Here is a 57671-nt window from a genome sequence, read left to right as displayed (position 1 = left end):
GTATTATCTTGAAGGAATCGATTTCAAACAATATTTACAATCCCAAGGTGGAAAAATCCCTTATCAAACCTCACTTATGATTATGTTGCCGGTTATGGATGCATTAAGGGAAGTCCATCGAACAGGTACATTACACCGTGATATAAGCCCTGATAATATCTATATAACGTCTGAAGGACAGGTGAAGGTGTTAGATTTCGGCTCTGCTCGTCATGCAATGAGTGAGTTTAGTAAAAGCATATCAGTTATTTTAAAACCTGGTTTTGCTCCTGAAGAACAATATCGTACAAAAGGTAAACAAGGCCCATGGACAGATGTATATGCAACGGCAGCCACTTTTTACCGTGCAATGGTAGGCCATGTTCCCCCGGAGTCCCTTGACCGCTTAGAAGAAGATACTTTGATTCCACCTTCACAATTAGGGATAGACATTCCAGCAGATGCAGAAGCAGCTTTAATGAAAGCACTATCGATTAAAGCTTCAGACCGTTATCAAACAATGGAGGAATTTCAACAGAAGTTACTAAATAATATGAATGAACATCCACAATCCACACCTGTTCCCACAGGGAACGATATGAAATACCTTGAAAAAAAGTACACCCCACTTAAAACTTCAGAAAAAAAAGCAGGTTCAAAATGGATATGGATTGGTGGAGGGGTTGTAGCTGCAATTTTCCTAACGATCGGGATTATTGGAATTACATCACTGTTTAATTCGAAGGTAGGTGATGAACCTACAAAACCTATCAAAAACCCACCAGTCGTCGAAAAAAAGCATGACCCTCCTGTAAAGGAAGTAATCAAAGAGATTACTGTTCCAAATTTAGTTAATAGTTCGATTGAGGATGCAAAATCTTTACTACAAGAAGAAGGGTTAAAGCTTGGAAATGTTACCTATGTTGACAGCCTATATATCAGGAAGGGTTTCATTACAAGCCAATCTGTAAAAGCAGAAGAAATGATAAAAGAAACGGATGAGATTAATCTCGAGGTCAGTAAAGGAATTGAACTTCCTTTAGATGAAGAATCAATAAAATCACAGCATCTTAAAGCTGTCTATGAGTATTGGGATAAAGGGTATGCGCTACATCAGCAGAAAAACTATTTAGAAGCATTAAAATCCTATTTACAAGCTAGACAAATGGCAGAAGTTATTTATGAGATGGATGGAAATTTCGATGCTCAATATTCCATGGGAGTATTGGACCGAAATGTATCACTTGTAAAAAGAATACTCGGATACCATGAATATGCCTTAGTAGACATCGAAAATAGCGTTGTTATTTTAGAAGACTTGCTTACTAAAGACCCTGTATTTCAAAAGGACTTTGCTGAATTGGCTAATTCTTATGGTGATTTGTCGTATATTCAATTTGTCAATGCTCTACCAAATGAAGCAGTAGCCTCAGCTGAAAAAGCCATTCAGTTAGATTCAAAAAAAATCATTTTCAAAGCGAATCTTGCAAATGCCTATTTATTTACGAATCAATTTGACTCAGCAGTTGCCCTATACACATTACACAAGGATGAAAAGATCAATGACACACAACTATTCAAAGACGTAATTTTAGCAGATTTTACGTATTTCAGAAAGTTAAATCTTACACATCCAGATATGGAAAAAATAGAAGAGATGTATAAAAATAATGAAACAAAAACCTATACTGACAAGGAAGAGATAGAGATCACACTCTATGCAAATGCACTAGCTTTTGAAGATGAAAATGTTGCCGGTTATTTAAGTACAATCGATCCTAACTCATCAGTATATGACACTACCGAAAAAGCCCTCAACGAATTTTTTACAGCATATGATCATATAAAACTAGTATATGAGAGTATTGAGGTTCTTGAAATTAAAGAAACTTCGGCAAAGGTTAAGGTTGTTCAGAATCTTTCTTACACCGCAGGAAGTCAAAATAAGACACAAAAAAGTACGTTAATCCATACTTTTGTTAGATCAGACGGAACGTATAAATGGCTCTTTACTTTGACGGAGGAAGTAGGAGGGTAAGTCATGAAGAGATGTTCAAATGGTCATTATTATGATGAAATAAAGCACAGCTTATGTCCACACTGTGGTGTCAATATTGATTTAAATCTTGGTGTAACAATGCCAAAACGTTCAACGATTGAGGATGATCTTTCTAAAACCCAAGCAATTTTCCCAAATGCTAGTACGGAAATAGGTAAAACTGTTGCAAAAATTCCAACTAGCCAACATGATGATGGAAAAACAATTGCAGTCATCCGTAAAGAAATTGGCATTGACCCGGTAGTCGGCTGGTTAGTTTGTGTCGAAGGTCCAGATAAAGGAAAGGACTACAAAATTCGAAGTGAACGAAACTTTATTGGCCGATCAGAGAAGATGGACATTTGTATTTCCGGGGATGAGGCGATTTCAAGGGAAAATCATGCGATTATTAGCTATAGCCCAAAGAAACGCCTCTTCCGCATTTATCCAGGTGATTCGCGTGGACTCGTCTATTTAAATGACGAAGAGGTCATCACGGCTGATGAGCTGCAAGTGTACGATGTGATTGAAATTGGTAAAACAAAATTAATATTTATCCCTTTTTGTAGTAAGCATTTTGAATGGGACTAATATTAGAAATTATATAGCACTTTGATGGTTGAATATGAAATAATAAGAGTTATGCAGCATACTAGATTCTGAATCAGGAATGCAGCTAACTCTTTTCATTTTTTTAAGGAGAGAATGATTGTGGAAAAATGGAAAACCTTAGATTCAATTTATGTATCTAAAACACCTTTCGGCAATATCAGAAGGGATACATGTCAGCTTCCTAATGGTTCGATCATTGATGATTATTATGTCAATGAATATTCTGATTGGGTTAATGCGATCGTCATTACAAAGGAAAATCAAATTGTCCTCGTAGAACAATATCGTTACGCTGGTAATGATACCTTTCTAGAAATTCCTGCAGGTAAAGTTGAGGAAAATGAATCGAATGAGGAAGGGATTATTAGGGAAGTAAGAGAAGAAACAGGGTATATCTCAATGAAAAGACCTATTTTATTAGGAGATTTCATGGTTAATCCAGCTACTCAATCAAATAAGATCATTACATATCTTATGTTAGATGCTTTTCAAGCGTATGACCAAAACTTGGACGAGACTGAAGATATTAACGTTAGACTAATTGATTTCAATTCAATGGGTGAAGCAATAAAATCAAATCAAATAAACACACAATTATTTACGGCTTATGCCTATTTTATGGCTAAAGATTTTTTAAGATAAGTTTTGGGCTCTCCGTTTGTAGAAGGCCATAGAAAACATTTTTTCTAGTTGGTATTATCTTCTTCAATCGGAGAATCTTTTAACTCCACCAACTACTTCCAAAAAGGATTTCAATCAAAAATGTAGAATGCAATACATATCACACTACATAAGGAGAAATCCAATAATCATGAAAATCAATAATACGATAAGAAGTTACTTACTCTCTCTCCCATACCGAGTTTAGTTAATACTCGTATTCTCTCTGCTTATTATACTCACTGCTACCCTTCTCGGAAGTATTACATACTATCAATTTGCAAAGTCTAGCCAGGTAAGGACTGAGGAATATCAAATCCAATTGGCTAATCAAATGAATCAAAACTTAAATCGATATATTAAGGAGATGCAAATCATTTCATTATCCCCACTGTATGACCTGGAAGTTTTGGAAATATTAAAAAGCCACCAGGCACCGAGTGAAGGTACATCGTTTCCCCCGGCGTCAGAAAGGATTAAGCTTTGGAGATATATCTCGAGTCTTATCCATATGAGAAACGAGATAAAAGGGATTCATATTCTCGCGAATGACGGGACTATTTTTAGTAATTTAGATTCAAATACAGTCATGTTAAAAGTGTTTGAGACGAATAATGATTGGGTGAAAAAAATTAAAAAAGCAGATGGAGAATGGGTATTGCTCCCTTTGCATAAACCGAATTATTACATCCAAAAGGATGTTTCTGTCTTTTCTGTAGCGAGGTTGATAAGGGATCCATCGACCTATGAGCCACTTGGAATGATTAAAATTGATTTGAAACAGGACTTAATTAATGAAATTGTAAGTAATCCAAACAGCAAAAGTCATATTTTTATTGTGGACCAGGATAACCAATTCATATACCCGAATAAAGAGGATAAAATTATTGAGCAATCCTTTCTTTCAGAGTTAGAAACAATTAAAGTTAGAAACTATACAAATATCCCGATTAATGGCACCGATTACATGATGGTCTATAATCAATCATCCTATTCAGGTGTAAAAACAATTATGTTGACACCACATTCAACTATCTTTAGCGAAGTTAATAATGTAAAAAAACTTATTATCCTTGTTATTTTTCTTGGAATGCTAGTTTCCTTACTTCTTGGTCTTATTCTCTCAAAGCCACTTGTAAGCTCAATCCATCGCTTACGAGATGCGATGGATAATGTGAAAAAGGGCAACCTTGCACAAAGGGTTATCATTTCCTCAAATGATGAAATCGGACAGCTGGGAACAGGCTTTAATCATATGATTAATGAAATTGACCGTCTTGTTTCAGAGGTGTATAAAACAGGTTTACGAGAAAAGGATGCCGAAATCAGGGCCCTTCAAAGTCAAATGAACCCGCATTTTTTATACAATACTTTGGAATCAATCAATATGCTAGCGATTACAAATGGAAACCTTGACGTCTCTGATATGGTTTCATCACTTGGGCGGTTATTACGATATACAATTGATAACTCTTCCAAGGTAGTAACATTAGATGAGGAATTGGCATTTATTCATTCATATCTCGCAATTCAAAAGGTAAGAATGGGAGAAGAGCTCCAGTACCGGGAAGAAATTGAGGAAGGCTCACAACATGTATTACTACCCAAGCTAGTTCTTCAGCCGCTTGTAGAGAATGCGATTATTCATGGAATTTTTAAACAAGGCGGACATATTTCGATTAAGGTATATACTGAAAATCAGTTATTAAAAATCGAAATTACTGATAATGGACAAGGTGTGACACTGGAACAATTAACAAAGCTTAAAACGCTCATTGAAACACAACAAAGCTCTTCAACGGAAAAACATAACGGTATTGCATTATCAAATGTACATGGACGGATACAACTTTTATACGGAAACCAATATGGAATAAAAATTAAAGGACAAGAACAAAAAGGCTTTTCTGTATCACTGACATTGCCAATTCGGTATAGAACAGACGAAGCAGATTTACAGATTTTTACTTCGATAACACCATGAAGCACAAGAAAATGGAGGGCGGAAAAATTGAAGGAGATATTAGTTGTTGAAGATGAAGGCATTATTAGACAAGGTCTTAAGGTTTTATTAGAGCAAGTAATTGGTGGATTTCAGGTGGTCGAAGCCAAAAGTGGTGAAGAGGGAATCTCAATGGTTCACCAGCACATGCCACATTTAATTATCACTGATATTCGAATGGGGAGCATGGATGGACTTACATTTACATCAAAGGTTAGACAGGTTTCTGAAGAGGTTCCTATCATTATTTTAAGTGGGCATAGTGACTTTGAATACGCGAGAACAGCTTTGCGATATGGGATTACCGATTATCTTTTAAAACCAATTAATCGAATTGAGCTATCGGAGACGATTTCTAGGATTTTTAAGGAACCAACAATTGAAATGACTGAAACCTCGAAGCAATTTCAAAGAATTCTACAGTACATTGACGATCACCTCAGTCATGAAATTACGTTAAAGCATATTGCCGAATACGTCTATCTAAACCCGCAGTATGTTGGACATTTATTTAAATCTGAGCTTGATCAGACGTTTACAGAATATATCACCGAAGTACGTCTCAAGCGCGCAAAAAAATTATTAAAGGATACTACTTTAAAAGTTTATGAGGTTGCCAGGCTATCGGGCTATAAAAGTCCAAAACACTTTATGACCATCTTTAAGCAGGAGATAGGAATGACACCTGTACAATTCCGTAAATTATCTTAACATTCTTAATATATATGATTAACGAACCATATCTCGTTTTGAGAGGATATTTTTAACTAGGCTTTTTCATTAGAATAAAAAACAAAGGGAGGGATTACAAACAATGAAAAAGCTTGGAATTATTTTTTTAGCCATCCTATTGATAGCGTTTTCAGCAGCGTGTAGCAGCAAGGATGCTGATTCGGGATCAAAGGATAAAGGCTCAACGGACAAAGATAAAAAGGTTGAGTTGACCTTCATGATGTGGGGAAGTGAGGCACACCAAGAAGTGTACAACAAGTTAATTGCAAAGTTTAATGAAAAGCATCCAAACATTAAAGTGAAAATGGAAAGCGTTCCATTTCCAGATTATCAGCAAAAAATTACAGTTTTAGCTGCTGGTAGAGAGTTGCCTGATGTTGGATGGGTTGCAGAGCGTATGGTGCCTCAATTTATGGACAATGACTTGTTAGATGATGTTACTTCTTTTAAAGATGACGCAGAGTATAACATGGATGACTTTTTCCCGTCTACCTTAGAATTGTTTGAGAAGGATGATAAATTATTAGGAATTCCGTTCTCAACTCCTCCAATGGTAATGTTTTATAACAAAGACCTGTTTGTAAAAGCTGGGGAGAAGACACCAAATGAACATGTAGCAGCAGGAACTTGGAATTGGGAGCAATTTGAAAAATCAGCAAAAGCCATCTCTTCAGATGGAGTCTATGGTGCCAACTTCTTCCGTGACTGGAATACGTGGATTGCATTGTTATCACATACTTGGGGCTACGGTGGGGATTTATTTAATAAGGATCAAACCGAGTTTACTTGGAATAGCCCTGAAGGTGTAGAATCCTTAAAAATGCTTGATCGCATGATGTTCAAAGATTCATCACATCCAAAAGCGGGTGAACAAGTAAGCTTTGAATCTGGAAAAATTGGAATGTTCTTTGATGTATACAGTTATGTATCTGCTGCACGTAATGTACAAGATTTTGAATGGGATATTGCTCCTCTTCCAGAGGGCCCTGAAGGTAGATATCCGATGCTAGGTCAAGCGGGCTATGGATTATTCAAAGGATCTAAGCACCCAGAGGAAGCAAAGGAACTTCTAAAATTCTTTACAAGTCAAGAAGGCATTACAGCAACGTCTACTTTCTTCGTACCTCCACGTGAGTCGGTACTAAGCTCAGATGAATTTGTTAATCAACCAAACAATCCGCCGGTTGAGAGCATTCAAAGAGCAGTAATAGATGAAATGGATAATGCCAGACTTCAAGCTGGGCATAAAAATTGGCAAAAAATTGACAACGCAATTCAATTTGGCTTTGATGAATTATTTGGACAATTGAAGAAACCAGAGGAAATTTTAAAAGGGATGGAAGAGAAAATAGATCCATTGATGAAATAAAGAATAGGGTAGCGGTTAACCTGAAACAGGCTTAACCGCTTACCTTTTGAAAAAAACTAGGGGCAAATTCGCCAAGGCGCATTTGATTAGGGGTGAATCATGTGACCGCATCATTAAAACAAAATCTACTAGAAAATAAGCTGACATTAATTGTGAGTTTACCAGAAAATCGACTAGACTTAGCAAAGGCAGCAATTCATGCGGGAGTCGATGCTGTCAAATTGCATGTAAATGTCGAACATCGAGCATCCGGAAATCGTTTTGCTTCGGTTGAGTCCTATGAAGAGGTCTTTTGCAAGATTAGGGATGAATTTTCTGGACCACTTGGTATTGTTCCAAGTGGCTCATTTGAAGATATAAAAGAAACTGAAATGGAACAACTGCTCAAAATCGGCTTCAATTTTTACTCTATTTATGCTCATCATAAGCCGAGCTGGATGCTAGCACTTGACGGGATTGAGAAGACATTTGCAATTACGAGTGAGTATGACAAAGGTCAATTAGGAAATGTAAAGCATTTAGGTGTTTCAGCACTTGAAGCGTCAATTATTCCAGGTGAAGAATACGGAATGCCGTTGACGTTTAAGGACGTACTTGCTTATAACTCCCTCGTCCAAAATGTCGATGTTCCAGTTCTTGTTCCATCCCAAAGAAAGCTAGTAGCTACTGATATTCCCTTACTTCATAAGGCAGGAGTTAAGGCAGTTATGCTCGGGGCAATTGTCATCGGGAAAAGTGAAGCAAGTATCGTTAAAACCATTTCATCATTTAGAAATGCAATTGACACATTGTAGAGGAGGTAGGAGTGTTGGAAACAAACATACAAACAATGAAGAGCCTACCGAAAAAAGGTGTCAAAAGGCGACGAAGGTTTTTAGGGAGCGAATCATTTTACGGATATTTATTTGTTAGTCCAATGGTACTTGGCTTCCTCTTAGTCATGTTATTCCCTTTAGTCTATTCCCTTTATATTAGTTTTACAGATTGGCAGCTTCTTGGGGATCCTAATTTTATTGGGGTGGAAAACTATGAGCGGTTAGTCAATGATCCTGACTTCTGGGTTGTATTAAAAAATACGCTTCTTTTCACAGCTGGACTTGTTCCAATTAATATTGTATTGGCCTTATTATTAGCTCTTCTACTACAGCGTAATCTTCCAGGAATCGGCCTCTTTAGAACGGCAATTTTTATACCGGTCATGACTTCGATTGTCGTTTGGTCAATTATTTGGAAGTATATGTTTGGTACAGAGGAAGGTTTTATTAACCAAATTCTGGCCGTTTTTGGAATTGATGGCCCTGCTTGGTTATATGATCCAAATTTAGCAATGGGAGCCGTTGTCGTTGTTAGCGCTTTGAAAAATGTCGGCCTAAATATGGTTTTATTCTTGGCGGCATTACAGCAGGTTGATAAAAACTTATATGAAGCTTCATATTTAGATGGGGCGAATAAAGGAAAGCAATTCTGGCATGTTACATTACCAATGATTACACCTACGGTCTTTTTAACGTTAATTTTAACGGTCATTGGGTCAATGAAGGTATTCGGTCAAATCTATGTGATGACCAATGGAGGACCAGGCAATCATACTAAGGTATTAGTCTACTATATATGGGAAAATGCTTTTAGACTGTTTGACTTTGGTTATGCGTCAGCGATTGCACTCGTATTATTTATAATCATTTTATTCTTTACACTCATCCAATGGGTTGCAAGAAAGAGGTGGGTATTCCATGAAGAATAAACAGAAAAACGGTCTTTTTACTAAAATAGCATTTTATGGAGTATTAACGATCATATCACTTATCATGATTGTCCCATTTCTATGGATGATCAATACGTCATTTAAGGATTCAACGAAAATATTTGTTTTTCAGTTAATCCCAGAACCATTTAAGTGGGAAAACTATTTGCAGGTGCTGGAATCGACTCCATTTCATCTATTCTATTTTAATAGTTTGTACATTGGAATCTTGGTCACGATCGGCACAATTTTCTTCGGTTCATTAGCAGGATATGCTTTTGCAAAGTTGAAATTTAAGGGGAGTTCATTTCTCTTTTTGTGTCTGTTAAGTACGATGATGATACCTGTTGAGGTAATTACCATTCCCCTTTTCTTATTTATGAGAGATTTGGGATTGATTAATACGCATGTTCCATTAATTGCAATTCCAATTCTAGGACCAGCTGGAGTATTCGGAGTTTTTGTCATGCGACAATTCTTCCTTTTAGTACCAAAAGAACTTGAAGAGGCAGCAAAATTGGATGGTTGCTCTTATTTCCGTATATATTGGAACATCATGCTACCATTAGCAAAACCAGCGATTGCAACGCTGACAATTTTTACATTTTTGACAAGCTGGAATGAGTTTTATGAACCACTCATTTACATTAACACCAAGGAATTGATGACATTGCCTTTGGCATTAGCATTATTTACAGATGAGGTTGGGACAAAATGGGAGCTTCTCATGAGTGCATCCGTTATGGCAACATTACCATTGTTAATCGTCTTTTTCTTTGCTCAAAAGCAATTTATTGAAGGCGTTGCAATGACTGGTGGAAAGTAATATTAGTAAGGAATGAGCACGCTAAAATTAAAAAAGGATGTGTCTATTTTGAAGAGAGAACTAGATTTTGATGTTGTGGTCGTAGGAGGAGGGCCTGCAGGCATCAATGCAGCGATTGCTTCAGGTAGAGCAGGGGCAAAAACACTACTAATTGAAAGGTACGGTTTTTTAGGAGGAATGTCCACGGTAGCACTTGTCTATCCTTGGATGACCTTTCATACGGAGTCCGGTAAGCAAGTGATTAAAGGAATCGCACAAGAGATTGTTGAGCGATTAATGGAAAGAGACGGTTCACCAGGGCATTTGCGTGATACGGTTGGCTTTACGAATACACTTACCCCGTATCATCCTGAAAAATATAAGCTATTGGCTTTAGAAATGCTGGAAGAGGCCGGTGTAGAGGTTCTTGTTCATAGTTTTGTAGATAGGGTTGAGGTTGAAGGAAATATGATTACCTCTATTAATCTAACAACAAAGTCAGGTCCAATTAACGTGTCTGCAAAGCGGTTTGTCGACACGACAGGGGATGCCGATATCGCCTATTTATCAGGAGCGCCTTGCTTAAAGGGGCGCGATAGTGATCATAAAACACAGCCGATGACAATGAAGTTCCGGATGAGAGGTGTAGACCTTTCAAAGGTAAAAGAAGAAATGAAAGCCAATCCAAGTAATTTTTATAAAAAAACACCGATTGATGAATTAGATGAATTACCGTTAACAGGTGTTCAAGGTTTTTATAAGGAATGGAATGAATCAGGTGTACCAATTAACCGTGACCAGGTTCTCTTTTTTGCAGGTCCTGAAACAGATGAGGTGCTAGTCAATTGTACACGTGTGCAGGGATTAGATGGAACAGATGTGTTTGATTTATCTGAAGGGGAAAAAGAAGGCAGAAAGCAAGTCATGATGATGGCGGAATTTTTACAAAAGAAAATTCCAGGGTTTGAACAGGCGACCATATCTGCCGTAGGAACACAAATTGGTATCCGTGAAACAAGGCGAATTGATGGGCAATATGCGCTTACCATTGAGGATGTTGTTGCCGGTAAAAAGTTTGAGGATACCATTGCACTTAGTGGCTACCCAATTGACATACATGACCCAACTGGTAAAGGCGTTCAGGCAAACGACATTGAAGGAGATGGAAGCTACGGTATTCCATATAGAAGCCTTGTGCCTAAACAAATTGAAAATTTATTAGTGGCTGGGAGATGTATCTCAACTACACACGAGGCACTGGCTACAACAAGACTAACTCCTAGCGCAATGGCAACAGGACAAGCAGCTGGAACCGCCGCAGCACTTTCAATTACAAACAATGTAGCACCAAAAGACATCGACATCAATAAATTAAAAGCCATTTTAATAGAAAATGGGGTAGTCTTGTAGGATTAGTACTTTTTTATCCTAATAGACTGAACTACTAGTCAATGTAGTGAGTCTATTAGGATAATTTATTACATTAAAATTAGAGGATCTTACCAAGGAATGCTTTTGTACGTTCACTTTGCGGATTTTGAAAAAGCTCAGTTGGTGTATTTTCCTCGACGATATAGCCTTCATCCATGAAAATTACACGATCACCTACTTCGCGAGCAAAACCCATTTCATGTGTTACAACAACCATCGTCATTCCTTCCAGTGCTAGTTGTTTCATTACTCCAAGAACCTCTCCTACAGTTTCCGGATCAAGAGCGGAAGTAGGTTCGTCGAATAACATGACCTTAGGTTTCATCGCCAATGCTCGTGCAATTGCAACACGTTGCTTTTGACCACCTGACAATGAGTTGGGATATTTTTTTGCCTTATCACGAAGACCAACTTTATCCAATAGAGCATAGGCGTCTTCCTGTGCCTCCTGGCGTGTTTTATTTAATACTTTTAACGGTGCAAATGTTATATTATCAAGTACAGTCATATGAGCAAAGAGGTTAAACTGCTGGAACACCATCCCAACCTCTTTGCGAACATCGTTCACATTCACTTGTTTATCTGAAATATCATAGCCTGTTATAACGATTGAACCAGCGGATAACTCTTCTAATTTATTTAAACATCGTAAAAATGTACTTTTACCAGAACCAGATGGACCAATTACACATACTACTTCTTTTTCATTTATCTCAACATTTATATCCTTTAATACTTCAAGTGATCCGAATGATTTTTTCAGATTGCTTACTGTTATGATACTCAATGTAATTCGTATCTCCTTTCAATATAATTTGATAGAAGGGTAAGTAAATAGATTAAGAGAAAATACATAACTCCCGCAGTCAGCCAAAGCGGAAATACTGCATAGGTCTTAGCAATTGCTACCTCAGTCCGCTGCGTTAAGTCAGCAATTCCAATTACGGAAAGTAGGGAAGTATCCTTCAAGCTTATGATTGCCTGATTTGAAAAAGTAGGAAGCATTCGACGCAATGCCTGTGGGAGGATAATGTAACGCATTGTTTTTCCACTCGTAACACCTAGTGATCTTGCAGCCTCAGTTTGTCCTTTATCAATAGACTCAATCCCAGCGCGTATTATTTCTGCCATATAAGCACCAGCATTAATACTTATTGTAATGATTCCTGCAGTTGTAGGCTCCATAGAAATCCAACTGAATGACGTTAAACCAAAATAAATGAAATATAATTGAACAATAAGAGGAGTACCCCTAATCGCATTGATAAAGATCTTAGCAATCCAAACCAATGGTTTAATAGGGGATAGACGAAATATCGCGATGACTAATCCCAAAATGAACCCAAAGAATAAGGAAGCTATCGTAATTATTAAAGTCAGTTTTAAGCCCTGAAGTAAAAAGGGCATTGCTTCTGTAATTGTCGACAAGACGATCATCTCCTTTTATGTCAACATTTATTTTTGGATACAAAATCAGCGTGCTACAATAGATAGCACGCAGCTAATAACGTAATATGAATGTTATTCTCCTAAATACTTATTTACGATTTCATCGTATTTGCCATTATCACGTAAGTTATTCAAGCCCTCGTTAATCTTTTTTAGCAAATCTGCATTTTTGCCTTTTTCAACTGCGATTCCATAAAAATCACCATTCAATCTATCACCTACAATTTTGAGTTTTAGATTTGTATTTTGAGAGATCGCATACGCAATTACTGGATAATCCTCAATTAGCACATCTGCATTTCCATTCGATACTTCCTGAAACATGGCCGGACTGTCGTCAAATAGTCTTACTTCTGTACCATGTTCTTCAGCCAACTCTGCTGCCATATCTGCTCCTGTTGTTCCTTTTTTCACAGCAATCATTTTCCCTTTTAAATCTTCTGGACCTGTAATCTCACTATTGTCTTTATTTACTACCAAAGACAAACCTGCTTCAAAATAGGGCTCAGAGAAGTCGACTTCCTTTTTTCTAGCATCCGTAATACTCATCCCGGCAATCGCCACATCTAATTGACCAGCAGTAAGTGCTGGAATAATTCCTTTAAAATCCATAGGCTTAAACTCAATTTCAAAATCCTGATCTTCTGCAATTGCTTTAATTAATTCAATATCAATACCAACATAATCTCCACCGTCCTCAAACTCAAATGGAGGATATGTCGTATCAATTCCTACTTTAACCTTTTTTTCAGCTCCGCCACTGCTTGACCCACAAGCCACTAAAGAGAGGAGGAACAAACAACTAATTAATAGGAAAAATGTTTTTTTCAACAGAAAGACCCACCTTTTTAAATTATTTTGTAGAAAATATAAGGTTGTTCTCTAATTTCATGTGTATGCAATGAATCAAATGGTAGAACATTATTCACAGATTTCAGTCACCCACATAATCCAGGAAAAAGTTTATCAATACTTTCGAATTTCTTCATAAAAGGAACCTATATTAGATTTGAATTTTTCTGAAAAGTCTTGACGTAGTTTATTACTTATGTAAATATTATATATAACCAATTGGTTATATGAAGATGTGGGGGAATGATAATGCCAGATATTTATCGAGCATTAGGCGATCCAACGCGGCGGCGCATTTTAAGCATGCTTAAACAAGAAAATAAAACTCAAAAGGAGATAGTCGAGGTATTTAATATCTCTCAACCAGCAATTAAGAAGCATCTGACTATTCTTTTGGAGGAAGGAATTATTTCAGAGAGTTTAAGTGGGAAATATCGTATTTATTCTTTAAATCATAATTCCCTCCAAACAGCCTACCAGGATATGCTTCATTACATAGGAGAACTACTTGATGATCAGCTCGTAAGTCTAATAAATTATGTAGAAAAAGGAGAGTTTCGAGATGAACAAGATTAAGGATTCCGTAAAAAGAGAAACAGTTGTTAATGCACCTATAGAGCATGTATGGGATGCACTCACTAAGCCTGAGCATTTAAATCGTTGGTATACAAAAGAAACTGAGATTGATTTTCGCGTAGGTGGAAGAGGTTATATGAATCATGGGTGGGGGGCAACAACTGAAGGTGTATTTATAGAAATTGATATAATGAAACGCTTTGTACTTCAAAGCCTTGATGGAGATTTTACGACCATTACGACATTAGAAAAAGTAGATAATGGTATTCGGGTGAGTATTGAATATCAATCTTCATTTATTAGTGATATGAATCAAGCTACAAAGGAAAATATGCTGTTTGGTACAGGACAATTTTTAGAGAATCTGAAAAGTGTCTATGAAACTGGTACAGATATTCGTATGAAGTTGTGGAAAACATGGATTGGCATTACACATTCAACAAATGAAGGGGAATTAGGTACAAGAGTTTTACAGGTAAAAGAAGACTCATCAGCTGCAACTGCGGGAATTATATCTGAAGATATTATTTTGGAAATTGATGGAGAAGAAATTGTCGGCTATGATTCCTTTGAAAAAACATTGAATAAAAAGGTGGTCAATCGGATGATTACTTTAACCATTTGCAGAAATAGCGAAAAATTACAGGTAAATTGCCTTGTAGACGCTTACCCTGTACCTTATTAAATGTGGATTTGAACTACTTTGGCCAAAAGTGGAATGGAGCAATGTCAATTCATGCATTGCTCCTATTTACTAACATTTCGGAAAGTAGCATGCACCAACAATGATTAATAGGATAAACAAAACAACTATTAATACAAAAGAATCGTTACAAGGTTCTGGACAAGCATATCCATAACTAGGAACTGCATATTCATATGCAGGGGCATGATAAGTTGGTTGTGGTGGTACATTAGCACCCCATACTGATGCCGCATTTACGTTATTTACATTAACCTCCATGTTCTTACCTCCTTTCTTAATAGTGTAAATTCACTACATTATACTCACCTAGTTTCAAATTGCCCCATACTACTAGTAAAATGGGTAATTGTCACGAATGCTTAAAATTAAAAATAACTTTATAAGATGGATAATTCTTGGTTTTATCGAATATATTTGTACATGCAATTTAAATGAATGGAGGAAATGTATGAAAGTTCTTTTACTCGGAGGCACTCGTTTTTTAGGAAGAGCAATGGTGGAAGAGGGTTTGAAAAGAGGCCATGAAATTACGATATTCAACCGCGGGAACAATAAAGAGTTATTTTCCGAAGTGGAACAACTCGTCGGGGATAGGAACGGGGATGTATCGCAACTAGAAAACCGAAATTGGGATGTCGTCATAGACACATGCGGTTTCGCTCCACACCAAATTAATAAGATTGCTACATTGCTAGGAGATCGTATCGAACATTATACATATATTTCAAGTATCTCTGTTTATAAAGATTGGATTCCACTAGATATTTCCGAAGACTATCATTTACAGGTCGAGCCGTCGGAGGACCAACTGAAAGCTGTTGAGGAAGGGAGAATTTCTCCTTATGAGCATTATGGCGCTTTGAAATCACTATGTGAAGCAGAAGCAGAGAAATATTGGCCAGGACGAGTATTGAATATCAGGGCAGGTCTACTCATAGGACACTTCGACTATACGGATCGGCTTTCTTATTGGGTTCAACGTGTTGCGGAAGGTGGAAACACAATGGTGCCTGGACGTCCTAACCGCCCAATTCAACTGATTGATGTAAGAGATTTAGCAAAATGGGGATACGATATGGCTGAAAAAAGAAGTACTGGAACGTTCAATGTTACTGGCCCGAATTATGAATTGACGATGGAAGAGTTATTAAACACATGTAAAGCTGTTACACATAGTGATACCGAATTTGTCTGGATAGATGAACAATTTGCATTGGAACATCAAATACAGCCTTGGACGGAAATGCCGTTTTGGATCCCTGAGCATTTTCCATTAGAAGGAGAAACTGAACCGTGGAAAGGGTCAGGCTCAGTTAGTATAAAAAAAGCCTTAGATGCCGGGCTTTCCTTCATCCCCCTTGAAAATTCAATTTATGATGTGTATCAATGGGAGAAAACGAGACAAAAATCAGAACAAAAAACCGGGATATCGCGTGAAAAAGAAAAAGAAATGCTTAATGCCTGGTACAAAAAAGAGAAAAACAGGACATTGTAACAGTTTGATTATCCCACGATTACTAGATCTGAATTCGAATTAATCATTATTTTCGGTTAATTTATGATTGACAACTCGAGTTCATCGAGATATTATCGTATGTAATTAAATCAAATTAAGCAAAGATTGGAAATAGTAAAAGGATTGATAAACTTGTCAGAGAGCCGATGGTTGGTGAGAATCGGTAGTTATAGCCTTCGAACTCATCCATGAGCTACTCCCTGAACATAGTCAGTAGGGGATGTCGGTATTCTACCGTTATAAAGATAGGTGGTGTTGGCCACCGAACGTGAGTGGATTAATTTGATTTAAAAATTAATCAATTAGAGTGGTACCGCGAGCAATGCCTCGTCTCTATATATTTTTAGAGACGGGGCTATTTTATTTTTTAATAAATTTATCAGAGTAAATGAAAAGGTGGGAGTCAGAATGAAAAACATTGAAAAGTATTCTAGAGGTTACTTTATGCCCCCAATGAAAAGCATGAAATGGACTGAAAAGGAGTATATTGCCGAAGCACCCACATGGTGTAGTGTGGATCTTCGAGATGGAAATCAGGCTTTAGTCGTACCTATGAATTTGGAGGAAAAGGTAGAATATTTTCAATTGCTTTTGCAGGTGGGTTTTAAGGAAATAGAGGTAGGATTTCCTGCTGCATCAGAAACAGAATACGCCTTTTTACGAATATTAATTGAAGAAAATTTAATTCCAGATGATGTGACAATACAGGTTTTAACACAGTCGAGAGAACATATTATCAAAAAGACATTTGAAGCGCTACAGGGAGCGAATAAAGCAGTAGTACATTTGTATAATTCCACATCTGTGGCACAGCGAGAGCAAGTATTTAGAAAATCTAAAGAAGAAATTATAGATATTGCAGTAACTGGTGCAAAAATGCTTAAGAAATATGCTAATGAAACCGAAGGGAATTTCCAATTTCAATACTCGCCAGAAAGCTTCACAGGTACAGAAGTGGAGTTTGCACTTGATATTTGCAACAGTGTACTTGATATTTGGGAGCCGACAGCAGATAAAAAGGTCATTATCAATCTACCAGCTACGGTTTCAATGTCCATGCCTCACGTTTATGCAAGTCAAATAGAGTATATGAGTGACAATCTCAATTATCGAGATAATGTCATACTTTCCCTTCATCCACACAATGACAGAGGAACGGGGGTAGCAGATGCTGAGCTAGGAATGCTTGCAGGTGCGAAAAGAGTTGAAGGTACATTGTTTGGAAATGGAGAAAGAACTGGGAACGTGGACATCGTAACGCTTGCATTAAATATGTTTTCACACGGGGTAGATCCAAAATTGAACTTTGAAGATCTCCCTACCATTATATCCAAATATGAAAAATTAACAAAAATGAATGTCCACGAAAGACAACCGTACGGTGGTGAACTTGTTTTCACAGCATTTTCGGGCTCACATCAAGATGCCATTGCCAAAGGTATGAAATGGAGAGAGGAAGAAGAACGTCAATATTGGAATGTTCCTTATCTATTAATTGATCCGATGGATATTGGAAGAACATATGAAGGAGATATTATCCGAATAAATAGCCAATCTGGCAAGGGAGGAATTGGTTATATCCTTCAGCAAAAGTATGGAATAGATTTACCTACTGAAATGCGTGAGAGCTTTGGATATAGCGTGAAAAATGTTTCAGATCATCAACAAAAGGAACTTATGCCAAATGAAATCTATGACATTTTCATCAATGAATATGTTAACATTAGCACTCCGGTCAAATTTATCCGTTACAAATCCACTCATAATAGTCAATACGAAACTATTGTATCAATACGGATAAATAATGAAGAACATGAAATTTCTGGTGTAGGAAACGGAAGACTAGATGCGATCAGCAACGCTATTCAAGCACAACTGGATATTAACTATACAGATTTAGTCTATAAGCAACATGCACTGGAAATAGGTTCACGTTCAAATGCTATATCGTATGTAGGAATTACTGGGCAAAATGGTACTGTATATTGGGGCTGTGGAATTGACACTGATATTATGAATTCCTCTGTAAAAGCTCTGTTTAGTGCAGTGAACAACATGATATCTAACTTAAAACTTCTTGTTGAAAAGGAATATATCCATTCAAAAAAATAGAGTCATTAATAGAGGTCTTAATTCTAACAATTCTACTTCTTATACTTTTTCTATTTGACTATCAAACTATTATAATAGATAATTATTTATAGGAGGGATTGTGATGGTAACTTTTGCAAAAAGAACAGCGTTAAAGTTGGATAAAGTAGATAATCAAAAGATATTACATGAGTTGAAATCGGAGAAGATTGCCAATATCAATCCAGATTATAGAGCGTTTTTAAACTCTTGTATCCGTATATCAGCAAATGTTAATAACAATAAAACAACTCATAGAATATTCTGAGGAGTAAGACCATAATGAATTTCGATAATATAGAATTTTTACCCTTGGACCAAACCTACCAGTTAGTTCAAGGGTTTTCTTGTGGTGATAACTGGATAGATGGTTACTTAAAACAACCAAATAATGCTTTATTTGATCATAATTTAGGGATTTCATCTACTACAACATTGATGTATGAGGGAGAAGTAATTGCTTTTTTTACTGCTAATTGTTCACACCTTGAAATACCTATGGAAGAAGCTAGAGAAATAGGGTTACAAGATGATTTATTCATCCCGGCTATTGAAGTAAAGTTTCTAGGAGTTAGGACAGACTTAAAACAGATAGGAATTGGGACATATTTGCTACAGTTCATCATAGGTAAAGTACTTGAAATTACACCGATATTCACATGCCGATATATTTTCCTTTGGTCTGTTGAGGATAAGGTAAAATACTATCAGAATAGATACTTCCAAACAACTGGAAAGGAAGAAAATGGACTTCATTTAATGAAGTTTCTAGTACCTACATATTTTACGATAGAGGAATAATAGATTTCCAGAATAAATTGTCATGTAAGGGGATATAAATGTATAAATAACCTTTATATGGTGGTGGATATATGAAACTAGGTGCTAAGAAAATTATTGGAGGTAACGCAAAGGACTTTATTAATGAAATGAAAACAGAGAACCATTCAAAGTCGAAGAACAAATTCATGAAAGATGCGAAAGCAATCGCAAAGAAGCATACTAAATAATTTTAAAATTATTTACTAGTAAACTGGAGGATATTATGAAATTTTATCTTTCATCTTATAAATTGGGAATGAAGAGCAGATACTAATAGAGTTAACTAAAAAAAGCAATAAAAAAGTAGCGTATATCAATAATGCATTGGATTTTGCGACTGATTTAGAAAGAAAAAATATGAGTGATGCAGCGGACATATCAGATCTTCAAAGAATAGGTTTCACAGTGGATATATTGGATTTGAAAAAGTACTTTAGTAACCACGAAGAATTGAAAGAAAAGCTTGATCAATACGATGTAATTTGGGTAAGAGGTGGAAATACTTTTGTTCTGGCACAAGCTATGAGGCTAAGTGGTTTTGATGAAATTATTAAAAAATATTATAGCGAAAAAAGAGACATTCTGTATGGAGGATATAGTGCGGGCTGCTGTATCCTTGGTCCAACGTTAAAAGGCATTCATTTAGCAGATGAACCTGAGCAGAAGCCGTATGGGGAAGAGCATCAAACAATTTGGGAAGGTTTACGTATATTGAATTATGTAATTGTCCCACATTATAAATCAGACCACCGAGAATCTATCATTATGAATAGAGCGATAGAATATATGATTGAGAATAAAACTCTATTTAAAGCGTTGAGGGATGGAGAAGTAATTATCATTGAATGAATCTACAGGTAAAATTTGATTAATGAATGTATGTTGAAGTTAAAAAGCCTAATTCTTCGCTGAAAATACGGAAGAACTAGGCTTTATTTATCTTGATTGATCCTTAAAAGCCAATTACGTCGTTACCTATTGGTATTTCTAAAAGAGATAGCATCGTTAAGTTCATCTAAACATATTCACATTATGTAAATGAACATGTGTATTATCTTGATTTACACGTTCCAAGTAGATATTAGTGGTTGAGATATCTGAATGACCGGCCCAATCTTTCACTACCGCAAGTGGAACATCATTTTCGAGTAACATGGTTACAAATGTGTGACGGAACCAGTGCGGTGAGACATTCGAATTTTTCCCTGCCAAATGAACGGCTTCCTTCACAATTTTATAAAGAGCCGGATAGGTTAACCGCTTTTTATGTTCACACGGTTCCTTTTTATTGTATAGAGCGAAAAAAAGTGGACTAATGTCCTCTGGGTCTATGTCAATCGACTCTCCTAGGCTCCTTCGATAATTGAATAATACCTCTGTCGTCTCATCTTTGATAGGAATGGTTCTTGGTTTTTTCCCTTTACCAATCACATCCGCATATAAATGACCTTGGCGATTATAACGAAAACTTCCCCAATTCAAACTTAATAGCTCACTAGCACGCAGACCTGTCGTATAGAGAAGGTAGGCTATCAATAGATTACGTTTTTCTAACTGTTCACGATTTCTGTTTGCCTTCACAATTTTAGGAAAGAAGGAAATCAAATATTCCGCATCTTTTTGATTCAATTCTCGAACTTGAACGCGAGTTTGTGCATCCTCTGAACTAGTTTCTTCTATAATATGATGTCCTTTTTTAGACGTAGGTTTTGAGATCCAGGTAGAAAGATGAGCTTTATAGAATTGTGTTTCATACCCAAAATCTAATAATCTTCGAAAAAACTCTAATTTTCTTATCGCAGATTTAGCTGCATATTTTTCTTTTATATACTTATTGTATGCTTTTACTTCCGGAAAACCGATGTCCCGAAAAGATAGCGAATGATCCATTAAATAGATAAGCAGCGTTTTAGCATCCGAACGGTATGCTTTAATTGTATGGGGAGAAAGTTGCTTATCTTGAGTAAAAATTTTTTCAAAAAAGAATAACTCCAAAAATTCTTGCTCAGAACTATCCGATAGGGAGAGGTTTCTATTTTCATCAAGCAAGTGTCGGTGTTCTAATTGTTTTTGCAATTGCATTAAATATTGTTCACTTGTCATGTGATTCAAAATGGTTAAATCATTCATTTTTTAGTCTCCTAATTTCAAGTTGTCAATAATTTTATTATGTATAGTAAAGATAACTCTTACTTATCTTTACTTATATATTATCATAAATTATTTGTTCGATATAATAATTTACTTAAAACTTTTCTATTTTTTCTGGTGTCTGAGATTCGCTCTCAGACGAAATTAATTTTCTTTTCTAAGGTCATTGGTCATTAATTTTGTTAGAGAGCTATTGGAACATATCGAGAGTTAAATTTGATAAAGAAAAATTCTTTATAGAGCATTCAAGTTAGGATGGAAATAAAGGATTTAGTATTCAATCACTAAATAAAAAAGAAGCGAACATATTTTAGTTCACTTCTCCTTAAAATAAAATGACCCACCTTGGTCCGCTTTGTTAAGAGGCGTGGTGGGTTCTATTAATGTTATAATATATCTATTATGGGTTCGAGTCATTGTTTTTAAGTTCTTGAACAATAAATGACACATTTTCATTTCATAGGATTAACTTCACCGTAACAGTAGTCATGGAGTAGGTGATGCGAAGAGGTCCCGATAATGAATCATATCTGAACTAAGTACTTCGGGTTATTGGTATTATTACACTTTTACAAGTTTACATAATATATATTCTCGGAAGCTAGTTAATTAAATATAAAAAAATAACAATAAATCAACATGCCTAATTTTCGGCTGTTGTGATATACTTTTATCAAAAATACAGTAATTTCTCATATAAGGAGTTAATGATCTTGCCTTACGAAAGCAAAATTAGAACCTATAATCCTGACCGTGTAACTAAAAACACGACTATTAGTCAAAGCCTATTACAGAACATTAAGCTTCTTGCTGAAAAATTGGATAAGCCTTATAACTCCTTAATTGAAGAAGGAATTGACTATGTCTTAATTACATATAAAAAACAAAAAGATTTAATACCGCCTGCAAAACCTTTAGATCGAAAACAACTAGGTACAACTTTTAGTGAAGTTCAATATAATCAACTAAAAGATCGTGCAAAAAAGTTAAAAACCCAAACAAATACGCTAATTGAAATTGGAATGAACTATGTGCTTGAAAATAGAAAAGAAAATAAGTAAGAATCCCCCCTCTTATCATTATTAAATTAGTTTACATAATATTTTTATGATGAACCAAAGATTTTTTCAAATCTTAACGGATAGCATCTGCAAATTACAGATGTTCACTACTTATATTCCGCCAAACCTTCTTTTTCGTTTCCGATATTCTTCCACTGCTAGCAGAAATTCCTTCTCTGTGAAATCCGGCCACAACACATCTGTAAACCAGAATTCTGTGTAGGCAAGCTGCCAAAGCAGGAAATTGCTCAAGCGTTTTTCCCCTCCCGTACGAATTAGAAGGTCAGGGTCTTTCATACCAGCTGTATACAGGTATCCTGAAAACTGCCGTTCGTCCAGTTCATCCAGTGATAATTTTGCATTGTTTATATCCGTTATCATCTCTTTCATTGCATGTAAAATCTCGTGTCTGCTTCCATAGTTAAGTGCAATATTCATCTGAAGACCATCATTATCCACTGTACGATCTATTGCATACTGTACGGCTTCACGTGTATAGGTTGGAAGGTTCTCCATATCACCGATTACCTCAATTCGTACATTATTAGATATAAGTTCTGGTAGATAAATTTGTAGAAACTCTTTGGGAAGTCTCAATATAAAGTCTATTTCAGTCTTTGGTCGTTTCCAGTTTTCCTTGGAAAACGTATAAAGTGTCAGAACCTTCACCTTACATTTGACTGCTGCATTGACAATCTTTACGACTGTAGATACTCCTTCTTTATGGCCAGCAGCTCTTACCATGCCTCGCTTCCCTGCCCAGCGTCCATTTCCATCCATAATTATTGCTATATGATTCGGTGTATTATCTTCCGGATAATACAAAGATTCTTCCGAATGTTTGTTATTGAAAAAAGGTATTTTCATAGACATTTTCCACCTCCGGGTATGTTGTTGTTCTCTTCCATTCTCATCTTTGTGGAATAATCCCCTTTTACCTGTTTTAATGTGGCTACAATCAAAAAGCTAACTATCACTAATAATAGCCATGAACTCACCTTTCCTAAATGAACGAGACTCCATGCATCATTTTGGTTTGGATATTCCCAAGCGCCAAAAAACGTTGCAATATTTTCAGCTATCCAGATAAAAAAGCCAATAAGTACAAAAGAAAATGCAAGTGGCATACGATAACCAGTTCCATTCACCTCGTATGTGACCCATGACTTCCAAAAGACAATCATAACGATACCAGATAACCACCAACGCATGTCAATCAAATAATGGTGGGTAAAAAAATTAAAATAAATTGCAGCTGCAAGTGGGACAACCAGGTAATACGAAGGCCACTTAACTAGTTCAACCTTCATCCTCCTCCATGCCTGGCAAAGATAGCTAGCTACACTTGCGTACATGAATCCACTATACAAAGGCACTCCAAATATTTTGAAATATCCTTCCTCTGGATAAGACCATGATCCCATATGTGTTTTAAAAACTTCAAGCGCAAGTCCAATAAGGTGAAACACTGTGATTACCTTTAGTTCATCGAGTGTTTCAAGCCTAGAATACACCATCCACCACTGCATCAGAAGGCAGATGATGAGCAACCAGTCATATCGAGATAGGTAAGGAAGTGGCAGAATTTTAGTAATAGCCAAAGAGGCAAAAATTACGACAGGAAACAAACATGATAATGTCTGCACCCACCCAAAATGAACAAGCTGTTTTAGTGATCTCATGTTTATCCATTCCCTTCGCTTCGTTCAACAAAAAGCATCTCACTTATTTATTGTCATTCTGAAATTTAACACATAATTTATCGTTTTGCAATAAAACTTTATCAATATTTATATTATTTTTATTGATAAACAGATTTTAATTATATAAAATAAAAACCTACTAGCGTTTTTAATACAATAGTAAGTTGATAAATTTTCACTCTTCTATTATCTTTAAACTATTACATAGATCATTTTGAAAGGAAGATTATATTGGCTGTGAAACTTTATTACTCCTCCCCATATTTATCATCATGGGCTACAAAGGTTAAAGATATATTTCAAAAAGATCAGGAGTTTATTGTTACCCTCGAGGAAACTGCCTTCTATCCTGAAGGCGGCGGTCAACCTGCCGATACAGGGTATATTAATGATATTGAGGTAATTGATGTATATAGTGAAAATGGTGAGGTCTATCATAAACTTCCCCATCCCCCACTTTCAAACGAAGTTCAATGTCAATTAGATTGGAATCGGAGATTGGATCATATGCAACAGCATACTGGTCAACACATCCTTTCTGCAGTTTGTATTGATTTATTTGATGCACATACCTCCAGTTTCCATTTAGGTAAGGAAATTGTTTCGATTGATTTAAGTATTCCTGAGCTTACTGAATCTCAACTACTTCAGATTGAGCAACAAGTGAATCAATATATTTATGAAAATCATGATATTACTACCTTTTTTGTAACAAAAGAAGAATTAAGCTCCCTCCCTCTCCGTAAACAGCCGGATATAGATGAGGATATAAGAATCGTTCAAATCGGAAACATTGACACGTCGGCATGTGCGGGAACACATGTGTCAAAAACCGGAGAACTTGGCATTCTAAAACTATTAAAAACTGAAAAAAGCAAAGGAAATACACGCGTTTATTTTAAATGTGGCTGGCGTGCCCTTCATGATTATCAAGAAACACATACTGTTTTAACAGCTGTTGCTGCAAATTATAGTACAAATCGAGAGGGACTGTTAGATAAGATTACGAAACTAGATAATGAAATAAAACAACTTCAAAAACAGATTGATACACTAAAAACCGAAAACAATCATTTCATCGCCAACGAGCTCATCAAAAATCATAAGGAGAAAATAATCAAGCAAGAATATCCTGATAAAACCCTAAAAGAACTTCAGGGAATATCAAGTCATCTAACTGAGCTAACTAGCTCCCCTATTTTGTTGATTACTTTACTAGAAAACAAATTATTACTCACACATAATGGTTCAATGTCTATTCATTGTGGTCAGCTTTTTAAAGAAGAACTCTCACGCTTTAATGGAAAAGGCGGTGGGAATAAAAATTCCGCACAAGCAAGTTTCCAGAATGTAAATGAGCTGGAAGCTTTCAAACAATATGTTATGGATTCGTTAAATGATTATATGTAGTAAATGTAAAAGGCGCATCTTTTCTAAATAATGAAAAGATGCGCCTCTATTAACATAAGTTAAAGTTTATTCGATTTAAAATTAATATTAATTAACCCTGCTTTCGTTAAGGAATCATAAAATACGACAATTGCTGGTCCTAACAATAACCCAAGAATCCCCATAATTTTAAATCCTAAATACATGCTGATTAATGCTGCTAATGCACTAATACCGAAATTTGTTGAATAGATTTTAGGCTCCACTATTTTTCGTACGATTGTAATGACTAAAAATAGAATTATAAGCCCAAAACCAAGGGTTTGATTATCATTAATAAAACCAAATACAGCCCAAGGTACTAGGAAGGAACCCGCCCCAAGTATAGGTAATAAATCTACTAATACGACTAATAAGGTTAGTACCAGGATATACTTAACATCCAGGATATACAGACCTAAAAACGTTAAGATGAATGTTAGGCCACTAAAAACAATTTGAGCTTTTAAAAATCCAATTATCAACCGTTTTAACTGGGTTGTTACAATTTGTACTTTTTCAATTGTAGATTCATGCAGCATTTCTTTTATTCTCGATTTGATTTTTGGTACTTCATTTAAAAATAAAAAGGCGGCTACAAGATACACAATTAACTCTAAAAGAAATTCAGGGATACTCGAAACAATCCCAAATGTTCCTTCTGTAATATTTTTAGCAAATACAATTAAAAGGTCTTTTAGAGAATATAAAGTATTTTCAATCGAATCAATGACTTCAATCGGTAAATCCTTAGAATATTTTTCCCATTTCTCTAATAATGTTTGAATTTTTTCCGTGTTCAGTCCCGATACATAGAATGGAATATTCTTGATAAACATAATCAATTGATTTATGATTACAGTTACGATTAAATACCCAATTAATAGTAAAAAGATTAAGAAAACAAAAAATGTTACCGTAACGGAATATATACGTTTGAATTTATAATTTTTTACCAAAAAATTGACAATCGGGTCTAACATTAGTGCAGTTAAGAATGCCAGAATAAGCGGTATTGATAGTGGTATCAGATAAATCAAAACGATCAGTGCAATAAGCAGTAGAATCGTTTTTTTATTTATGTACTTTTTAATCATCATCTCTCATATTTACCTACCCTCTTCTATCAGAAAATCACAAGTTTATGTATATTTTTATTGTACAGGAAAGTAGCTTTATTTAAAATAAAAATCTTTTTAAAAATGTTTTTGGGTAATAATTATTAAAAAGCTATTGATATTAAAATACCAATAGCTTTTTTGATTAATTTTCTTCTTCTTTATCAGTTGTAACAATCCATGTATCAATGACTTCTCCTGCGTCATTTGAATCAATTACAAATGAACCATTACTGTATCGATCATTCGGACGCAATGTGTTGGACGGTATCGCTTCAATCTTTCCATTTTGTGTTTTAATAAAAATTTCATCAATTGCAGTAACAAGATGACTTCCGACAATACGATGTGGGTTGTTTTTGAGCTCTCGTAACATTACTACCCCACGCTTCGCCCTTGTCGCTTTTTCAAATTCAGTAAGCCTCATCTTTTTAACCGCACCACGTTGGGTAATAATCCCTATATCCTTAGGTAAAGATTCTGCAAAAATATTACCCGAAATTACATAATCCCCATCTTTTAGATTAATACCTTTGACCCCTGCTGCTCTAGCCCCAACGATATTTACTTCTTCCTCATCAAACCATAATGCATATCCATAATTTGTTGTTAGAAAAATGTTCATTTTACCATCTGTTAGGTGAACATCAATTACTTCATCGTCTTTTTTCAAATTAATTGCAACTAATGGCTTAGAATAGCGTTGTGCCTTGTAGTGAGTAAGCTCTGTCCTTTTAACCATCCCATTTTTCGTTATAAACAGTAAAAACTCCGGCGAGTCAAAGCCTTTAACAGGAATTGCTTCCACAATAAACTCATCACGATCAATACTAATAATATTGGCAACATGTTGTCCTAAATCCTTCCACCGTATATCAGGGAGCTCATGCACTGGACAATATAAATAATTACCTTTATTAGTGAAAAGTAATAAAGTATCAGTCGTATTAATCTCAAATTTACCTATAAGCCTATCCGTATCCTTCATACCGAAATCTTGCCCATTCGATGCAGCGTGTGAACGTAAACTTGTCCGTTTGACATAACCATCCTGAGTGACCGTTACAATTACGTCCTCAGAAGGTATCATAACTTCTAAGTTAATTTTAATTTCTTCAATTTCGTCTTCGATTTTCGAACGACGCTCATCTGCGTATGTTTTTTTAACCCGCTTCAGGTCGGATTTAATGACATGGAAGAGCTTTTCTTCATGATTTAAAATTTCATTTAATTCCATAATTTTATGATTAAGTTCTGCAAACTCCTGCTCTAATGCAGTGATATCTGTATTAGTTAAGCGATATAATTGCAAGGATACGATCGCTTCAGACTGTGGTTCAGTAAAGGCAAATTCTTTGATTAGGTTATTTTTAGCATCCCTTTTATCCTTCGAACTACGGATTGTAGCAATAACCTCATCTAAAATCGATAAAGCCTTTATCAAGCCTTCTACAACATGCTGTCTTTCCTTTGCCTTTTCTAATTCATATGTAGAACGGTTCGTAACGACTTCTTTTTGATGATTAATATATGCATCAAGCATTTTAGGAAGACTCATCAATGTAGGTCGTTTATTTAAAATCGCAACCATATTGAAATTATATGTTATTTGCAAATCACTATTTTTGTATAGGTAATTCAGAACTCCTGCCGCATCAGCATCTTTCTTTAATTCAATGACAATTCTTAGGCCTGTTCGATCTGTTTCATCTCGAACCTCACTCATTCCCTCAAGTTTTCGGTCTAAGCGGAATTCATCCATTTTCTTAACAAGATTTGCTTTATTAATTTCATATGGAATTTCAGTGATGACGATTTGTTGTTTTCCACCACGTAGATCTTCAATCTCAGCTTTTCCTCTGACAATGATCTTCCCTTTTCCAGTCTCATAAGCCTTTTTAATACCTTCAAGACCTTGGATAATTCCCCCGGTAGGAAAATCGGGACCTTTTACTACTCTCATTAAATCATCAACAGTAGTGTCCGGTTTATCAATTCTCATAATTGTCGCATCAATGACTTCCCCTAAATGGTGTGGTGGAATATCAGTAGCATAACCTGCTGAAATCCCTGTGGAACCATTAACTAATAGGTTCGGATACATTGCTGGAAAGACGACAGGCTCTTGACTCGTATCGTCAAAGTTAGGGACAAAATCAACGGTCCGCTTATCAATATCCCTTAAGAGCTCAGAAGCAAGTTTCGATAATCTTGCTTCAGTATAACGCATTGCTGCAGGCGGATCGCCATCAATGCTCCCGTTGTTCCCATGCATCTCTACAAGTACATTCCGAACCTTCCAGTCCTGGCTCAAACGTACCATCGCTTCATAGACAGAAGTATCTCCGTGGGGGTGATAATTACCAATAACATTACCAACCGTTTTTGCGGATTTTCTAAAGCCCTTATCAGCTGTATTTCCTTCCACATGCATCGCATATAATATTCTTCTTTGTACCGGTTTTAATCCATCCCTCGCATCAGGTAATGCACGTTCTTGAATAATGTATTTACTATATCGCCCAAAACGATCGCCAAGTACATCCTCAAGAGGCAAATCACGATATTTCTCTGTCTGAATCATCTATTTTAACTCTCCTTCTGGCTTACTGAACATCAATGCTAGAAATATTTTCATTGTCCAATATATTTGAATCTTCCTCTAATCCAAATGCAACATTGGATTCAATCCATTTCCGACGTGGTTCAACCTTATCACCCATTAAGGTTGTCACTCTTCTTTCTGCTCTTGCTGCATCATCAATCCGTACTCGAATCAATGTTCTAGTTTCTGGATTCATTGTCGTATCCCAGAGCTGGTCTGCATTCATTTCACCTAACCCTTTGTACCTTTGGATAATATAGCCTTTTCCAATCTTATCAATAGCACTTTGTAACTCATCATCTGACCAAGCATATTCAAGTAATTCTTTTTTACCAGATCCTTTACTAACTTTATATAGTGGAGGTAATGCAATATATACTTTTCCAGCTTCAATAAGAGGTTTCATATAACGATAAAAGAACGTTAGTAATAGTACTTGGATATGGGCTCCATCTGTATCAGCATCTGTCATAATGATGACTTTATCATAGTTAATATCTGGGACTGAAAAATCTGCCCCTACTCCGCCACCGACTGCATGAATAATTGTATTGATTTCTTCATTTTTAAAAATATCAGTAAGTTTTGCCTTCTCTGTATTTATTACTTTACCACGTAGTGGCAGTACAGCTTGGAATCGTCGATCTCGTCCTTGTTTCGCAGAACCCCCAGCAGAGTCACCCTCTACTAAATATAGTTCGTTTTTTTCAGGATTACGTGATTGTGCAGGTGTTAATTTTCCACTTAATACTGCTTCTGATCTTTTTTTCTTTTTCCCGCTTCTTGCATCTTCTCTTGCTTTTCGAGCTGCTTCACGAGCTTGAAATGCCTTGATAGACTTTTTAACTAGCAATGTGCTAGTATCAGGATTTTCCTCAAAGAAATATGCAAGGTTTTCAGAGACAATAGAATCTACCGCAGATCTCGCCTCACTTGTACCAAGCTTTCCTTTTGTTTGACCTTCAAATTGTAGTAGCTCTTCTGGAATCCTAACGGAAACAATTGCGGTTAGACCTTCTCGAATATCTGAACCATCCAAATTTTTATCCTTTTCCTTTAACATCCCCACTTTTCGTGAATACTCATTAAAAGCTCGTGTTAAGGCAGTCTTTGAACCTGCTTCATGGGTTCCTCCATCTTTTGTGCGTACATTATTAACAAATGATAGAATGTTCTCTGAGTATCCATCATTAAATTGGAATGAAAATTCTACTTCGATTCGATTATGGACACCTTCAAAAGAAACAACAGGATGCAATACATCCTTTTCTTCATTTAAATAATTGACAAACGCCTCGATACCATTCTCATAATGAAATACTTCATGAAACTCATTACGTTCATCAATTAGCTCAATTTTTAATCCTTTTAATAAGAAGGCAGATTCACGTAATCGCTCACTTAATGTTTCAAAATTGTATGTGGTCGTACTAAAAATAGAAGCGTCTGGTTTAAAATGAATCGTTGTTCCAGATTGATTCGTTTTCCCAATATTCTCTAGAGTCGTTGTTGGTATTCCACCATTTTCAAATCTTTGTTCATATACAAAACCATTACGTCTTATCGTTACTTTTAACCATTCCGACAAAGCGTTTACAACGGATGCTCCTACTCCGTGTAAGCCACCACTTACTTTATAGCCACCTTGCCCAAATTTTCCACCAGCATGTAATACTGTAAAAATAACTTCTGGGGTAGGCTTTCCTGTTTTATGCATTCCGGTTGGCATTCCTCGACCCTTATCCTGGACACTTATACTATTATCTTTATGAATTTTTACAATGACGTGATTTCCATATCCAGCAAGTGCTTCATCAACAGCATTGTCGACGATCTCATAGACAAGATGATGAAGTCCTTTGCTATCTGTACTGCCAATATACATACCAGGCCTTTTTCTGACGGCTTCCAGGCCTTCCAATACTTGAATTGCATCATCATTGTAATCAAATTGTTGCTTAACCAAATAACATACCCCTTTCATCTACAAAACTTGGAATGATCCAAGCCATAAACCAACCAGTGGTTTTTTCTCTTTTAATACGTAAAAAAACATATTTATATTTAGAACAAACGTTTTACTTTTTATAGGCTCTCTCTATTTATTTTAGCTGTTTATCCAGATTTGGCAAATCGTTTATAATAAAAAACGAAAAATCCCTGTATAAAGAACAAGGATTTTACCGAATCTGACTTTATTTTGTTAATGCATGTTCTACCTTAATACAACGATCCATTACAACAGTATAGCCCCGACCTTTTAAAAATTCATATGCTTCTTCATTTTGTAGCCCAAGTTGTGCCCAAAAAACATCTGCATCAATTTCGTCGAATTCCTTTGCAACATCGTGTAAATGCTCAGAGCGACGAAATACATTAACAATATCTACATGTCCTTCAATTTCTTTAAGATTTTTAACAGCCTTTACTCCTAATACTTCATCAATGGTTGGATTAACGGGAATGATTTCATATCCAGCATCTTGCATTGCTTTACTAACCATGTAAGACGTTTTTTCAGGATTACCAGACAATCCAACAACCGCTATTCGTTTGCTTTTCTTCAAAATTGCACCAAGCTCGGGACGTGATGGAATCTCAATTGTCATGTTAGCTAATGCCTCCTTCTCCGCATTTTTCATAGTATTTCGGTTAAAAGTTTTTTTATTATTATTTTTTATTTTCTTCTTTTAATGCTTGAGATATAGATGTCCAAGCAGTGTCATTTGCAAAAAATCTAGTCCACGAAGCAACCCCTGCTAGATCATATTTATGAATTAGCTGTATTCGTTTTTGAAGTGAAAGTTCATCCTCAATCCAAATTTTATACGTTGCTTTTTCATTATCATCACGATATTCGACATAGTTTTGACCAGATTGTTCATCATAAGTAGGTGTTAAATTTCGTTCTTTGATCCATTGTTGTACGTCGTTCATACTTAAAGCCTTCGAGGATACTTCAACATTTCCCGCTTCAGTGTCAGCTTCCTTCCAAATTCTTGCGTACAATGGCACAGCTAGAACAAGCTGATCATGAGGAACTACTTCAAGTAGTCTTTCCAAATTCCTTTCAACCCATGGTAGACTTGCAACACTACCTGAGACTGGTGATGTACCCCAATGCTCATCATAAGCCATTACAACCATATAATCTACAACTGCTGCAAGCTTTTCACGCTCATAAAATTTCGACCAAGTACTACTATCTGATATAAAAGTGATGTCCATCGATACAACTAATCCTGCTTTATGCAAATAGGGTGTTGCCTCTTTTATAAATTGAGTGACAAGTGGCCCATCGGCTTCATTCACATTTTCAATATCAAAATTGATACCATCTAACTGATACATATTACTATATTCAAGAAGTTGGCGAATGATTTTCTTCCTCGTTTCGAAGTCATTAAATGCTTCATGAGTTTTTTCTGGGTCAAAATCATTTGAGAATAAGCCCCATACCTGATAACCCTTAGATTGCGCCCACTCCCTATAAGCAGTAGAACCCAAGTTCTTAACATCACCTTCATTATTTTTTAATGAAAACCATGTGGGTGATACAATATTAACTCCTGTCATATTAGGGATTAATTTTGTATTTGGATTTTTTGAATATACTGCTTCCCATGTAAGATTAATAGGTAATGAAAGTGCTTGTAATGGTGATTGTACTCTTTCCTGCGGTTTTATTGCTAGTTTTTTTGAATCCCCTACATTTAAAATATCTTTTTTTACAAAGCCTGCGATTCCATTCTCTTTACGAATATAGTAATAATTTTCAACATCCTTTTCAATATAAACATTCTCACTAGGTTTAACCTCGCTTACATAAGGTGTTGATAAATCTGCCTCACTCCGCATGTGTAATAAATATTCTTTTTGATTGTCCTTCACTACACCTTTTTGAATTGTATCTCCATTTCTCTTTAAAACTGTTATACCCGTTTCTTTATGATACTTGTATTGAACCTGATATAAGCTTTGAAATGGATCGATTGAAATATATGGAGTATTATCTTTTGTAGTATAAATTGGAAACTCTAACTTATGTGGTTCTTCATTAACAAATATCGTCAATGATTCTGACGGCATTTGATAAACCTTCTCTTTTGTTGTGAGAATGATTGAGTTTGAATCTTGATCAATAATTATACCGTCATCCAATGTTGCTTGAATAAATGATAAAGGAAAATAGACAGTACCATTTTCAATTAAAGCCTCATCAGGATAAATTTCGCCGTCAGAAATGATCGGATATTTCATATTTGTGAAGGTTGTTTTCTCTTTTGATGGAAAAGGATACAACCATAATACTAAACTAGTACCAATTAAAATAAATGACAAGATGAAGCCGAATAAGATAAAGGTTGATGATGTTTTTCGTTTTGTTCTTTCAATTCTAGACATAAAATTATCCTCCCTAACGACATGTTACGGGATTTTTGTCGAAATGAAAAGAAAAAATCATAAAATGCTAAAAATTTCTGTATAATGTTTATACATGGACAAACATGGTATATTTATAATTATAACGCTTAATAGGGTTCGTACTTATTAGTAGTCTTTATGCAGGAGGAATTATGTGTATGATAGTTGATGTATTAATAATAATTACTGCTTATTTGCTAGGTTCAATACCCTCAGGCCTATTGGTGGGGAAAATTGGCTTTGGTATTGATATTAGACAGCATGGAAGTGGCAATTTAGGAGGAACAAACACGTTCCGAACACTTGGCGTGAAAGCTGGTTTAATTGTAACAATCGCAGACATTTTAAAAGGAACATTGGCAACCGCATTACCATTACTATTTTCTAGTTCAATTCATCCTTTGCTAATCGGGGTGATTGCGGTCATTGGTCATATGTATCCAATTTTTGCAGGCTTTAAAGGTGGGAAAGCAGTTGCAACCTCTGGTGGAGTACTTCTTTGTTATAATCCAATTTTATTTCTAACAGCCGTTATTAGCTTTTTTATTTCATTGTTTTTCTCAAAAATGGTATCTCTTTCATCTATGATTACCGCACTCATTTGTGTCATCTATAGCATTATCTATAGCTTTATTGTTGAAGTAGATATCCCTTTAATCATGATTGTATCTGTACTGGCTATTTTTGTCTTTTATCGACACCGTGCAAATATAAGTCGTATAAAAAACAAAACTGAACCTAAGATCAAATGGCTATAACTGGATAATTGCAAATGAACAAACCCTCCACTTATGGTAATTGGAGGGTTTGTTCGATGATGTTAGATAAATCGATCAAAGAATTCTAATATTGCACGATTTACTTTTATTTCGTTTTCCTTTTTAGAGAATCCATGTCCTTCATCTTCCAACACTAAGTATTCAACTTTGACACCTTTCTCTTGTAAAGCTTGCACAATCTGGTCAGATTCTGCCTTCACAACACGTGGATCATTTGCTCCTTGAATCACGAGCATCGGCTTAACCATTTGATCTAAATAAGTAATTGGTGAATATTCAATCAACTTTTCTCGATCTTCAACCGGGTCACCTACCCATTGATTCATGACAGGCTTCCAGTGCTCTGGGACAGATTCTATGAATGAGAATAAATCACTTGGGCCAAAGATATCAACAACGGCTTTAAAGTATTCAGCATGTCTTCCGTGGAGTAGTAATGACATATATCCTCCGTAACTACCACCAAGTAATAAAATCTTTTCCCGGTCTGCATAGCCATTTTTAATTAGCCATTCTAAACCTTCTATATTATCTAATCTTGGACCATGACCCCAGTCTCCCTCAACCATCTTTGTGAATGACAAACCATATCCAGTCGAACCACGGAAGTTTGGTGCAAAAACACTATAGCCGCGATTAACTAAAAATTGAAACATGGATCGGAAGGATTTTCGCTCTGCTGCTTGTGGACCACCATGCGGCCATAAAACAACATGACCATTTGAAACATCTTCATTAGCTTTGAAAAATAATGCTTCTAATTCTAATCCATCAAAGGAAGGATATTTGATAACTTCTGGTGTAATGAGTTCCTCCTCTGCTACCCCTGGGACACCATAATTCGTGCAAGCGTCCCACACCTTCTTTTGCGCTTCCATTCGGTAAATATTGAATGGAATTGTTGCAGATCTTCCTAAGAGGAATAAACTATTCGCTTCGGTGACAATGAGTTTCTCGATTACAGATACCGGTGTGTCTACTCTATTTACATCACCAGTTGCCAAATCATACGTATAGAGGAAGTCCTCAACACCTTTTTCACTAACAATATAAAGCGATTGACTCAGTTTATTGTAATGGATCCCTTTAAATGCTTCCTTTTCAAACGAAAGGACTTTTTGAAATTCCGCTTTTACACAATCATATTTAGCCAGGTAAGAAAAATCATCAGCATAATCTGTCACAAAATAAATTTCATCTTCAGATATATATAAAACATCAGAAACTGTATGCTGTTCTTCTGTTGGTGGAGTTAATAATAACTCTTTTCCATCCTTGTGCAAGTATGCCAATGTATATGTATTAGCAAACATTTTTATATGAACATTACTTTTCTCTTCAGGACTTAATAATCCAAAATATGTTGCACCACCTTTTCCCTCATTCACTAATGTCTCTTCCCCTGATTCTAAATCATAGCAATACGAATTTAAATACATTGGATTTTCTTTTGTCGTTGTATAGTATAGACGCTTACCGTCCTTAGAAAGGACTGGATTCATATGCCTATGACCTTCCAATAGACGGATTGGTTTCAGCTCGCCTCCTTGAGGTTGTAGGGCATATAATTGTGTATTTTCATCCCCATCTTTATCAAAACCAGCAATCATGAACTCTCCATTTTTATCGTATACAAGTTCTTGGCAGCTTTGATCAATAAATGTTAGTGGGTATGGAAATGTATTAGGAAGATCCATTGCCCATAAATTATACTTACCACTTAAATTTGTACTGAAAACAATTTGTTTCTCATCAGGACTAACTGTGAAGTTTTGGATAGCAAATGTTCGAAAAAATTGCTCAACATCCGGTTTTTGAAATTTCAACATACGAACACCCTCTTACAATTTTTTATCTTGCCAATAATAAATATATTCGACAAAATTAATCTTAATCCTCTTCCTTTTATTTCGAATTATGAAATATTTTTTACCATTACTTTTTTGACAACTTTCGATAAAAAACCAACATTTTTACGGTGAATTGTATTATAGTAAGAGTATCTTATAGGGGGAGTTTTGTGTTGTGAGGAGAAAGAGAAAGAGAAAAAGCTATTCATCATTTGTTGTATATTTAATTTGTTTTTTAATCATGCTTTCATGTGCGCTATTCTTTGTCATTAACTATGCAATGGAAAGCGGTGGCTCAACTGAGGTATTACATGCCCAAAATCACGAGAACAAGAAAAGTGAATATGAGTTTAAACCATTCTCGAGTTCGATGACCCTCGCTGCTGTTGGGGATATATTAATTCATGGCACCGTGTATAAGGATGCTAGTACGGGCAATAGATATGATTTCAAACCAATGTTTGCTAATGTAAAAGAGCTATTACTGCAACCAGATCTTACAATAGCAAATCAAGAAACAATTGTTGGTGGAACTGAGATTGGTCTATCAACATATCCATCATTTAATAGTCCTTTTGAGGTAGCTGACGCTCTTCAAGATGCAGGAGTTGATATCGTCTCAATAGCTAATAATCACACACTTGATCGTGGAGAAAAAGCTATTATAAGTGCAACAGGTTATCTAGATAAAATTGGTATGGCTTATACCGGTGGTTATCGTAGTATCGAAGACCGCAATGTTATCCGTATTCTTAATCGAAATGGAATTAAAATAGCATTTCTTTCATACACCTATGGAACAAATGGAATACCAGTTCCAGAGGGCAAAGAATACTTAGTGAATTTAATTGATATGCCACAAATAAAAAAAGACATTGCCCAAGCAAAAGAGGTTTCAGATGTAATCGCAGTGAGCATGCATTGGGGAAATGAGTATCAACGGATTCCGTCTGATGAACAAAAAAGTCTAGCAAAAGAGTTAGCAGACGAAGGTGTTGATATCATTATTGGCCATCATCCACATGTACTTCAACCAATGGAATGGGTAAAAGGAAAAGACGGTCATGATACATTCGTAATTTATTCTTTAGGAAACTTTTTATCAGGACAAATGAAGAATTATAAAGATATTGGTGGCGTTTTACAAATCGAAATCGTTAAGGAGGTAAAATCTCCGAATGATACAATAATTCGTCTTCAAAAACCAGTATTTACACCGACATATGTCACAAATCAGCGATACCATAATTTTAAAATTGTCCCATTAAAAAAGGCTGCATCAGTCGGGTTAACTAATGCACAAGCTATCGATCAAGAGATCAATGAGTTTATGAATCAATGGCTTAAATAAGTTGTTCAAAAAAGTAAGACACTTCTGCTTGAAGTGTCTTTTTGTTATTCTTCTTTTTTCTTTGCTTTTTCGTATGCCTCATGCCAATCTGGAAAAAGTTTTCGAATCCGAATTGGTCGGAAGCTATCTTTCTTAACGCAAACATGTGAAGATGTCCCGGTAACGGAGGTTGAACCATCAGGAGTTATAATTTCATAACCATATATGACCTTAATACCATCATAATAATCAATCCATGTTTTAATCATTGCAACCTGTCCATATCTCATTGGCATTTTGTATGAAATTTGCAAATCAATAACCGGTGATAGGATCCCTTCGTTCTCCATTTCTGCATAATTAAATCCCAAATCCTTAATTAATTGAGTTCTCCCAACTTCCATCCATACTAAATAATTCGCGTGGTAAACAACTCCCATTTGATCTGTTTCAGCATATCGAACTTCTATTTCTTTTGTTGAAATTTGCAAGATGTTCCCCTCCTTCAACGTATTTCATATGTAGAATATTATTATAGTATCACATCCACTGGACAACGACATGGCATACGCTCCTAAAAAATAATAACCAGACAATTCGCTGCCTGGTTACATACAGATTTATTTATTGGAAGCCATTTTCACGTGCTTTGGCTTCATCCTGAATTTCACTTTTCATTCCTTCAATACTTTCTTCCCTACGTTGATTTTTAGCCTTAATATTTTGCTTCTCATGTTCAGATGCAAATTCCATTGTTGCATTAGCCTCATTTATATTTTCTTGAGTATTTTGAACCATATCCTGCAATTTCTCTACATTATCGCTACGGTCATCAGGTTTTGGGTTATTATGTGTCATGCAAGTTCCTCCTAATAAATTAGTTATTACATATCCTATTGTGCTTCATCTGTTTAAAAATATAACTAAAAAAAGGACGTTAAAACGTCCCTTTTCCTTATTCACCTTTAGTCTGGATCACTTGTGCATGTTTTCCTGATTTATCTTGCATTTTTTTTCCTTTGTTTCCACCAAATCCACGTGGTTGTGTACCGATATGATTTGGATTAAAATGTGATGGTTTGTCATTACTTTGATGTGACATACATTTTCGCCCCCTCATTACTCATTATCACCTGAGAGCTTCAATTTCATGTAAGAAAATGATTTGGCGAAAATCTCCATTCGTTATTCAGCCTTCACTTGTCTCTTTTGATCTAATCTTGCTTCAATTCGATCCATCGCTTCTTTATCTTTTAATAATTGATTTCTATTTTCTGAAACGAGCTCTTCAAATGATATCTTTCTAATTTTTCGCAATTTTCTCACCTTCCTCTTACTACTATTGTAATATTAGTAATCTCCAAAAAACGCTCTAATTATTACAAATTTTCGAAAATTGTTGGAAAATAAAAAAGAACAAGAGGAGTATTCCCCTTGTTATTGTTAATCCAGTTTATTAATATATTGTTTCATCATCTTTAAATCCATTTGCCCTCTGATAAAATCATTTAAAGTGCCATCGGAATTGATAAAGAATGTCACAGGTAAACCTAATACTTCATAGTCACTACTTGCTCTGTTTTTTTCATCTAAAAGGATCGGGAATGTATATCCTTTACCATCAATGAAATTCTTAGCATTTTCAACTTTAACCTCCGATGCTGTCATATTAATAGCAAGTACTTCAACATCATCATTTCTTGTTTCATAATATTTTTGGATTTCTGGCATCTCTTCTCGGCAAGGCTTACACCATGAAGCCCAAAAATTAACAACTACTTTTTTCCCTTTCAAACTAGATAAGCTAATCATTTCCCCATCCTTATCGATCAATGGTAGTTCAAAATCTGGTGCCGTATTACCAATTTCAATACCAACAACCTCTCGCTTTTGATCAATCGAATATTGCCAAAATGCGTATCCTAAAAGTCCAACTAACACGAGAATTGCGATAATCTTTTTCATAAAAAAATTTCCTCCTAAAAAATGCAGAGAAAAAGGATTCCCTATATATTTGCTCTCTCTTATTTAAACATATAATGAAACAAAATAATAATGTTTTGGCAATTTAAAAAAGGCGGTTTTGTGAAATTCACAAAACCACCTTTAAAAATTTATGCTTTCATTTTGTCACGAAGAACCATTTGTAGAATTCCACCATGACGATAGTAATCAATTTCAACATCACTATCAAAACGAACAAGTACTTCAAATTCTTTTTTGTTGCCCGCTTCATCAGTAGCTGTTACTTTCACGTAATCACGAGGTTTTACGTTTTCATCGATTTGAACTTCAATTGTTTCTTTTCCTGTTAGTCCTAAGCTTTCGGCATTTTCACCTTGTTTAAACTGTAATGGCAGAACACCCATTAATACAAGATTACTACGGTGAATACGCTCAAAGCTCTCAGCAATAACTGTCTTAATGCCAAGTAAGTTTGTACCTTTCGCAGCCCAGTCACGAGAGCTTCCCATACCATAATCATTACCTGCTAAAACAACTAGACCAGTATTATCTTGTTTATATTTCATACAAGCATCATAGATAGACATAACTTCACCAGTTGGCCAATAAGTTGTCCATCCACCTTCTGTTCCAGGTGCAATTTGATTACGAATACGAATGTTTGCAAATGTACCTCTTGTCATAACACGGTCATTACCACGTCTAGAACCATAAGAGTTAAAGTCACGTGGAGTTACACCTTTTTCTTGTAAGTATAGACCTGCTGGAGTATCTTTTCCAATTGAACCAGCTGGCGAAATATGGTCAGTTGTAACTGAATCACCAAATTTACCTACAACACGAAGACCACTTAATGGTTTTACTTCTCCTGCTTCTGCTGAAAGTCCTTCAAAGAAAGGAGGATTTTGAATGTAAGTTGATTCATCGTCCCACACGTATAATGCTTCATCAGTGCTTTCAATTTCATTCCAACGTTTATTATCATCAAATACACGCTCATATTCTTTTCTGAATAATTCAGGTGTAACTGTTTGCTTAACAACTGCTTTTACTTCATCCATAGTTGGCCAGATATCATTAAAGAATACATCGTTGCCATCTTTATCTTTTCCTAATGGTTCTTTTTGAAGATCAACATCAACTGTACCCGCTAACGCATAAGCAACTACTAATGGAGGTGATGCTAAATAGTTACCTTTCACTAGTGGATGAATACGACCTTCAAAGTTACGGTTACCTGACAATACTGAAGTAATGACTAAATCATTTTCCGCAACTGCCTTTTCAATTTCAGGAGCTAACGGACCAGAGTTACCGATACATGTAGTACATCCATAACCAACTGTACTAAAACCTAACTTTTCTAGATACGGAAGTAACCCAGAATCAGTTAAATAACCTGTAACAACCTTTGAACCAGGTGCTAATGAAGTTTTCACATATTTAGGAACTTCTAAGCCTTTTTCAACTGCTTTTTTCGCTACAAGACCTGCGCCTAGCATTACATATGGATTTGAAGTATTTGTACAGCTAGTAATTGCAGCAATTGCAATCGAACCTGTTTTCATATTAACTTCTTCACCATTGTCGAATTGGACAGTAATCTCCTTATTAATTTCGTCAGGAGTTAGTCCATATCCTTGGTTACCAGTAGCTGTAAGGGCTTTATTGTAAGCTTCTTTCATCTCTGATAAAGGAATTAAATCTTGAGGACGCTTAGGACCTGAAAGATTAGCTTCGATTTCTGAAAGGTTAATCTCTACAACAGAAGTAAAAGTAGGATCTTCTAGATCTGGTGTATAGAATAAACCATTAGCTTTACAATAAGCCTCAACGACTTTAATTTGATGCTCATCACGGCCAGTAAGACGTAAATACTCAAGTGCCTCACCATCTACTGGGAAGAATCCACAAGTAGCACCATATTCTGGAGCCATATTTGAGATTGTTGCACGATCTGCTAATGGAAGCTGAGAAACCCCAGGACCGTAGAATTCCACAAATTTCCCTACAACACCTTTTTGACGTAATACTTGGGTAACCTTAAGTGCAAGGTCGGTTGCAGTTGTACCATTTGGAAGTGTACCAACTAGTTTCACACCAATTACTTCAGGAACTGGGAAGTATGAAGGCTGTCCGAGCATACCTGCTTCAGCTTCAATACCACCAACACCCCAACCTAAAACACCAATACCATTGATCATTGTAGTATGTGAATCAGTACCAACTAGTGTATCTGGGAATGATTCAAATTCACCATTTTCTCCTTCAATTGCATGAACAACATTTGCTAAATATTCAAGGTTTACTTGGTGAACGATACCAGTTGCTGGTGGAACTGCACGATAATTATCAAAAGACTTTTGTGCCCAGCTTAGGAATTTATATCGCTCCGCATTACGTTCAAATTCTAAATCCATGTTAAATTGTAATGCATCAAGAGTTCCAGCTCTATCAACCTGAACAGAGTGGTCGATAACTAAATCAACAGGTATTTCAGGATTGATTTTATCAGGATCCCCACCCATATCAGCCATTGCTTTACGTAATGATGCCAAATCAACTACAGCTGGCACACCAGTAAAATCTTGTAAAATAACACGTGATGGTTTAAATGGTACATCCACCTCTTGAAGTTCATTTGTTCCCCATTTTGCTAAATTCTCTACATGTTCTTTTTTAATAACTCTTCCATCCACTTGTCGTAAAACTGATTCTAATAGGACTTTAATTGAATATGGTAATTTTGATACTTTACCAATGTTCGCGTTTTCAAGAGCTTGCAAGTTGTAATAATTATACGTTTTGCCATCTACTTCGAATGAAGAGCGTGCTTGAAATACGTCTTGTTTCGTCATATGTTAAACCCCCTCATGAAAATAACTTTCAACAAATTGTCGAAATTAAAGAGACTAATTGTCTTGACACAATAGTCCTCACAATAAATATCTTAATATATCTATATTCATAAGTAAATAACAAGAAAGTTATTGTTCTCGATAAGTTTTCCTTATTAAAGAGTAATAAAAAGATAGGATATTTTATTACTAGCTGATAAAAGATAATAATGGAGGTGAGAAAAATGTCGAAAAGAAAAGCGAACCATGTACGTCCAGGAATGAATGCAGCAGGTGCTCAAGGAGTTGGGGCCGGTTACAACGAGGAATTTTCAAATGAACCACTAACAGCTGAACAACGTCAAAACAATAAAAAGCGTAAGAAAAATCAATAAATCAGAAATGCGCTAGAGCATTTTGACGATAGCCCGCATTAAAAGCGGGCTTTCATATTCCTTATTCATTTACGTCATTTATGATTGATTGAAGATCATCCTGATATTGCTGCAATTGCTCCTTTTGTTTATCCGAAGCAACCTCAAGAGCATTATTAATTTGTTCATAGGCTTCATTTACTTCATTTTTTAATCGTTTCAAATGAACACCGTAATCTGGATCATCTTTTACAATATTTTCATATATACCTTTTGCCTCTTCTATTCCTTGTTGTGCAGCTTGAAATGCTTGTTGTTTGTTTTTATGATATGGAAATGCCTTCATGTCTCTTTCATCCCCCTTTTTGTTCGTATCTCTACGCTAATAGCTTTCCTTTTTAATAAAAAAACATTCCATTGTATGTAGTATAAAAAAGTGGAAGTTCTTCATCCTATTACTATAGGACACAAACTATAAGGAGGGATGATCATGGTAGAAAAGAATACATCAAAGGATACTAAAAATAATGCAGGACATCAATCTGGACAACCCGAACCTTTGAGTGGATCAAAAAAGGTTAAAAACCGAAACCACACTAGACAAAAACATAACCAAGGCCATGATATGTAAGAAAAGCGCAAACGCCTTGGTGCTGGGGCCTTTAAGAAAAAGCCGCATTTGCGGCTTTCACTTTTACATCATTTTTACACATTCTTCTATAATAAAATTAATTTCATTGTCAGTAATCGTACGAAAATCCAGTAAAACTTCTTCATTTTTTATCCTTGTAATGATTGGAGTGCCCCCATTTTTCAACATCGACCATATTTCGATTGCTGACATCTTATGATGTGTGAGGGCGACTACAAATGTAGGTAGTTCAACATCCGGCATCGTCCCCCCTCCTACCTGTGATATATCCTCTCTTAATTCACATATAAAAATAGGCGCTGCTTTTTTTACCCCATCAATAAATTTTTCACAACGTTTTTTTATTTCTTCTTTTGTGACCAAAATATCTCTAATTGTTGGAATTTCCTGTATTTGTTCATCACCTTTAAGATAGGCGACGAGTGTACCTTCAAGAGCAGCATATGACATTTTGTCTACTCTTAATACCCTTGCAAGCTGATGTTTCTTAAGCCTTTCGATTACTTCCCTTTTACCAGCAATAATACCGGCTTGGGGACCCCCTAGAAGCTTATCCCCACTAAAAGATACAATATCAACCCCAGCTTTCAACACACTACTAACAACAGGTTCATCTCCAATATCATGCTTTTTAAAATCAAATAAGACACCACTACCTAGATCCTCATAAATAATAAGTTTATTATGATGCTCTCTGAGGGTTACGAGTTCATCACGTCCGACTGTTTTCGTAAAGCCTATCGTTTTGAAATTACTAGTATGTACCTTTAAGATCATGGCTGTTTCTTCCGTAATTGCTTGTTCATAGTCAAATAAATGTGTTTTATTTGTTGTACCAACTTCAATTAACCTGGCACCGCTCTCCTCCATAATAGCCGACACACGGAAAGAACCGCCAATTTCAACTAACTGTCCCCGTGAGACAATAACTTCTTTCTCATTCGAAAGGGCTCGTAATATTAAATAAACTGCAGCTGCATTATTATTCACAACCATTGCTGCTTCAGCACCTGTAACTTCTCTAATTAGATTTTCAACGATATTATGTCTTGTGCCTCGATTGCCTTGCTCCAAGTCATATTCCAAATTAGAGTAATTTCTAGATGTTTTAACTACATGTTCGATTGCTACATCACTTAATCTTGCTCGGCCTAAGTTTGTGTGTAACACAGTTCCAGTTGCATTAATTACATTTGTCAAATTAAAGGAAGTCAATTGTATAAGCTTCTGTTCAGTATCCTGAAAAACATGATCAATTATATCAATATTGTCGTTTTCCCAAGATTTATTTATAATCTGATTTCTGATCGATTGTAAGGATTCCTGAATAAAAGCAGTAACTAGTTTGTCCTGAACCTTATAGGTCAAGATAAGCTCGCGATAGTTCATATGCTTTTGCAGTTTATGTATTGATGGTAGCTTTCTTAAGTATTCTTTCATCCGAGCTCCCTCCCTATAACGAAATATTACAATATAACAACAAAAATATCATTTTTTATACCACTATTATCATCAAATCAAGTGTACCAATTCAAGCTTCTCCGAATATGATAAGTATAGCAATAATTTGGGAGGTCTTTACAATGAATAATAAAGAAGATTCTACTCCTATGCCATTCGATGATATAGAAGGTTTAGAAGAATGGATGAAACAATTTTTAGATGATCCTTATACGAATTGGATTGACGAAAATCAATTTCGTGTTGATTTGTTCGAAACCCAAGACGAATATATAGTTGAAGCAGAATTATCTGGTTATCAAGCCCAGCAAATAGTTATTACGATAATTAATGATACAATGAACATTCAAGTAAAGAAAATAAATGAACCTCCACAAGATGAAGTAATTTCTCAAAGATTGGTAACGCTCCCATTCGATTTAGAAAAAAAGAAAATTTCTGCGTTATTTCGTAATGAAATTTTAGAAATATTTATAAAGAAAAAGGGAAAAAGGAAAAAAAAGAAAAATCAGGTTAAGATTAAGATCCTGTAAACCATTTGCAGGATTTTATTATGTAAAAGATACATACTAATTTTTAATAATAGCTTTCTTTTCGCAATGAGAGAAAATATATCTTATACTAAGACAAGGAGGTGGGAACTTTGTCTAAAGAAGAAATTATTCGATTAACTTCACTATCAACAAAGGCTGGCTGAGGATGCAAAATTGGTCCAGAGGACCTAGCGCAAGTTTTGCGTTATTTACCCGAAAGAGAAAAAGACCCAAACCTACTCGTTGGACATGAAACATCTGATGATGCAGGGGTATATCAATTAACCGATGATATTGCAATTGTTCAAACGATTGACTATTTTACCCCGATCGTTGATGATCCGTATATGTTTGGACAAATTGCCGCTGCAAATGCATTAAGTGATGTATACGCAATGGGTGGAATACCGAAAACGGTACTTAATATTGTCGGATATCCAATTAAAAAGCTTGGCAGTGAAATGTTAGCAGAAATTTTAAAAGGAGCCGCCGATAAAGTGAAGGAATCTGGCGCTTTAATCGTTGGTGGACACTCCATCGATGATCAAGAACCAAAATTCGGACTATCTGTGACTGGAATTGTTCATCCTAAAAAGGTTTGGAAAAATGTTGGTGCACGTCCGAATGATAAGCTAGTATTAACGAAGCCAATTGGGGTTGGAATTATCACAACTGCAATTAAGCGTGAAGCAGCAACATCAGAGCAAATTAAAGCTGTCACCGAAACAATGGCAACACTTAATCATATAGCAGCTGAAGTTCTACACTCATTCACTCCGAATGCTGTCACTGATGTAACTGGCTTTGGCCTACTAGGTCATGCAAGTGAAATGGCAAAGGGTAGTCAGGTAAGTCTACATGTCAATGCTGCAAATGTTCCATTATTAGAAGGAACAAAAGAGCTGGTAAGTGAAGGAATACTTCCAGGTGGCTCAAAGTCAAATCACAAATGGCTTGCTGACTCTGTATCATATTCTGATGGCATGAGCATAGAAACGCAGTATATTTTATGTGATGCGATAACCTCAGGCGGATTATTAGTAAGCTTACCGGCTGAAGAAGCTCAGGCATATGTACAAGCTTTACACGATATTGGTTGTACAGATGCTGCAATCATCGGGTCTGTTACTACAAAGAAGGATTACTGTATATATGTTGAATAAGAATAGAGGTTTCCCCTCTATTTCTTATTTAACCAAACCCGCTTATCATCTACTCTTCTCGTATATTGCAAATCATCTAACAGTTCTACGAACGGAACGATAAATTTTCTAGATAATTGTAAAAGATCCTTAGCTTCCTTTATCGTAAACGTTTGATCTGTTCCAGCTTTTAATTTTAAATGGGCAGCTATTACTGAATGACTATGGATTATATATTGATCCATAAGTTGGACAGCTTGCTTTGTTCCAAGTAAATAATATTTTAGTTCATTTGCATCCTTTTCTTTTAGCCTCCATTGCTCACAGTATTTATCCCATTCTTGAACAGTAATTCCATCTGTTTGAATTGATTGAATAACACCTTCCATTTGTTTCCGTAAATGTTTAGGAAATGAAGGAGTAAAATTAGGAAGGATAAAATATTGATCATCCCTTTTAATTTGTTCAGTTTTGATTAAAGAGTTAAGCACGTAATTCACAAGTATTTCTGAATAATCATTTTCTAAACTTTTCTTGACTTGAACTTTGTTAATACCTTGACGTAATGGGTATGTTTGGTGAAATTCATTTATTTCAGATATAGCCCGTTTTACAACATCATTTAATACTTGTTTATTCGTATAACTTTCATCAAGTACATGAATAAAATGACAACTAGTCAGGACTGACTGCACCGACTCCCTTGTCAGATTCGTTTTCATCATTAGCTCAGAGATTGATAGAATTTTATCCTTACTTAGAAGGTCAAAAATAATGTCACTTGGATTTCCTTCCTTTTTCTTTTGCAAAAGCTGGATTGTTTCCATTCCAAAACGATATTTTTCACCTTGAGGATCAATAATCCAACCACCAGCAATTGTTTCTTTTGGTGATGGACGTCTTAAAATAAAGCGATCCCCACGCCTAATAGTAATCGGCTCCTCTAGTCGAATTTGGCAGACTATTTCTTCCTGATTTGAAATTATAACTTCATTTCGATCGAAAAAGACAATTTTTCCGAGAACCTCCGACGTACCACAATGAAATTTAATGATTGTTCTTTGTTTTACTGGATACATTAAATCTTTTACGAAATGCAATACAACGTCTATTGTCTGAGTAACAGTATAATCAGTTGTATGAACGAGAACATCCCCACGTGTTATTTCCTGTTTCGATACACCAGTAACATTTATTGCAACCCGTTGTCCAGCAGTTGCAGTTTGAACATTTTTATGATGAACCTGAAGCTTTCTTGCTTTTACTTTTATTGAAGTGGGGAGAACTGTTAAAGTCTCTCCCTCCTTCACGCTACCCTCATATACAGTACCTCTAACGACAGTACCATGACCTTTTACTGTAAATACTTGATCAATCGGGAGGCGAAAGTTACCACTTATATGTCTTTCCTCCAAATTAATAAGTTGATCTGTAATAACTTTTCTCAACTCGTCTATGCCTTTATTTGAAATACTATCTACTAAAACAATTGGTGCAGCCTCAAAAATAGTGTTAGTAAATTGCTCAATGATGTCTTCTTTTACTAATTCGATTAATTCCTCTTCAACCTGTTCGACCTTACTAATCGCAATGATTCCTCTCCTAATCTTGAGAAAGGAGAGAATTTCAACATGTTCCTTCGTTTGTGGCATGACTCCTTCGTCAGCAGCAATTACTAAAATAACGAAATCAATCCCCGCTACCCCTGCAATCATTTGACGAATAAAACGCTCATGCCCTGGGACATCAACAATTGATACCTCGATTGAGTCATCATCAATTGCTAACGGTGCAAAGCCTAATTCTATCGAAATATTGCGCTCTTTTTCTTCTTTCAGACGGTCAGTGTCGATTCCTGTCAGTGCCTTTGTTAATGATGTCTTACCATGATCAATATGACCAGCCATACCAATTGTAAAATATTTCATTATGATACCAGTTCCTCTCATTACACCTACAAGAAATACTTTACAAAGATTGACCAAAAGTTACAAGTCATCTATTTTTTATACGTTGAAAACGTTGTAATATTTGTGCCGGGAAAATAAAACTGGATAATTTCCTTATATGTCTTCCCGCTTTCACCCATCCTGCTCGCACCCCATTGGCTCATGCCGACACCATGCCCATAACCCCTCCCCTTCATTGTGTATTTTTCATTCGTAAAGGTAAGAGAATCAATTAAATAACTTTTAAAGACACTACCACCAATCATCGGCCGAATCCGGTTTAAATTAACATCATTGAGAGATATATTTCCAAATAGAACTGTCCCATCATACAGCCTCTGGAGAAATTCTACTTCTATCGATCCTTTCATTGAGCGTTTTGATGAAAATTGTTTGTTTGATAATTCAAATGTAGGAATTGAAAGGATGATAATATCCCCCGGATATCCTTGTCTATTTATCCATTTTTTCATTGAAGAAATAATTGCTCCATCCTTCTCTCTTAGAGAGTCCCACCAGTTTTCATTAGCCCAATTGATAGTATTTAGATCTACTTGTGTCCGATGTAGATTGTAATACCAAGGATGAATTGGATCATAAGGATCAGTTTTAACAGGATAGAAAGACATGGCCTGCCCGCCCCATACATTCACGTTATTTTCTGTAACACCTCCATTACTAGCAGAATAAAACGCATCAATTAGTTTATTTCCATATGTGATAACTTCATCTTTCGTCTCTTCAACTGCTTTTGTCGTTCTTGGATTCCACGCATATCCACCGTACACTTGATAAAAGGTTGTATCATCCATATTATCGTTTAAATGAGATACAGCATATGTTCTCGCTGCTAGACTTTGTGCTTTTAATGCCTCAATGTCCCATGAAGGAAATACTTCCAATGGAACTACCCCTTTTAAATAATCTTCTAACGGTAATTGATTTACCGGTCTTATATGATCTGTATCTTCAATTGTAAATTCAACTGCGCCTAAGTAAGGACGGTCATTAATAATAATTTGATGGTTCTCATTATAACTTCGAGGAATGAGTGCAAATGAACTTTTAAATTCATAAACTTCACCAGCACCATTAATCGTAATCTCCCCATTTTTAACCTTTAATTTATAATTCACTCCTTCTTTTAATTGTAATGTAGGATCTAATGTAAAATAATCTCCGACCAACTGAAATGTTAGCTTAGAAGTATCACCAATATAATTGACTAGCCTTACTGTTACCCATTCCTCAGCTTTACTAGCTTGTGGAAACATAAATACACTTACGATAAAGGTAAAAAATATCATCTTTTTCATATGCATATCTTTCCCATTTCTCTCCTAAATATCAAAGTTGATAAAAAATGTAGGACTAGTATAATAATGATTGGGGCTGATTAGGGTACTGGTGTCCTTCATAGTCTTCAAAACTAATTGGAAGGCGCGTGTCGTCTTCGGTGGGTTCGATTCCCACGCAGTCCCGCCAATAATAAAAGCCCACCAAGTTGGTGAGCTTAGCAGCACTGATTTTATCTTTTACTTTTCTTTGATAATTTCCCGATGGAAGTTAGAAAGAACGAGTATTGCATCATATAGATCAGTTTGGTTAAGTGATGATGCAAATAGCTTCCTATACTTCTCAGTAATAAAGTCCGCAATTAATACTCTGTGTTTTTCCTCATATTCATTTCGCAGCTCCATAAGTGTAATGACTGGTTCACTTTCTTCTTCATCAGGAGCAAACACATCAAATGGTGTAACTTCAATTTCATTACCCTCACCATCTTTAATCAATATTTCATATTTATTTGAATTCATCTCTATTCCTCCTATTATTAAAAAATTCTAGATATGAAGTAATAGATTGTTATGATGAAAAATGAATGAAAATACCTTTCTTTTATCTTTAATATTTCAAAATTAAAAATAGATAAGGTATAATATAGGATATTGAAAGTGAGTTTTGAGGTGAGATTCTATTGGGTGAGTTATCTGGATGGTTTTTATGGTTTATCATTTTATGGATTGTCTTTTTCATTTCGATGTTAGCAATCGGTGGTTTTTTTATGTTTCGAAAGTTTTTAAAAAGATTACCGAAAGAAGATGGAAAATCTGTCTTAGATTGGCAGGATTATTATTTAGAAAAAACTCGGCATTTATGGCCAGATGAGCAAAAGGTATTATTGGAGGAACTCGTAAAGCCTGTACCAGAGCTTTTCCGTGACGTTGCAAGACAAAAGATAGCAGGAAAAATTGGTGAACTCGCGTTATCAGAAAAGGCAAATGAAATTTCTCAAGACCTTGTTGTTAAAGGGTATATAGTAGCAACTCCAAAACGAGATCATAAATTTTTAATTAAAACATTAGAAAGAAAGCAAATTGAAGTTGAGCCATATAAACACTTATTTTAAAAGACTCGGAAGGTTCCGAGTCTTTTTCTATATAGCTAATTTAGATTCGAGTTTTTTGAACTTTACATACATAGCGATCCGCCATGGAACAATCATACTAAATGCAAGAATCCAAAACATTCCACTTAGTTGACCAACATCAATTGAGTTACTTAAAAATGATTTCATTACAATTCGTATTACCAATAGGCCAATTAAGATAAAAATAAATGCCTTTGAACGTTTTAAATAAATTTTATTCTCCTTTATTTCAAAGGATGATGTTTTGATTAAAAAAATCGAGAAAAAAGCTCCTAAAATGACCGCCTCAAGTATCTCCATTGGTGTCACACGAAATATCGGAAAAACAAACATGAAAGCACCAGTACTCATAAAAACTGGTGGCAAGATTATTTTCTTCACAGATGCTGGTTGCTTTGCTGCCCTTTGTCTAACCACCATTACAAATAATGCCATACAAGCAGCTAAAATTGTAGATACTAATGCTAAATCCAAATGAATCAATCCTTTTATTAAAAGTATAATAAGACATGAAATAGTATACCAGTTCATTTAAAATAGAAAAACCATTTAAGAATTAAAATCTCAAATGGTAATGTAAAATTTACACCGTTAGATTGATCTATTACTGCAACATAAGCTTCAGTATGATTATTATCCTAATACTCGATTAACGGCTTCAATAACCCTGCTTTCATCAAATGGCTTCACAATATAATCTTTTGCTCCAGCAGATATCGCTTCTACAACCATCTTCTGTTGCCCCATTGCGGAACACATAATAATGAGCGCATCTGGATGATCCTTTTTGATTTCTCTAACTGCATCAAGACCATTCATTTCTGGCATTGTAACATCCATTGTTACAAGGTCAGGTTTTAAACTATTGTATAATTCCACCGCATCTTTTCCATTTTCAGCCTCGGAAACAACTTCATGATTTGCTTCCTCTAAAATTTTCGTTAACGTTAACCGCATAAATTTAGCATCATCCACTACAAGTATCCTTGCCACAAATAGACCCCCTTACTTACACCTACTCTATTACTTCGACTAAAAACCTGTAAATCCTCCAAATAATGATGCAGCATATGCAGTTATTTTTGTCATCCAGTCAAAAAACAGGACAACCCCCATGAAAATCATTGCATATCCACCTATTTTTACGATCTTCATACTATTTCTGCGAATCCATTTCATTTTTCCAAGGAAGAATGACATGATTAGAAAAGGTATGGAAAAGCCCAAGGAATACGCAACCATATAAAGCATAGCAGAATCTGGATTTGTACCCGCTAGTGCAATAACAGACATTAAGATCGGACCAGTACAAGGTGTCCAACCGGCTGCAAAGGCCATACCTATAAAAATTGATCCAATAAATCCAGCAGGTCGATTTTTTAGTTCGAATTTTCGATCCTTCATTAAAAAGCTTGGTTTAAGAACACCCAATATGACTAATCCAAAGAAAATTATTAAAATCGCTCCGAGTTGGCGTATCAAGTCTTGATTTTCACTAAAAAAGCTTCCAATAAAAGAAGTACCGAAGCCGAGCATCACAAATATACTTGAAAAACCAATTAAGAAAAAAATCGTATGTATAATACTTCGTCTTTGTAACATTGCATTATCTGATTTTAGTTCACTTACAGAAACACCCGTGATATAGGACAAAAATGCAGGATATAGCGGTAGACAGCATGGTGAAATAAACGATAAGAAGCCAGCTCCAAAAGCAAGCAGAATATTTACATCAGTCGACATTATTTCAGCCCCTAAATTTAAAATGTTATATTTAATTCTAGCAAAGAAACAAGTTAAATCCTATTATTATGTTTGACATATTTGTGTCATCCCATTTCTTTACTAAAATTTCAGACTAGTAAATACTTCTCATCTCATTTCTACACAACCGCATTTTCAACTATTTCTGGGCTTCCATTTTGAAGTAAATACATTTTATAATAAAGTCCCTTTTGCATAAGTAATTCTTGATGTGTACCTCTCTCCACTATTTCTCCCTGATGCAGGACAAGAATAAGATTTGCATCTTGAATCGTTGATAGGCGATGAGCAATTGCAATTGTTGTTCTTCCTCTGCGCATTCTTTCAAGTGCTTCCTGGATTGCTTCTTCTGTCTCAGTATCTATAATGGCTGTCGCCTCATCGAGCACTAATACCTTTGGATTTGTCGCAATCGTCCTAGCAAATGCTAATAGCTGCCTTTGACCACTAGAAAAAGTCGCCCCACGTTCTCCTACTTGGTAATCATACCCTCCATCTAAACTATTAATAAATGAATCTGCCTGTACTAATGATGCAGATGCCTCTATATCTTCATCAGTAATTTTAGTGTTGTTCAACCGAAGATTATCCCTTATTGAACCAACAAATAAAAACGGATCCTGTAGAACTAATCCTATCTTCTTTCTTAGTTCTTTCTCTTGAAAGCTGTTAATTGATTGACCATCTATTAAAATATCACCTTTTTTAATTTCATAAAAACGAAGTAATAAATTAATAATTGAACTTTTTCCACTGCCGGTATGACCAACAAGTGCAACTGTTTCACCTTGTCGAGCTGAAAATGATATATTTTTTAATACATCACGTGTTCCATCATATGAAAAAGTTACATTTTTGAATTCGATGCTGCCATCTTGAATCTTTGGATTTTCTTTTCCATTCGGTTGTGGTGCAAGTTCTTCGTTATCGAGTAATTCGAATACCCTTTGTGACGCAACGATTGCCTGCTGAAGAAGTGATAAACGCATCATCATATTATTAACAGGTTCAAAAAAACGCTCCAAATAATTGATAAATGCATATAAAACACCAATTTCGATTGGGCTGTCAACTGCAGAAATTCCAAAAAAACTCAATACTGATATTAGTGATAAAATATAAATGAAATCAATGGCTGGTCGTAATAATAAACCATCTAACTTAATATTTTTGATTCCTGCTTTATAATGGGCTTCATTGATTTCTGAAAACTCTTTTCGAAGTCTTTTCTCTTGGCGGAAAACCTGAATTATAGCCATTCCCTGCAAGGACTCATTCAATTTTGCATTCAATTGACTAATTCTCTCACGCATATCATGATAGTATTTTGAACTAAAATGTCGATAAGCTTGCATGATGATAAATATAATTGGAATTAGAAGCAAACAAAATAATGCAAGTTTTACATTTAAATAAAACATCGCTATAAAAACACCAATTAAAAATACTCCGTTTTGAACAAATGTAGCGATAACACTGACAAACATATCTTTAATTGCTTCAGTATCATTTGTCACTCTGGATACAATGCTACCACCAGGCGTTTTATCAAAATATTTCAACCCTAATTTTTGAACCTTTGAAAAGACTTCAATTCTCATTTCTTGAATGATTTTCAAGGCAATCTCTTGAAATTTTACTAATTGAAAATAATTAAGTATTACCTTCACAATATGAATCGTTAAATAGACAGCCCCAAGTATTATTAATTGTTTTGCAATTAGATTTCTGGGTGTTAAATAATCATCAATAAATACTTTTATTAAGATTGGACCAATAAGATCGGCAAATGTTGCAACTAATAATAATCCAAATGCAGAGAGGAACTCTTTCTTATGGGGTCTTGTATATGATAGAAGCCGGTATAAAACACGTTTTTGTTGTATTGATTGAATTTTTTTATCCATTATCTACCCTCCATGCTCAACAAGAGATTCTAGTTGCTGGCGATGGTACATCTCTCGGTACCAACCTTCTATTTTCATAAGTTCTTCGTGTGTTCCTCTTTGGACGATCATCCCATCCTCAATCACAAGAATAAGATTTGCGTGTTGAATGGCACTCAAACGATGTGATGTTATAATCGTAGTCTTACCTGTACGATTATTTTTTAATGCGCTTAAAATCATCTCCTCTGTGTTCGCATCAACAGCTGATAATGAGTCATCAAGGATTAATAAATCTGGATTGATGAGTAAAGCTCTTGCAATCGAAATACGTTGTTTTTGACCTCCAGATAATGATACCCCTCGTTCACCAACAATGGTTTCATAACCATCTGTAAATTCAAGAATATCGTCGTGTATATTCGCAAGCTTTGCTGCGTCAATTATTTCTCTCATAGAAGCTTCTGGTTTAGCAAATGCAATATTATCAGCTATAGTTGCTGAGAACAAGAAATGATCCTGAGGAACATATCCAATTCTTTCTCTTAATAACGCAAGCTTATATTCATTGATTTTTTTATTGGCAATCAGAATATCACCATCATAGCCCTCAAATTCTCTAATTAGTAGTTTTAATAATGTTGTCTTACCTGCACCTGTTTTACCTACTATTCCAAGAGTATGTCCTTCTGCAAGAGTAAAATGAATATCCTTAAGTATACTTTTCTTATCACCAGGATATGAAAAGGTTGAAAGTTGATAGCTAATATCTCCTGAAGGAATAAAATCCTTCACATGATCATTATCAAAAATATCGATTGGCTCAGATAGCAGCATAGAGACACGATCATATGAAGCTCTTCCTCGTTCAACAATATTAAATAGCCAACCAAATGCTAGCATTGGCCAAATTAGTAAACCTAAATATGTTGAAAAAGAGACTAATTCTCCTAGGGTCATTTCACCAGATACTACATATCTTGAGCCAAAAACAATTGCTAGAAAGAAAGAAAATCCAACGATTAATGAAATAGTAGGATCGTATAAAGCGTCTACCTTTGCAACCGACACATTTTTAACGACAACATCATCCGATTGCTTCCGGAAAGATTCAATATCCTCCTCTTCTTGACCAAATGTTTTGATCACCTTAATCCCACTAACACTTTCCTGGACTTTATCATTTAGATCTGAAAATGCCTCCTGTGCCTTGTGAAAACGTTTATGTAATAAAGTTCCATAATAACTTGTTGATAAAGCCATAAATGGCATTGGAATAAGGCTAATTAATGTTAGCTTCCAACTAATCGTAGCTGCCATTGTTAGTAATACAAATCCACCAGTTGTTAGAGAATCAACTAAAGTTAATACTCCTGAACCTGCAGTTTGCTGAATGGCTTGCAAATCATTTGTTGAATGTGCCATTAAATCGCCAATCCGACGTTTTTGATAAAATACTTGTGACATCTTAGTAAAATGCTCGTATAATTGGTTTCGCAGTAATCTTGCAAGCTTAACAGAAGAACCGAATATCATAATTCTCCAAAAAAATCTCACTACATAAACCGTACAAGCTGTCACCAATAAGATTAAAATCCACTTAAATAATAATTCTTTCGTTAACGTTTGTTGATCTATATAATCAACAATAATCCCAACTACCTTTGGAGGTATAAGCTCTAAGAAAGCAACTATCATTAATAAAAATATTCCCGTTAAATAAGATTTTTTCTCTTGCCTAAAGAACCATAATAAATCCAAAAACACCTTCATTTACGTATTTTCCTCCGCGAATCGAAATATATGCTTCACTAGTTTATCAAATATTAAAAATTCTGCAAAGTATAAAAATAAAAGAAAAAGACACTCCTAATTGAGTGCCTGTCCTTTAATTACTTGTCCATTTGACCATTCATTGCTTTTAGCATTTGATTGATCTTCTTTTGAGATGGCTTCATACCCATTTGCATCATCATTACTTTTAGCATTTGTTCATTAATTGGTGGGTTTTTCTTTAAATAGCTCATCATATATTTACGAGCAATGAAAAATCCTAATGCTACACCAGCAAGTAGTGCTACGATGATGATTAGAATCCATATCCACGTTTGCATATTACTTCCTCCTTCATGTTGTCTACAATTCAGTGTACTAAATCAAAGGCTATTATACAATATTTGTTTTGCGATAACTATCATTTTAAATTAACTTTCTTTGTTTTATTGGATTTAACCAGCCATATCGATCAGTTTTAAAATCCATCGCAAGAAAACAACGATTATATTTTCGTAAAATCTCAAAGAATGCCGTTTCTGCTTCAAAGCTACCTCTCGATGTGACATGCAAGAAGCAATCATATATATGAAGGGCTGCATAACTATTTAAATGCACAAAATCTAATTCATGCGTATTTCGAGTTGCTGAGTAGGACGAAAAGCTTTTTAAATTCGATTTGATTGCTTGATGGATATGAATCGAGGGGATTGGTTTTGTAATATATTCGATTTGTTTTTCCAAAATATCCTTTTTCTTAGAACTTGTCTTCTTATGTTCAAGAAACAGATGATAAATAAATGATTCACGACCAAAATAGTGACTAGCGAATTCATCTTCTATTAAATAAATAAAATAATCTCTCATTCCCCTTCCTCCTATCAATCATTCTTTTATCGAATAGTATAGTTGATTGATAGTAAATATTTTGTCTAATGGACGGAGAAAGTACGTTCTATTTTTGTCGAATTTAGCGAATCGAGTAGAGTGAACGAATCGGAATTTTGATTCGTTCGACCCTCTCACACCAC

General features: G+C 35.4%; 58 protein-coding genes, 1 tRNA gene and 1 other annotated feature (1 of these 60 running past the window's edge). Of the genes, 28 read left to right on the top strand and 31 right to left on the bottom strand.

The window, feature by feature from the left end; genetic code table 11:
• The 10 genes from MJG50_RS10165 to MJG50_RS10120 form a co-directional block, all read left to right on the top strand.
• Nucleotides 1-2017, top strand: partial view of a protein kinase domain-containing protein gene (locus MJG50_RS10165; protein WP_240255395.1) — the 3' portion only. 434 nt of this gene lie to the left of the window's left edge; only the last 2017 of its 2451 coding nucleotides appear in the window; its start codon lies beyond the left edge, outside the window; it ends in the stop codon at nt 2015-2017.
• Between the two features lie 3 nt (nt 2018-2020).
• Entirely contained in the window at nt 2021-2608 is a 588-nt protein-coding gene (locus MJG50_RS10160; protein ID WP_240255393.1) for an FHA domain-containing protein, read from the top strand.
• Nucleotides 2609-2722: 114 nt separating this feature from the next.
• Nucleotides 2723-3271, top strand: coding sequence for an NUDIX hydrolase (locus tag MJG50_RS10155; RefSeq protein ID WP_275695571.1), 549 nt, complete (start codon nt 2723-2725; stop codon nt 3269-3271).
• A 352-nt stretch (nt 3272-3623) separates the two neighbouring features.
• Nucleotides 3624-5273 carry a sensor histidine kinase gene (locus MJG50_RS10150; protein ID WP_240255390.1) on the top strand — a complete coding sequence of 550 codons (1650 nt, stop codon included), beginning with the start codon at nt 3624-3626 and terminating at the stop codon, nt 5271-5273.
• Between the two features lie 27 nt (nt 5274-5300).
• Nucleotides 5301-6002: a response regulator transcription factor gene (locus MJG50_RS10145; RefSeq protein WP_240255388.1), complete on the top strand. Its 702-nt coding sequence runs from the start codon at nt 5301-5303 to the stop codon at nt 6000-6002.
• Between the two features lie 103 nt (nt 6003-6105).
• On the top strand, nt 6106-7392 hold the full coding sequence (locus tag MJG50_RS10140; RefSeq protein ID WP_240255386.1) for an ABC transporter substrate-binding protein: 1287 nt from the start codon (nt 6106-6108) through the stop codon (nt 7390-7392).
• Nucleotides 7393-7493: 101 nt separating this feature from the next.
• Nucleotides 7494-8186: a hypothetical protein gene (locus MJG50_RS10135; protein ID WP_240255384.1), complete on the top strand. Its 693-nt coding sequence runs from the start codon at nt 7494-7496 to the stop codon at nt 8184-8186.
• Between the two features lie 14 nt (nt 8187-8200).
• A complete protein-coding gene (locus MJG50_RS10130; protein WP_431307270.1) occupies nt 8201-9136 on the top strand; it encodes a carbohydrate ABC transporter permease in 936 nt (311 codons plus the stop codon).
• Nucleotides 9126-9962, top strand: a complete 837-nt coding sequence (locus tag MJG50_RS10125) for a carbohydrate ABC transporter permease (RefSeq protein WP_240255382.1) — start codon at nt 9126-9128, stop codon at nt 9960-9962. The genes MJG50_RS10130 and MJG50_RS10125 overlap by 11 nt, the downstream gene beginning before the upstream one ends.
• 12 nt (nt 9963-9974) lie before the next feature.
• The gene (locus MJG50_RS10120; protein WP_240255380.1) at nt 9975-11351 is read left to right on the top strand and encodes an FAD-dependent oxidoreductase; all 1377 of its coding nucleotides are present in this window, start codon (nt 9975-9977) and stop codon (nt 11349-11351) included.
• Between the two features lie 79 nt (nt 11352-11430).
• Here MJG50_RS10120 and MJG50_RS10115 read toward each other — a convergent pair whose 3' ends face one another.
• From MJG50_RS10115 to MJG50_RS10105, 3 genes are all read right to left on the bottom strand, one after another.
• Nucleotides 11431-12159 (bottom strand): amino acid ABC transporter ATP-binding protein, encoded by a 729-nt coding sequence (locus MJG50_RS10115; RefSeq protein ID WP_275695569.1) that lies wholly within the window; start codon nt 12157-12159, stop codon nt 11431-11433.
• A complete protein-coding gene (locus MJG50_RS10110) occupies nt 12156-12800 on the bottom strand; it encodes an amino acid ABC transporter permease (RefSeq protein ID WP_240255378.1) in 645 nt (214 codons plus the stop codon). The genes MJG50_RS10115 and MJG50_RS10110 overlap by 4 nt, the downstream gene beginning before the upstream one ends.
• A 93-nt stretch (nt 12801-12893) precedes the next feature.
• Nucleotides 12894-13652 carry a transporter substrate-binding domain-containing protein gene (locus tag MJG50_RS10105; protein ID WP_240255376.1) on the bottom strand — a complete coding sequence of 253 codons (759 nt, stop codon included), beginning with the start codon at nt 13650-13652 and terminating at the stop codon, nt 12894-12896.
• Between the two features lie 270 nt (nt 13653-13922).
• Between MJG50_RS10105 and MJG50_RS10100 the strand changes: the two genes are divergently transcribed.
• Both MJG50_RS10100 and MJG50_RS10095 read left to right on the top strand, forming a co-directional pair.
• Nucleotides 13923-14249: an ArsR/SmtB family transcription factor gene (locus MJG50_RS10100; protein WP_240255374.1), complete on the top strand. Its 327-nt coding sequence runs from the start codon at nt 13923-13925 to the stop codon at nt 14247-14249.
• Nucleotides 14236-14934: an SRPBCC domain-containing protein gene (locus MJG50_RS10095; protein WP_240255372.1), complete on the top strand. Its 699-nt coding sequence runs from the start codon at nt 14236-14238 to the stop codon at nt 14932-14934. Before MJG50_RS10100 ends, MJG50_RS10095 begins: the two co-directional genes overlap by 14 nt.
• Nucleotides 14935-15003: 69 nt before the next feature.
• Here the strand turns inward: MJG50_RS10095 and MJG50_RS22140 are convergent, their stop codons facing one another.
• Nucleotides 15004-15213 carry a YjcZ family sporulation protein gene (locus tag MJG50_RS22140; protein WP_275695568.1) on the bottom strand — a complete coding sequence of 70 codons (210 nt, stop codon included), beginning with the start codon at nt 15211-15213 and terminating at the stop codon, nt 15004-15006.
• Between the two features lie 190 nt (nt 15214-15403).
• On the opposite strand from MJG50_RS22140, the gene MJG50_RS10085 reads away from it, so the two are divergent.
• The 6 genes from MJG50_RS10085 to MJG50_RS10060 all read left to right on the top strand — a co-directional run bounded on the left by MJG50_RS10085 (nt 15404) and on the right by MJG50_RS10060 (nt 20272).
• A complete protein-coding gene (locus tag MJG50_RS10085) occupies nt 15404-16450 on the top strand; it encodes an NAD-dependent epimerase/dehydratase family protein (protein WP_240255370.1) in 1047 nt (348 codons plus the stop codon).
• Between the two features lie 113 nt (nt 16451-16563).
• Nucleotides 16564-16809 (top strand) — a binding site (T-box leader).
• Nucleotides 16810-16879: 70 nt separating this feature from the next.
• Nucleotides 16880-18583, top strand: coding sequence for a 2-isopropylmalate synthase (locus MJG50_RS10080; protein ID WP_240255368.1), 1704 nt, complete (start codon nt 16880-16882; stop codon nt 18581-18583).
• Nucleotides 18584-18686: 103 nt separating this feature from the next.
• Entirely contained in the window at nt 18687-18869 is a 183-nt protein-coding gene (locus MJG50_RS10075) for a hypothetical protein (RefSeq protein ID WP_240255366.1), read from the top strand.
• Nucleotides 18870-18883: 14 nt separating this feature from the next.
• Nucleotides 18884-19402: a hypothetical protein gene (locus MJG50_RS10070; protein WP_240255364.1), complete on the top strand. Its 519-nt coding sequence runs from the start codon at nt 18884-18886 to the stop codon at nt 19400-19402.
• Nucleotides 19403-19473: 71 nt separating this feature from the next.
• On the top strand, nt 19474-19611 hold the full coding sequence (locus tag MJG50_RS10065) for a hypothetical protein (protein ID WP_240255362.1): 138 nt from the start codon (nt 19474-19476) through the stop codon (nt 19609-19611).
• Nucleotides 19612-19747: 136 nt separating this feature from the next.
• A complete protein-coding gene (locus MJG50_RS10060; RefSeq protein WP_240255360.1) occupies nt 19748-20272 on the top strand; it encodes a Type 1 glutamine amidotransferase-like domain-containing protein in 525 nt (174 codons plus the stop codon).
• 162 nt (nt 20273-20434) lie between these two features.
• On the opposite strand, the gene MJG50_RS10055 is transcribed toward MJG50_RS10060, so the two are convergent.
• On the bottom strand, nt 20435-21553 hold the full coding sequence (locus MJG50_RS10055) for a tyrosine-type recombinase/integrase (protein ID WP_240255358.1): 1119 nt from the start codon (nt 21551-21553) through the stop codon (nt 20435-20437).
• Between the two features lie 734 nt (nt 21554-22287).
• Here MJG50_RS10055 and MJG50_RS10050 point away from each other — a divergent pair.
• Nucleotides 22288-22635, top strand: coding sequence for a hypothetical protein (locus MJG50_RS10050; RefSeq protein ID WP_240255356.1), 348 nt, complete (start codon nt 22288-22290; stop codon nt 22633-22635).
• A 111-nt stretch (nt 22636-22746) separates the two neighbouring features.
• Here MJG50_RS10050 and uppS read toward each other — a convergent pair whose 3' ends face one another.
• Nucleotides 22747-23508, bottom strand: a complete 762-nt coding sequence (uppS, locus tag MJG50_RS10045; protein WP_240255354.1) for an undecaprenyl pyrophosphate synthase — start codon at nt 23506-23508, stop codon at nt 22747-22749.
• The gene (locus MJG50_RS10040; RefSeq protein WP_240255352.1) at nt 23499-24317 is read right to left on the bottom strand and encodes a DUF817 domain-containing protein; all 819 of its coding nucleotides are present in this window, start codon (nt 24315-24317) and stop codon (nt 23499-23501) included. Before MJG50_RS10040 ends, uppS begins: the two co-directional genes overlap by 10 nt.
• Before the next feature lie 258 nt (nt 24318-24575).
• On the opposite strand from MJG50_RS10040, the gene MJG50_RS10035 reads away from it, so the two are divergent.
• On the top strand, nt 24576-25748 hold the full coding sequence (locus MJG50_RS10035; protein WP_240255454.1) for an alanyl-tRNA editing protein: 1173 nt from the start codon (nt 24576-24578) through the stop codon (nt 25746-25748).
• A gap of 59 nt (nt 25749-25807) precedes the next feature.
• Here the strand turns inward: MJG50_RS10035 and ytvI are convergent, their stop codons facing one another.
• From ytvI to MJG50_RS10010, 5 genes are all read right to left on the bottom strand, one after another.
• Complete coding sequence (ytvI, locus tag MJG50_RS10030) at nt 25808-26863, bottom strand: sporulation integral membrane protein YtvI (protein WP_240255351.1); 1056 nt, start codon at nt 26861-26863, stop codon at nt 25808-25810.
• 166 nt (nt 26864-27029) lie between these two features.
• Nucleotides 27030-29468 carry a DNA topoisomerase IV subunit A gene (parC, locus tag MJG50_RS10025; protein ID WP_240255350.1) on the bottom strand — a complete coding sequence of 813 codons (2439 nt, stop codon included), beginning with the start codon at nt 29466-29468 and terminating at the stop codon, nt 27030-27032.
• A 22-nt stretch (nt 29469-29490) separates the two neighbouring features.
• Nucleotides 29491-31455, bottom strand: coding sequence for a DNA topoisomerase IV subunit B (gene parE / locus MJG50_RS10020; RefSeq protein ID WP_240255349.1), 1965 nt, complete (start codon nt 31453-31455; stop codon nt 29491-29493).
• Between the two features lie 229 nt (nt 31456-31684).
• Nucleotides 31685-32098 carry a CoA-binding protein gene (locus tag MJG50_RS10015; RefSeq protein ID WP_240255347.1) on the bottom strand — a complete coding sequence of 138 codons (414 nt, stop codon included), beginning with the start codon at nt 32096-32098 and terminating at the stop codon, nt 31685-31687.
• 61 nt (nt 32099-32159) lie between these two features.
• Nucleotides 32160-33893, bottom strand: a complete 1734-nt coding sequence (locus MJG50_RS10010) for a glycosyl hydrolase family 18 protein (RefSeq protein ID WP_240255345.1) — start codon at nt 33891-33893, stop codon at nt 32160-32162.
• Between the two features lie 179 nt (nt 33894-34072).
• Between MJG50_RS10010 and plsY the strand changes: the two genes are divergently transcribed.
• Entirely contained in the window at nt 34073-34672 is a 600-nt protein-coding gene (gene plsY, locus MJG50_RS10005; protein ID WP_240255344.1) for a glycerol-3-phosphate 1-O-acyltransferase PlsY, read from the top strand.
• 62 nt (nt 34673-34734) lie between these two features.
• On the opposite strand, the gene MJG50_RS10000 is transcribed toward plsY, so the two are convergent.
• Complete coding sequence (locus MJG50_RS10000; RefSeq protein ID WP_240255342.1) at nt 34735-36522, bottom strand: S9 family peptidase; 1788 nt, start codon at nt 36520-36522, stop codon at nt 34735-34737.
• Between the two features lie 262 nt (nt 36523-36784).
• Here MJG50_RS10000 and MJG50_RS09995 point away from each other — a divergent pair, with 262 nt between their 5' ends.
• A complete protein-coding gene (locus MJG50_RS09995) occupies nt 36785-37894 on the top strand; it encodes a CapA family protein (protein ID WP_275695574.1) in 1110 nt (369 codons plus the stop codon).
• A 44-nt stretch (nt 37895-37938) separates the two neighbouring features.
• Here the strand turns inward: MJG50_RS09995 and MJG50_RS09990 are convergent, their stop codons facing one another.
• The 6 genes from MJG50_RS09990 to acnA all read right to left on the bottom strand — a co-directional run bounded on the left by MJG50_RS09990 (nt 37939) and on the right by acnA (nt 42696).
• Nucleotides 37939-38364 carry an acyl-CoA thioesterase gene (locus MJG50_RS09990; protein WP_240255338.1) on the bottom strand — a complete coding sequence of 142 codons (426 nt, stop codon included), beginning with the start codon at nt 38362-38364 and terminating at the stop codon, nt 37939-37941.
• 133 nt (nt 38365-38497) lie between these two features.
• Nucleotides 38498-38731, bottom strand: coding sequence for a small acid-soluble spore protein Tlp (gene tlp / locus MJG50_RS09985; protein WP_240255336.1), 234 nt, complete (start codon nt 38729-38731; stop codon nt 38498-38500).
• A 97-nt stretch (nt 38732-38828) separates the two neighbouring features.
• Nucleotides 38829-38975 (bottom strand): acid-soluble spore protein N, encoded by a 147-nt coding sequence (locus tag MJG50_RS09980; protein WP_240255335.1) that lies wholly within the window; start codon nt 38973-38975, stop codon nt 38829-38831.
• 83 nt (nt 38976-39058) lie between these two features.
• Nucleotides 39059-39199, bottom strand: a complete 141-nt coding sequence (locus tag MJG50_RS09975) for an FbpB family small basic protein (RefSeq protein WP_431307269.1) — start codon at nt 39197-39199, stop codon at nt 39059-39061.
• A 117-nt stretch (nt 39200-39316) separates the two neighbouring features.
• Nucleotides 39317-39838 (bottom strand): TlpA disulfide reductase family protein, encoded by a 522-nt coding sequence (locus tag MJG50_RS09970; protein ID WP_240255331.1) that lies wholly within the window; start codon nt 39836-39838, stop codon nt 39317-39319.
• Nucleotides 39839-39987: 149 nt separating this feature from the next.
• Entirely contained in the window at nt 39988-42696 is a 2709-nt protein-coding gene (gene acnA, locus MJG50_RS09965; RefSeq protein ID WP_240255329.1) for an aconitate hydratase AcnA, read from the bottom strand.
• Nucleotides 42697-42920: 224 nt separating this feature from the next.
• Between acnA and sspO the strand changes: the two genes are divergently transcribed.
• Nucleotides 42921-43070: a small acid-soluble spore protein SspO gene (gene sspO / locus MJG50_RS09960; RefSeq protein ID WP_240255328.1), complete on the top strand. Its 150-nt coding sequence runs from the start codon at nt 42921-42923 to the stop codon at nt 43068-43070.
• 61 nt (nt 43071-43131) lie between these two features.
• Here the strand turns inward: sspO and MJG50_RS09955 are convergent, their stop codons facing one another.
• The gene (locus MJG50_RS09955) at nt 43132-43395 is read right to left on the bottom strand and encodes a hypothetical protein (RefSeq protein ID WP_240255326.1); all 264 of its coding nucleotides are present in this window, start codon (nt 43393-43395) and stop codon (nt 43132-43134) included.
• 144 nt (nt 43396-43539) lie between these two features.
• On the opposite strand from MJG50_RS09955, the gene MJG50_RS09950 reads away from it, so the two are divergent.
• Nucleotides 43540-43680: a small acid-soluble spore protein P gene (locus MJG50_RS09950; RefSeq protein WP_240255324.1), complete on the top strand. Its 141-nt coding sequence runs from the start codon at nt 43540-43542 to the stop codon at nt 43678-43680.
• A gap of 63 nt (nt 43681-43743) precedes the next feature.
• Here the strand turns inward: MJG50_RS09950 and selA are convergent, their stop codons facing one another.
• Complete coding sequence (gene selA / locus MJG50_RS09945; protein WP_240255322.1) at nt 43744-45141, bottom strand: L-seryl-tRNA(Sec) selenium transferase; 1398 nt, start codon at nt 45139-45141, stop codon at nt 43744-43746.
• Between the two features lie 143 nt (nt 45142-45284).
• Between selA and MJG50_RS09940 the strand changes: the two genes are divergently transcribed.
• Both MJG50_RS09940 and selD read left to right on the top strand, forming a co-directional pair.
• The gene (locus MJG50_RS09940; RefSeq protein ID WP_240255320.1) at nt 45285-45695 is read left to right on the top strand and encodes an Hsp20/alpha crystallin family protein; all 411 of its coding nucleotides are present in this window, start codon (nt 45285-45287) and stop codon (nt 45693-45695) included.
• A 110-nt stretch (nt 45696-45805) separates the two neighbouring features.
• A complete protein-coding gene (gene selD, locus MJG50_RS09935; protein WP_275695565.1) occupies nt 45806-46858 on the top strand; it encodes a selenide, water dikinase SelD in 1053 nt (350 codons plus the stop codon).
• A 17-nt stretch (nt 46859-46875) separates the two neighbouring features.
• Here selD and selB read toward each other — a convergent pair whose 3' ends face one another.
• Nucleotides 46876-48765: a selenocysteine-specific translation elongation factor gene (gene selB / locus MJG50_RS09930; RefSeq protein ID WP_240255316.1), complete on the bottom strand. Its 1890-nt coding sequence runs from the start codon at nt 48763-48765 to the stop codon at nt 46876-46878.
• A gap of 71 nt (nt 48766-48836) precedes the next feature.
• Nucleotides 48837-50102: a SpoIID/LytB domain-containing protein gene (locus tag MJG50_RS09925; RefSeq protein ID WP_240255314.1), complete on the bottom strand. Its 1266-nt coding sequence runs from the start codon at nt 50100-50102 to the stop codon at nt 48837-48839.
• Nucleotides 50103-50174: 72 nt separating this feature from the next.
• On the opposite strand from MJG50_RS09925, the gene MJG50_RS09920 reads away from it, so the two are divergent.
• Nucleotides 50175-50271, top strand: a tRNA-Sec gene (locus tag MJG50_RS09920).
• A 50-nt stretch (nt 50272-50321) separates the two neighbouring features.
• Here the strand turns inward: MJG50_RS09920 and MJG50_RS09915 are convergent.
• Nucleotides 50322-50603, bottom strand: a complete 282-nt coding sequence (locus tag MJG50_RS09915) for a hypothetical protein (RefSeq protein ID WP_240255312.1) — start codon at nt 50601-50603, stop codon at nt 50322-50324.
• Between the two features lie 161 nt (nt 50604-50764).
• On the opposite strand from MJG50_RS09915, the gene MJG50_RS09910 reads away from it, so the two are divergent.
• Complete coding sequence (locus tag MJG50_RS09910) at nt 50765-51196, top strand: DUF2621 domain-containing protein (RefSeq protein WP_275695564.1); 432 nt, start codon at nt 50765-50767, stop codon at nt 51194-51196.
• Nucleotides 51197-51223: 27 nt separating this feature from the next.
• On the opposite strand, the gene MJG50_RS09905 is transcribed toward MJG50_RS09910, so the two are convergent.
• From MJG50_RS09905 to sirA, 7 genes are all read right to left on the bottom strand, one after another.
• Nucleotides 51224-51691, bottom strand: coding sequence for a CcdC family protein (locus MJG50_RS09905; protein WP_275695563.1), 468 nt, complete (start codon nt 51689-51691; stop codon nt 51224-51226).
• A gap of 159 nt (nt 51692-51850) precedes the next feature.
• On the bottom strand, nt 51851-52210 hold the full coding sequence (locus tag MJG50_RS09900; RefSeq protein WP_345893228.1) for a response regulator: 360 nt from the start codon (nt 52208-52210) through the stop codon (nt 51851-51853).
• Between the two features lie 39 nt (nt 52211-52249).
• Nucleotides 52250-52960 (bottom strand): cytochrome c biogenesis CcdA family protein, encoded by a 711-nt coding sequence (locus MJG50_RS09895; protein WP_240255310.1) that lies wholly within the window; start codon nt 52958-52960, stop codon nt 52250-52252.
• A 140-nt stretch (nt 52961-53100) separates the two neighbouring features.
• On the bottom strand, nt 53101-54888 hold the full coding sequence (locus MJG50_RS09890; RefSeq protein WP_240255308.1) for an ABC transporter ATP-binding protein: 1788 nt from the start codon (nt 54886-54888) through the stop codon (nt 53101-53103).
• 3 nt (nt 54889-54891) lie between these two features.
• Nucleotides 54892-56640 (bottom strand): ABC transporter transmembrane domain-containing protein, encoded by a 1749-nt coding sequence (locus MJG50_RS09885; RefSeq protein WP_240255306.1) that lies wholly within the window; start codon nt 56638-56640, stop codon nt 54892-54894.
• Between the two features lie 119 nt (nt 56641-56759).
• A complete protein-coding gene (locus tag MJG50_RS09880) occupies nt 56760-56981 on the bottom strand; it encodes a YneF family protein (RefSeq protein WP_240255304.1) in 222 nt (73 codons plus the stop codon).
• 85 nt (nt 56982-57066) lie between these two features.
• Nucleotides 57067-57507, bottom strand: coding sequence for a sporulation inhibitor of replication protein SirA (gene sirA, locus MJG50_RS09875; protein WP_240255302.1), 441 nt, complete (start codon nt 57505-57507; stop codon nt 57067-57069).
• Nucleotides 57508-57671: the final 164 nt, after the last annotated feature.

The sequence above is a fragment of the Fredinandcohnia quinoae genome, from assembly GCF_022427965.1.
In the GTDB taxonomy this organism is placed as follows: domain Bacteria; phylum Bacillota; class Bacilli; order Bacillales; family Bacillaceae_L; genus Ferdinandcohnia; species Ferdinandcohnia quinoae.
The sequence above is the reverse complement of the archived record's forward strand: the minus strand, read 5'-3'. Positions and strand labels throughout refer to the sequence as shown.

Excerpts from the sequence above, each read along its gene's own strand:
- MJG50_RS09885 (WP_240255306.1), bottom strand. The coding sequence starts at position 56,640 with ATGAAGGTGTTTTTGGATTTATTATGGTTCTTTAGGCAAGAGAAAAAA.
- selA (WP_240255322.1), bottom strand. The coding sequence starts at position 45,141 with ATGAAAGAATACTTAAGAAAGCTACCATCAATACATAAACTGCAAAAG.
- MJG50_RS10075 (WP_240255366.1), top strand. The coding sequence starts at position 18,687 with ATGGTAACTTTTGCAAAAAGAACAGCGTTAAAGTTGGATAAAGTAGAT.
- selB (WP_240255316.1), bottom strand. The coding sequence starts at position 48,765 with ATGAAATATTTTACAATTGGTATGGCTGGTCATATTGATCATGGTAAG.
- MJG50_RS09955 (WP_240255326.1), bottom strand. The coding sequence starts at position 43,395 with ATGAAGGCATTTCCATATCATAAAAACAAACAACAAGCATTTCAAGCT.
- MJG50_RS10150 (WP_240255390.1), top strand. The coding sequence starts at position 3,624 with ATGAATCAAAACTTAAATCGATATATTAAGGAGATGCAAATCATTTCA.
- sirA (WP_240255302.1), bottom strand. The coding sequence starts at position 57,507 with ATGAGAGATTATTTTATTTATTTAATAGAAGATGAATTCGCTAGTCAC.
- MJG50_RS10160 (WP_240255393.1), top strand. The coding sequence starts at position 2,021 with ATGAAGAGATGTTCAAATGGTCATTATTATGATGAAATAAAGCACAGC.
- MJG50_RS10085 (WP_240255370.1), top strand. The coding sequence starts at position 15,404 with ATGAAAGTTCTTTTACTCGGAGGCACTCGTTTTTTAGGAAGAGCAATG.
- MJG50_RS09970 (WP_240255331.1), bottom strand. The coding sequence starts at position 39,838 with ATGAAAAAGATTATCGCAATTCTCGTGTTAGTTGGACTTTTAGGATAC.
- MJG50_RS10015 (WP_240255347.1), bottom strand. The coding sequence starts at position 32,098 with ATGACAATTGAGATTCCATCACGTCCCGAGCTTGGTGCAATTTTGAAG.
- MJG50_RS10155 (WP_275695571.1), top strand. The coding sequence starts at position 2,723 with ATGATTGTGGAAAAATGGAAAACCTTAGATTCAATTTATGTATCTAAA.
- sspO (WP_240255328.1), top strand. The coding sequence starts at position 42,921 with ATGTCGAAAAGAAAAGCGAACCATGTACGTCCAGGAATGAATGCAGCA.
- MJG50_RS10000 (WP_240255342.1), bottom strand. The coding sequence starts at position 36,522 with ATGTTGAAATTTCAAAAACCGGATGTTGAGCAATTTTTTCGAACATTT.
- ytvI (WP_240255351.1), bottom strand. The coding sequence starts at position 26,863 with ATGATTAAAAAGTACATAAATAAAAAAACGATTCTACTGCTTATTGCA.
- MJG50_RS10140 (WP_240255386.1), top strand. The coding sequence starts at position 6,106 with ATGAAAAAGCTTGGAATTATTTTTTTAGCCATCCTATTGATAGCGTTT.
- MJG50_RS10095 (WP_240255372.1), top strand. The coding sequence starts at position 14,236 with ATGAACAAGATTAAGGATTCCGTAAAAAGAGAAACAGTTGTTAATGCA.
- MJG50_RS10040 (WP_240255352.1), bottom strand. The coding sequence starts at position 24,317 with ATGAGATCACTAAAACAGCTTGTTCATTTTGGGTGGGTGCAGACATTA.
- MJG50_RS09895 (WP_240255310.1), bottom strand. The coding sequence starts at position 52,960 with ATGTCGACTGATGTAAATATTCTGCTTGCTTTTGGAGCTGGCTTCTTA.
- MJG50_RS09950 (WP_240255324.1), top strand. The coding sequence starts at position 43,540 with ATGGTAGAAAAGAATACATCAAAGGATACTAAAAATAATGCAGGACAT.
- MJG50_RS09880 (WP_240255304.1), bottom strand. The coding sequence starts at position 56,981 with ATGCAAACGTGGATATGGATTCTAATCATCATCGTAGCACTACTTGCT.
- MJG50_RS10125 (WP_240255382.1), top strand. The coding sequence starts at position 9,126 with ATGAAGAATAAACAGAAAAACGGTCTTTTTACTAAAATAGCATTTTAT.
- uppS (WP_240255354.1), bottom strand. The coding sequence starts at position 23,508 with ATGTCTATGAAAATACCTTTTTTCAATAACAAACATTCGGAAGAATCT.
- MJG50_RS10065 (WP_240255362.1), top strand. The coding sequence starts at position 19,474 with ATGAAACTAGGTGCTAAGAAAATTATTGGAGGTAACGCAAAGGACTTT.
- MJG50_RS10080 (WP_240255368.1), top strand. The coding sequence starts at position 16,880 with ATGAAAAACATTGAAAAGTATTCTAGAGGTTACTTTATGCCCCCAATG.
- MJG50_RS10055 (WP_240255358.1), bottom strand. The coding sequence starts at position 21,553 with ATGAATGATTTAACCATTTTGAATCACATGACAAGTGAACAATATTTA.
- MJG50_RS10100 (WP_240255374.1), top strand. The coding sequence starts at position 13,923 with ATGCCAGATATTTATCGAGCATTAGGCGATCCAACGCGGCGGCGCATT.
- MJG50_RS09890 (WP_240255308.1), bottom strand. The coding sequence starts at position 54,888 with ATGGATAAAAAAATTCAATCAATACAACAAAAACGTGTTTTATACCGG.
- MJG50_RS09995 (WP_275695574.1), top strand. The coding sequence starts at position 36,785 with ATGCTTTCATGTGCGCTATTCTTTGTCATTAACTATGCAATGGAAAGC.
- acnA (WP_240255329.1), bottom strand. The coding sequence starts at position 42,696 with ATGACGAAACAAGACGTATTTCAAGCACGCTCTTCATTCGAAGTAGAT.
- MJG50_RS10010 (WP_240255345.1), bottom strand. The coding sequence starts at position 33,893 with ATGTCTAGAATTGAAAGAACAAAACGAAAAACATCATCAACCTTTATC.
- MJG50_RS10070 (WP_240255364.1), top strand. The coding sequence starts at position 18,884 with ATGAATTTCGATAATATAGAATTTTTACCCTTGGACCAAACCTACCAG.
- tlp (WP_240255336.1), bottom strand. The coding sequence starts at position 38,731 with ATGACACATAATAACCCAAAACCTGATGACCGTAGCGATAATGTAGAG.
- MJG50_RS09980 (WP_240255335.1), bottom strand. The coding sequence starts at position 38,975 with ATGTCACATCAAAGTAATGACAAACCATCACATTTTAATCCAAATCAT.
- MJG50_RS09925 (WP_240255314.1), bottom strand. The coding sequence starts at position 50,102 with ATGAAAAAGATGATATTTTTTACCTTTATCGTAAGTGTATTTATGTTT.
- MJG50_RS09940 (WP_240255320.1), top strand. The coding sequence starts at position 45,285 with ATGAATAATAAAGAAGATTCTACTCCTATGCCATTCGATGATATAGAA.
- MJG50_RS22140 (WP_275695568.1), bottom strand. The coding sequence starts at position 15,213 with ATGGAGGTTAATGTAAATAACGTAAATGCGGCATCAGTATGGGGTGCT.
- parC (WP_240255350.1), bottom strand. The coding sequence starts at position 29,468 with ATGATTCAGACAGAGAAATATCGTGATTTGCCTCTTGAGGATGTACTT.
- MJG50_RS10120 (WP_240255380.1), top strand. The coding sequence starts at position 9,975 with ATGAGCACGCTAAAATTAAAAAAGGATGTGTCTATTTTGAAGAGAGAA.
- MJG50_RS09915 (WP_240255312.1), bottom strand. The coding sequence starts at position 50,603 with ATGAATTCAAATAAATATGAAATATTGATTAAAGATGGTGAGGGTAAT.
- plsY (WP_240255344.1), top strand. The coding sequence starts at position 34,073 with ATGATAGTTGATGTATTAATAATAATTACTGCTTATTTGCTAGGTTCA.